This is a genomic window from Bacillus sp. cl95 (assembly GCF_900115925.1).
GTDB lineage: Bacteria > Bacillota > Bacilli > Bacillales > Cytobacillaceae > Neobacillus_A.
The window spans coordinates 1-47,845 of record NZ_FOYF01000011.1 but is presented as its reverse complement, the minus strand read 5'-3'; the positions used below and the strand labels follow the sequence as shown (position 1 = coordinate 47,845).

At 41.1% G+C, this 47,845-nt stretch carries 59 protein-coding genes, 1 rRNA gene and 1 other annotated feature; all 60 genes read left to right on the top strand.

Annotated elements, in window-relative coordinates:
- The first annotated feature begins 124 nt into the window (after nt 1-124).
- The 60 genes from rrf (at nt 125) to rpsK (ending at nt 47,683) form a co-directional block, all read left to right on the top strand.
- Nucleotides 125-241 (top strand): 5S ribosomal RNA (rrf, locus tag BMZ31_RS19265).
- A gap of 826 nt (nt 242-1,067) precedes the next feature.
- Nucleotides 1,068-1,529: a CtsR family transcriptional regulator gene (locus BMZ31_RS19260; protein WP_090833545.1), complete on the top strand. Its 462-nt coding sequence runs from the start codon at nt 1,068-1,070 to the stop codon at nt 1,527-1,529.
- 29 nt (nt 1,530-1,558) lie between these two features.
- The gene (locus BMZ31_RS19255) at nt 1,559-2,107 is read left to right on the top strand and encodes a protein-arginine kinase activator protein McsA (RefSeq protein WP_090833544.1); all 549 of its coding nucleotides are present in this window, start codon (nt 1,559-1,561) and stop codon (nt 2,105-2,107) included.
- A 2-nt stretch (nt 2,108-2,109) separates the two neighbouring features.
- Entirely contained in the window at nt 2,110-3,192 is a 1,083-nt protein-coding gene (locus tag BMZ31_RS19250; RefSeq protein WP_090833543.1) for a protein-arginine kinase McsB, read from the top strand.
- A gap of 3 nt (nt 3,193-3,195) precedes the next feature.
- Nucleotides 3,196-5,637, top strand: a complete 2,442-nt coding sequence (gene clpC / locus BMZ31_RS19245; protein WP_090833542.1) for an ATP-dependent protease ATP-binding subunit ClpC — start codon at nt 3,196-3,198, stop codon at nt 5,635-5,637.
- Between the two features lie 148 nt (nt 5,638-5,785).
- Complete coding sequence (gene radA / locus BMZ31_RS19240; RefSeq protein WP_090833541.1) at nt 5,786-7,165, top strand: DNA repair protein RadA; 1,380 nt, start codon at nt 5,786-5,788, stop codon at nt 7,163-7,165.
- A gap of 3 nt (nt 7,166-7,168) precedes the next feature.
- Nucleotides 7,169-8,239, top strand: a complete 1,071-nt coding sequence (disA, locus tag BMZ31_RS19235; RefSeq protein WP_090833540.1) for a DNA integrity scanning diadenylate cyclase DisA — start codon at nt 7,169-7,171, stop codon at nt 8,237-8,239.
- Between the two features lie 236 nt (nt 8,240-8,475).
- Nucleotides 8,476-9,564 carry a PIN/TRAM domain-containing protein gene (locus BMZ31_RS19230; RefSeq protein WP_090833539.1) on the top strand — a complete coding sequence of 363 codons (1,089 nt, stop codon included), beginning with the start codon at nt 8,476-8,478 and terminating at the stop codon, nt 9,562-9,564.
- 19 nt (nt 9,565-9,583) lie between these two features.
- The gene (ispD, locus tag BMZ31_RS19225) at nt 9,584-10,270 is read left to right on the top strand and encodes a 2-C-methyl-D-erythritol 4-phosphate cytidylyltransferase (protein WP_090833538.1); all 687 of its coding nucleotides are present in this window, start codon (nt 9,584-9,586) and stop codon (nt 10,268-10,270) included.
- A gap of 11 nt (nt 10,271-10,281) precedes the next feature.
- On the top strand, nt 10,282-10,761 hold the full coding sequence (ispF, locus tag BMZ31_RS19220) for a 2-C-methyl-D-erythritol 2,4-cyclodiphosphate synthase (protein WP_090833537.1): 480 nt from the start codon (nt 10,282-10,284) through the stop codon (nt 10,759-10,761).
- 75 nt (nt 10,762-10,836) lie between these two features.
- Nucleotides 10,837-12,294 carry a glutamate--tRNA ligase gene (gene gltX / locus BMZ31_RS19215; protein WP_090833536.1) on the top strand — a complete coding sequence of 486 codons (1,458 nt, stop codon included), beginning with the start codon at nt 10,837-10,839 and terminating at the stop codon, nt 12,292-12,294.
- Nucleotides 12,295-12,647: 353 nt separating this feature from the next.
- A complete protein-coding gene (gene cysE, locus BMZ31_RS19210; protein ID WP_090833535.1) occupies nt 12,648-13,307 on the top strand; it encodes a serine O-acetyltransferase in 660 nt (219 codons plus the stop codon).
- Nucleotides 13,288-14,685 (top strand): cysteine--tRNA ligase, encoded by a 1,398-nt coding sequence (gene cysS / locus BMZ31_RS19205; protein WP_090833534.1) that lies wholly within the window; start codon nt 13,288-13,290, stop codon nt 14,683-14,685. Before cysE ends, cysS begins: the two co-directional genes overlap by 20 nt.
- Before the next feature lie 4 nt (nt 14,686-14,689).
- Nucleotides 14,690-15,115 (top strand): Mini-ribonuclease 3, encoded by a 426-nt coding sequence (locus BMZ31_RS19200; RefSeq protein WP_090833533.1) that lies wholly within the window; start codon nt 14,690-14,692, stop codon nt 15,113-15,115.
- Nucleotides 15,112-15,852: a 23S rRNA (guanosine(2251)-2'-O)-methyltransferase RlmB gene (gene rlmB, locus BMZ31_RS19195; protein ID WP_090833532.1), complete on the top strand. Its 741-nt coding sequence runs from the start codon at nt 15,112-15,114 to the stop codon at nt 15,850-15,852. The genes BMZ31_RS19200 and rlmB overlap by 4 nt, the downstream gene beginning before the upstream one ends.
- A 2-nt stretch (nt 15,853-15,854) precedes the next feature.
- The gene (locus BMZ31_RS19190) at nt 15,855-16,364 is read left to right on the top strand and encodes an NYN domain-containing protein (RefSeq protein WP_090833531.1); all 510 of its coding nucleotides are present in this window, start codon (nt 15,855-15,857) and stop codon (nt 16,362-16,364) included.
- An 89-nt stretch (nt 16,365-16,453) separates the two neighbouring features.
- Complete coding sequence (sigH, locus tag BMZ31_RS19185) at nt 16,454-17,086, top strand: RNA polymerase sporulation sigma factor SigH (protein ID WP_175478184.1); 633 nt, start codon at nt 16,454-16,456, stop codon at nt 17,084-17,086.
- A 142-nt stretch (nt 17,087-17,228) separates the two neighbouring features.
- Complete coding sequence (rpmG, locus tag BMZ31_RS19180) at nt 17,229-17,378, top strand: 50S ribosomal protein L33 (RefSeq protein ID WP_090833529.1); 150 nt, start codon at nt 17,229-17,231, stop codon at nt 17,376-17,378.
- Between the two features lie 49 nt (nt 17,379-17,427).
- Entirely contained in the window at nt 17,428-17,610 is a 183-nt protein-coding gene (secE, locus tag BMZ31_RS19175; RefSeq protein WP_090833528.1) for a preprotein translocase subunit SecE, read from the top strand.
- A 201-nt stretch (nt 17,611-17,811) separates the two neighbouring features.
- Nucleotides 17,812-18,345, top strand: a complete 534-nt coding sequence (gene nusG / locus BMZ31_RS19170; protein WP_090833527.1) for a transcription termination/antitermination protein NusG — start codon at nt 17,812-17,814, stop codon at nt 18,343-18,345.
- Nucleotides 18,346-18,514: 169 nt separating this feature from the next.
- The gene (gene rplK / locus BMZ31_RS19165) at nt 18,515-18,940 is read left to right on the top strand and encodes a 50S ribosomal protein L11 (RefSeq protein ID WP_139205983.1); all 426 of its coding nucleotides are present in this window, start codon (nt 18,515-18,517) and stop codon (nt 18,938-18,940) included.
- A 109-nt stretch (nt 18,941-19,049) separates the two neighbouring features.
- Nucleotides 19,050-19,748 carry a 50S ribosomal protein L1 gene (gene rplA / locus BMZ31_RS19160; RefSeq protein ID WP_090833525.1) on the top strand — a complete coding sequence of 233 codons (699 nt, stop codon included), beginning with the start codon at nt 19,050-19,052 and terminating at the stop codon, nt 19,746-19,748.
- A gap of 50 nt (nt 19,749-19,798) precedes the next feature.
- Nucleotides 19,799-19,925: a sequence feature (ribosomal protein L10 leader region), on the top strand.
- 32 nt (nt 19,926-19,957) lie between these two features.
- Nucleotides 19,958-20,458 carry a 50S ribosomal protein L10 gene (gene rplJ / locus BMZ31_RS19155; protein WP_090833524.1) on the top strand — a complete coding sequence of 167 codons (501 nt, stop codon included), beginning with the start codon at nt 19,958-19,960 and terminating at the stop codon, nt 20,456-20,458.
- Nucleotides 20,459-20,516: 58 nt separating this feature from the next.
- Complete coding sequence (gene rplL, locus BMZ31_RS19150) at nt 20,517-20,876, top strand: 50S ribosomal protein L7/L12 (RefSeq protein WP_090833523.1); 360 nt, start codon at nt 20,517-20,519, stop codon at nt 20,874-20,876.
- Nucleotides 20,877-21,010: 134 nt separating this feature from the next.
- The gene (locus BMZ31_RS19145; RefSeq protein WP_090833522.1) at nt 21,011-21,610 is read left to right on the top strand and encodes a class I SAM-dependent methyltransferase; all 600 of its coding nucleotides are present in this window, start codon (nt 21,011-21,013) and stop codon (nt 21,608-21,610) included.
- Between the two features lie 246 nt (nt 21,611-21,856).
- Nucleotides 21,857-25,417, top strand: a complete 3,561-nt coding sequence (rpoB, locus tag BMZ31_RS19140) for a DNA-directed RNA polymerase subunit beta (protein ID WP_090833521.1) — start codon at nt 21,857-21,859, stop codon at nt 25,415-25,417.
- Between the two features lie 42 nt (nt 25,418-25,459).
- Nucleotides 25,460-29,059: a DNA-directed RNA polymerase subunit beta' gene (rpoC, locus tag BMZ31_RS19135; RefSeq protein ID WP_090833520.1), complete on the top strand. Its 3,600-nt coding sequence runs from the start codon at nt 25,460-25,462 to the stop codon at nt 29,057-29,059.
- Nucleotides 29,060-29,197: 138 nt separating this feature from the next.
- Nucleotides 29,198-29,446 (top strand): 50S ribosomal protein L7ae-like protein, encoded by a 249-nt coding sequence (locus BMZ31_RS19130; protein WP_090833519.1) that lies wholly within the window; start codon nt 29,198-29,200, stop codon nt 29,444-29,446.
- A 104-nt stretch (nt 29,447-29,550) separates the two neighbouring features.
- Nucleotides 29,551-29,973, top strand: a complete 423-nt coding sequence (gene rpsL, locus BMZ31_RS19125; protein ID WP_026565517.1) for a 30S ribosomal protein S12 — start codon at nt 29,551-29,553, stop codon at nt 29,971-29,973.
- 39 nt (nt 29,974-30,012) lie between these two features.
- Nucleotides 30,013-30,483: a 30S ribosomal protein S7 gene (gene rpsG / locus BMZ31_RS19120; protein WP_090833518.1), complete on the top strand. Its 471-nt coding sequence runs from the start codon at nt 30,013-30,015 to the stop codon at nt 30,481-30,483.
- Between the two features lie 48 nt (nt 30,484-30,531).
- Entirely contained in the window at nt 30,532-32,610 is a 2,079-nt protein-coding gene (gene fusA / locus BMZ31_RS19115) for an elongation factor G (RefSeq protein WP_090833517.1), read from the top strand.
- A 127-nt stretch (nt 32,611-32,737) separates the two neighbouring features.
- A complete protein-coding gene (gene tuf, locus BMZ31_RS19110; protein ID WP_090833516.1) occupies nt 32,738-33,925 on the top strand; it encodes an elongation factor Tu in 1,188 nt (395 codons plus the stop codon).
- A 370-nt stretch (nt 33,926-34,295) separates the two neighbouring features.
- The gene (gene rpsJ, locus BMZ31_RS19105) at nt 34,296-34,604 is read left to right on the top strand and encodes a 30S ribosomal protein S10 (RefSeq protein ID WP_090833515.1); all 309 of its coding nucleotides are present in this window, start codon (nt 34,296-34,298) and stop codon (nt 34,602-34,604) included.
- A 35-nt stretch (nt 34,605-34,639) separates the two neighbouring features.
- Nucleotides 34,640-35,266 (top strand): 50S ribosomal protein L3, encoded by a 627-nt coding sequence (rplC, locus tag BMZ31_RS19100; protein ID WP_090833514.1) that lies wholly within the window; start codon nt 34,640-34,642, stop codon nt 35,264-35,266.
- 27 nt (nt 35,267-35,293) lie between these two features.
- Nucleotides 35,294-35,917 (top strand): 50S ribosomal protein L4, encoded by a 624-nt coding sequence (rplD, locus tag BMZ31_RS19095; RefSeq protein ID WP_090833513.1) that lies wholly within the window; start codon nt 35,294-35,296, stop codon nt 35,915-35,917.
- Nucleotides 35,914-36,201 (top strand): 50S ribosomal protein L23, encoded by a 288-nt coding sequence (rplW, locus tag BMZ31_RS19090; protein WP_175478183.1) that lies wholly within the window; start codon nt 35,914-35,916, stop codon nt 36,199-36,201. Before rplD ends, rplW begins: the two co-directional genes overlap by 4 nt.
- A 29-nt stretch (nt 36,202-36,230) precedes the next feature.
- Entirely contained in the window at nt 36,231-37,061 is an 831-nt protein-coding gene (gene rplB, locus BMZ31_RS19085; protein WP_090833511.1) for a 50S ribosomal protein L2, read from the top strand.
- A gap of 60 nt (nt 37,062-37,121) precedes the next feature.
- Nucleotides 37,122-37,400 (top strand): 30S ribosomal protein S19, encoded by a 279-nt coding sequence (rpsS, locus tag BMZ31_RS19080; RefSeq protein ID WP_090833510.1) that lies wholly within the window; start codon nt 37,122-37,124, stop codon nt 37,398-37,400.
- An 18-nt stretch (nt 37,401-37,418) separates the two neighbouring features.
- Complete coding sequence (gene rplV, locus BMZ31_RS19075; RefSeq protein WP_090833509.1) at nt 37,419-37,760, top strand: 50S ribosomal protein L22; 342 nt, start codon at nt 37,419-37,421, stop codon at nt 37,758-37,760.
- A gap of 3 nt (nt 37,761-37,763) precedes the next feature.
- On the top strand, nt 37,764-38,420 hold the full coding sequence (rpsC, locus tag BMZ31_RS19070; protein WP_090833508.1) for a 30S ribosomal protein S3: 657 nt from the start codon (nt 37,764-37,766) through the stop codon (nt 38,418-38,420).
- A gap of 2 nt (nt 38,421-38,422) precedes the next feature.
- Nucleotides 38,423-38,857, top strand: a complete 435-nt coding sequence (gene rplP, locus BMZ31_RS19065) for a 50S ribosomal protein L16 (RefSeq protein WP_090833507.1) — start codon at nt 38,423-38,425, stop codon at nt 38,855-38,857.
- The gene (gene rpmC, locus BMZ31_RS19060; protein WP_090833506.1) at nt 38,847-39,050 is read left to right on the top strand and encodes a 50S ribosomal protein L29; all 204 of its coding nucleotides are present in this window, start codon (nt 38,847-38,849) and stop codon (nt 39,048-39,050) included. The genes rplP and rpmC overlap by 11 nt, the downstream gene beginning before the upstream one ends.
- 19 nt (nt 39,051-39,069) lie before the next feature.
- A complete protein-coding gene (gene rpsQ, locus BMZ31_RS19055) occupies nt 39,070-39,333 on the top strand; it encodes a 30S ribosomal protein S17 (protein WP_090833505.1) in 264 nt (87 codons plus the stop codon).
- 40 nt (nt 39,334-39,373) lie between these two features.
- Nucleotides 39,374-39,742, top strand: a complete 369-nt coding sequence (rplN, locus tag BMZ31_RS19050) for a 50S ribosomal protein L14 (RefSeq protein ID WP_090833504.1) — start codon at nt 39,374-39,376, stop codon at nt 39,740-39,742.
- A 35-nt stretch (nt 39,743-39,777) separates the two neighbouring features.
- Nucleotides 39,778-40,089, top strand: a complete 312-nt coding sequence (rplX, locus tag BMZ31_RS19045; protein ID WP_090833503.1) for a 50S ribosomal protein L24 — start codon at nt 39,778-39,780, stop codon at nt 40,087-40,089.
- 26 nt (nt 40,090-40,115) lie between these two features.
- On the top strand, nt 40,116-40,655 hold the full coding sequence (gene rplE, locus BMZ31_RS19040; protein ID WP_090833502.1) for a 50S ribosomal protein L5: 540 nt from the start codon (nt 40,116-40,118) through the stop codon (nt 40,653-40,655).
- Between the two features lie 25 nt (nt 40,656-40,680).
- Nucleotides 40,681-40,866, top strand: coding sequence for a type Z 30S ribosomal protein S14 (locus BMZ31_RS19035; protein ID WP_090833501.1), 186 nt, complete (start codon nt 40,681-40,683; stop codon nt 40,864-40,866).
- Nucleotides 40,867-40,895: 29 nt separating this feature from the next.
- Nucleotides 40,896-41,294, top strand: coding sequence for a 30S ribosomal protein S8 (rpsH, locus tag BMZ31_RS19030; RefSeq protein WP_090833500.1), 399 nt, complete (start codon nt 40,896-40,898; stop codon nt 41,292-41,294).
- A 31-nt stretch (nt 41,295-41,325) separates the two neighbouring features.
- Nucleotides 41,326-41,862, top strand: a complete 537-nt coding sequence (rplF, locus tag BMZ31_RS19025) for a 50S ribosomal protein L6 (RefSeq protein ID WP_090833499.1) — start codon at nt 41,326-41,328, stop codon at nt 41,860-41,862.
- Nucleotides 41,863-41,894: 32 nt separating this feature from the next.
- On the top strand, nt 41,895-42,257 hold the full coding sequence (rplR, locus tag BMZ31_RS19020) for a 50S ribosomal protein L18 (protein ID WP_090833498.1): 363 nt from the start codon (nt 41,895-41,897) through the stop codon (nt 42,255-42,257).
- A gap of 21 nt (nt 42,258-42,278) precedes the next feature.
- Nucleotides 42,279-42,779: a 30S ribosomal protein S5 gene (gene rpsE / locus BMZ31_RS19015; RefSeq protein ID WP_090833497.1), complete on the top strand. Its 501-nt coding sequence runs from the start codon at nt 42,279-42,281 to the stop codon at nt 42,777-42,779.
- A gap of 12 nt (nt 42,780-42,791) precedes the next feature.
- Nucleotides 42,792-42,971, top strand: coding sequence for a 50S ribosomal protein L30 (gene rpmD, locus BMZ31_RS19010; RefSeq protein ID WP_090833496.1), 180 nt, complete (start codon nt 42,792-42,794; stop codon nt 42,969-42,971).
- Nucleotides 42,972-43,003: 32 nt separating this feature from the next.
- Nucleotides 43,004-43,444 carry a 50S ribosomal protein L15 gene (rplO, locus tag BMZ31_RS19005; RefSeq protein WP_090833495.1) on the top strand — a complete coding sequence of 147 codons (441 nt, stop codon included), beginning with the start codon at nt 43,004-43,006 and terminating at the stop codon, nt 43,442-43,444.
- Nucleotides 43,444-44,739, top strand: coding sequence for a preprotein translocase subunit SecY (gene secY, locus BMZ31_RS19000; protein WP_090833494.1), 1,296 nt, complete (start codon nt 43,444-43,446; stop codon nt 44,737-44,739). Before rplO ends, secY begins: the two co-directional genes overlap by 1 nt.
- 59 nt (nt 44,740-44,798) lie before the next feature.
- Nucleotides 44,799-45,449, top strand: a complete 651-nt coding sequence (locus BMZ31_RS18995; RefSeq protein WP_090833493.1) for an adenylate kinase — start codon at nt 44,799-44,801, stop codon at nt 45,447-45,449.
- Complete coding sequence (gene map, locus BMZ31_RS18990) at nt 45,449-46,195, top strand: type I methionyl aminopeptidase (protein WP_090833492.1); 747 nt, start codon at nt 45,449-45,451, stop codon at nt 46,193-46,195. The genes BMZ31_RS18995 and map overlap by 1 nt, the downstream gene beginning before the upstream one ends.
- 316 nt (nt 46,196-46,511) lie before the next feature.
- Nucleotides 46,512-46,730: a translation initiation factor IF-1 gene (gene infA / locus BMZ31_RS18985; protein ID WP_034676129.1), complete on the top strand. Its 219-nt coding sequence runs from the start codon at nt 46,512-46,514 to the stop codon at nt 46,728-46,730.
- Nucleotides 46,731-46,766: 36 nt separating this feature from the next.
- Nucleotides 46,767-46,880 (top strand): 50S ribosomal protein L36, encoded by a 114-nt coding sequence (gene rpmJ / locus BMZ31_RS18980; RefSeq protein ID WP_000868344.1) that lies wholly within the window; start codon nt 46,767-46,769, stop codon nt 46,878-46,880.
- A 23-nt stretch (nt 46,881-46,903) separates the two neighbouring features.
- A complete protein-coding gene (rpsM, locus tag BMZ31_RS18975) occupies nt 46,904-47,269 on the top strand; it encodes a 30S ribosomal protein S13 (protein ID WP_090833491.1) in 366 nt (121 codons plus the stop codon).
- 24 nt (nt 47,270-47,293) lie between these two features.
- Nucleotides 47,294-47,683 carry a 30S ribosomal protein S11 gene (gene rpsK / locus BMZ31_RS18970; RefSeq protein ID WP_090833490.1) on the top strand — a complete coding sequence of 130 codons (390 nt, stop codon included), beginning with the start codon at nt 47,294-47,296 and terminating at the stop codon, nt 47,681-47,683.
- Nucleotides 47,684-47,845: the final 162 nt, after the last annotated feature.

Sequence of the window (47,845 nt, the reverse complement as noted above, 5' to 3'; positions counted from 1 at the left end):
AGCTGACTGATACTAATAGATCGAGGACTTAACCAAAGTCAAAGATTTAAAAAGGTGAACTCGTTTTTACTCTTCTTCTAACATTATCTAGTTTTGAGGGAATGAACCTCAAAAAACAAAATAGTCTGGTGGCGATAGCGAGAAGGTCACACCCGTTCCCATACCGAACACGGAAGTTAAGCTTCTCAGCGCCGATGGTAGTTGGGGGCTCTCCCCCTGTGAGAGTAGGACGCCGCCGGGCAATTTGAAAGAACAGCCATTGTGCTGTTCTTTTTTTGTTTGAAAACGTACAAAAGGAGTGTGACCGTATGATTCGAAAAAGGTGGAATTTCAGGACTAGTACCTAATAGATTTATTTATAAGACCCGTAAAACAGGAGAAATGGATCGCAATTTCAAGGGAATTTACGTTTAAGAATTAATTGAAATTGTTTGTATGAATAGAATACCGGCTGGGCGAATAAATCTACTGCCCTAAAGGGGTAATTCTAAGTAAAGTAGTATCTATCTTGATACATTTATAAGCCTTTATCACAGTGCTTATCGCTTGAAAATAAATTGTGTCCTCCAATCTCAAAATTTAATCGCGTAAAAAATGTTTCTTAAGCATAATGTGGGCATATGTCCTTTGTTTTTACCGCATGGGTTATGGTGCGTGATCTCCTTGTTCAAAATGTTTCAATACACAATCCCCCAAACTGTTTCAGATGCACTACCCACCTCGCCTTTCACCGCCTCCACCAAGTGAAATCCGCACTCAACGATATCATAAAAACATCAATCGCACTCCCAACACATACACTCACTCACAATTCCTTAAAGTTCCCTTCACTACCTTAAACCCATAATTCAGTCACCATTGTTTGATTTACCCGTATGATGGGTATAAAAAATTCAGTTTATATAGATTAGTTTTCTCTCAATTTGGCGAAAATGGCTAATGTGAAAACAGAACTTAATCGACTATCGTACATATAATTTTTCAAAATCATTGTCGTTGCAAACTTAGAGCTATTTCTTGTATAATTTATGTCAAATATAGTCAAAGTCAGATTGGGAGGGTGTTAGATGAGGAACATCTCCGATATCATAGAGAACTATTTAAAAGATGTATTACAAATGAGTAGCAGAGAGATAGTCGAGATCAAACGAAGTGAAATTGCGGATAAGTTTCAATGTGTCCCCTCACAAATCAATTATGTCATCAATACGAGATTTACGATTGAAAGAGGTTACATCGTAGAAAGTAAGCGTGGTGGTGGTGGATATATTCGCATCATGAAAGTTCAGTCACACGATTTGGCTCACCTGATTGATCAACTATTAGCCTTAATTCAGACAAGAATCAGCCAAAGCAGTGCGGAAGATGTAATTTATAGGTTAGTTCAAGAAGAAGTTGTAACGACTAGGGAAGCAAAAATCATGCTAAGCGTGATAGACCGTTCAGTATTATATATTGAACTACCTTATCGTGATGAGCTAAGAGCAAGAATGCTGCGCGCCATGCTGACGGCATTGAAATATAAATAGATGAAATGCAAGGTGAGAGGTGATAATGAATGATTTGCCAAGAATGTAATCAAAGGCCTGCTACACTTCATTTTACAAAGATATTAAATGGAGAAAAAACTGAAATTGATCTTTGTGAGAAGTGCGCACAAGAAAAAGGCGAAATGTTCATGATCAATGGCGGTCCAGAGTTCACAATTCATAGCTTGCTGGCGGGGCTATTAAATGTAAATTCATCATTCCCTCCTTCACAAAAGGGAGCCTTTCAACAAGAAAAAGTCCTTCAATGTGAAAGTTGTGCTTTAACATATTCTCAGTTTGTTAAAGCCGGGCGCTTCGGCTGTGCTGATTGCTATGATAACTTTCAAGCTCAGTTAAAGCCAATCTTAAAGAGGCTGCATAGTGGAAACTGGACACATAGTGGCAAAATCCCTAAAAGAATCGGTGGTAATATACACCTCCGTAAAAACATTGAGAATTTGAAACACCAATTAAGAGATTTGATTACAAATGAAGAGTTTGAAAAAGCTGCAGAAATTCGCGATGAAATTCGTTCCTTGGAAAAAAGGCTTACACAGGGCCAAGAAGGAGGGGAATAGGCTTGTCGCTGGAAAAGTTTTTGAATCAAGCAGTCAGTTCGTGGATGAGTAATGAAGGACCTGACGCAGATATCGTGTTAAGTACACGCATTCGTTTAGCACGAAACTTTCAAGAATACAAGTTCCCAACTTTAGCATCCAATGAAGAAGCAGTTAAAATTGTTTCAAGAATGGAAGGCCTTCTATTAAAAGGGAATTTCCAAAAGTATGGTGGAATGGAAATCTTGAAGATGGATGAGCTAAAACCCCTTCAGAAACGAGTATTAGTGGAAAAACACTTAATCAGTCCTCATTTAGCTGAAGATAGTCCATACGGAGCATGTCTTTTAACAGAAAATGAAGAAGTAAGTATTATGGTAAATGAAGAAGATCATATACGAATTCAATGTTTATTCCCAGGGTTTCAGTTAATGGAAGCATTGGAAGCTGCGAATGAACTGGATGATTGGTTAGAAGAAGATATACAATTTGCTTTTGATGAGAATATAGGTTACTTAACGAGTTGCCCGACCAATGTGGGAACAGGACTTCGAGCATCGGTCATGATGCATTTACCTGGTCTCATCATGACCCAGCAAATAAGTAGAATCATACCCGCGATTAACCAGCTTGGTTTGGTGGTAAGAGGTATTTACGGAGAAGGCAGTGAGGCACTAGGCAACATCTTTCAAATTTCCAATCAAATTACCTTAGGAAAATCGGAAGAAGATATCGTTGAAGACTTGTTGAGCGTAGTTAGTCAGTTAATTTCGCAGGAAAGAACAGCTCGTGAAGCATTAGCGAAGACTTCTAACATACAATTAGAAGACAGAGTATACCGTTCATACGGAACTCTTGCAAATAGTCGAATCATTGAAACGCAGGAAGCAGCTAGCTGCCTGTCCGATGTTCGTCTAGGGATTGATATGGGGTATATAAAGGATATATCCCAAAACATCTTGAATGAACTGATGATTTTAACCCAACCGGGTTTTTTACAGCAATATGCGGGAGGTCCATTGCGGCCGCATGAAAGAGATATTCGAAGAGCTGCTTTAATTCGAGATCGATTGCAAATGGAAAAGAGAAAAAGTGAGGAGGAATAGACAATGATGTTTGGACGTTTTACTGAAAGAGCACAGAAAGTATTGGCTTTAGCTCAAGAGGAGGCCATCCGTCTTGGACACAATAATATTGGAACCGAACATATTCTCTTAGGATTAGTGCGAGAAGGAGAAGGAATTGCTGCTAAGGCATTGTATGGTCTAGGACTGGTAGCTGAAAAGATTCAGAAGGAAGTAGAAAACTTAATTGGTAAAGGGCAAGATTCCACTCAGACGATTCATTATACTCCAAGGGCAAAGAAAGTCATTGAACTTTCCATGGACGAAGCTCGTAAACTTGGACATTCTTATGTTGGAACTGAACATATTCTTCTTGGACTGATCAGAGAAGGTGAAGGTGTTGCAGCCAGAGTCTTGAACAATCTGGGTGTCAGTCTTAACAAAGCACGCCAACAAGTGCTTCAATTACTCGGAAGCAATGAATCAGGCGGTCATCAAAGCGGGACATCGGTTAGTGCCAATACTCCTACATTGGATAGCCTTGCAAGGGATCTTACTGCCATTGCTCGTGAGGGTAGCCTTGATCCGGTAATTGGACGAAGTAAGGAAATTCAGCGTGTTATTGAAGTATTGAGCCGTCGTACTAAAAATAATCCCGTTCTTATTGGTGAACCGGGTGTAGGTAAAACAGCGATTGCCGAAGGTCTTGCACAGCAGATTGTAAATAACGAAGTGCCTGAGATTCTTCGAGATAAGCGCGTTATGACATTGGATATGGGTACTGTTGTAGCAGGTACTAAATACCGCGGTGAATTCGAAGACCGATTAAAGAAAGTAATGGATGAAATTCGTCAAGCAGGAAATATCATCTTATTCATTGATGAGCTTCATACGCTAATCGGTGCAGGTGGAGCTGAAGGGGCAATTGATGCATCCAATATCTTAAAGCCATCCCTTGCCCGTGGTGAACTGCAGTGTATTGGTGCTACTACATTGGATGAGTACAGAAAATATATTGAAAAAGATGCAGCGCTTGAGCGTCGCTTCCAGCCAATTCGTGTAGATGAACCAAATAGTGAAGAGTCCGTCCAAATCTTAAAAGGTCTTCGTGACCGTTATGAGGCGCATCACCGTGTTTCAATCACTGATGAAGCCATCGAGGCTGCGGTAAAACTATCGGACCGCTACATTTCTGATCGTTTCCTACCTGATAAGGCGATTGACTTAATCGATGAAGCAGGGTCGAAGGTACGTCTTCGTTCCTATACGACACCTCCAAATTTGAAAGAATTAGAGGTAAAACTAGATGAAGTCCGTAAAGAAAAGGATGCTTCTGTGCAAAGCCAGGAATTTGAAAAGGCAGCTTCTTTGAGAGATACAGAACAGCGCCTTCGTGAACAGTTGGAAGAAACGAAAAAGAATTGGAAAGAAAAACAAGGTAAAGAAAACACAGAAGTAACCGTTGAAGATATTGCTAATGTCGTATCTAGCTGGACAGGAATTCCAGTATCAAGACTGGCACAAACGGAAACGGAAAAACTGCTCAATCTTGAGGATATCCTACATTCACGCTTGATTGGTCAGGAAGAAGCAGTTAAGGCCGTTGCTAAAGCCGTGCGTCGTGCACGTGCAGGTTTAAAGGATCCAAAACGTCCAATCGGTTCATTTGTCTTCCTAGGTCCAACAGGTGTAGGTAAAACGGAGCTTGCGCGCGCCCTTGCTGAAGCAATGTTTGGCGACGAGGATGCGATGATTCGAATCGATATGTCAGAGTATATGGAGAAGCATTCGACTTCAAGATTAGTAGGTTCTCCTCCAGGATATGTAGGTTACGAAGAGGGCGGCCAGTTAACAGAAAAGGTACGCAGGAAGCCATACTCCGTTATTCTCCTGGATGAAATTGAAAAAGCCCATCCGGATGTATTCAATATTTTACTTCAAGTGCTTGAAGATGGCCGCTTGACGGATTCCAAAGGTAGAACAGTGGATTTCCGCAATACGGTGTTAATCATGACATCGAATGTTGGGGCAGAGGCGTTGAAGCGCAATAAATACGTTGGTTTCAATATTCAAGATGGTGAACAGGATTATAAAGACATGAAGGGTAAAGTAATGGAGGAAATGAAAAAAGCATTCCGTCCTGAGTTCCTGAACAGGATTGATGAAATGATCGTTTTCCATTCATTAGAGAAAAAGCATCTTAACCAAATCGTTACGTTAATGTCTGACCAGCTAATTAAGCGTTTGAATGAGCAGCACATCACGCTTGAACTAACAGATGCCGCCAAGGAAAAGATTGCTAAAGAAGGGTACGATCCTGAATATGGAGCACGACCGTTGCGCCGAGCGATTCAAAAGCATATTGAAGACCGCTTGTCTGAGGAATTGTTAAGGGGTACAGTGCTTACTGGCCAGAATGTAGTCATTGACGTTGATAATGACGAATTTGTTGTCCGTTCTGCTGAAAAGACAGGAGCAGCAAAATAATTCTTTTGAAAGTAATATAGCATGACAAACAGAGAGGTACACGAGAGAAAAATGTAATCCGTGTGCCTCTTTTCTTTTATGCGGAAGAATGTTTCCCGTATAATAGAGTTATCAAATTAAGCTTTAAAATGAGAGGTAGAGAGCTGTCATGGCAAAAAGAAAAACGAAGTTCATGTGTTCAGAGTGCGGCTACGAATCAGCAAAATGGATGGGTAAATGTCCAGGTTGTGGTGTGTGGAATAAGATGGTCGAAGAAGTACAAGTTACTGGCTCACCACGTAGAGGCGCGTTTGCTCATTCACAAGGAACAGCACTGCTTTCAAAACCTACACCGATCACGGCAATTGAAACGGTTAGTGAACCGAGGATTACGACCAATCTAAACGAACTCAATCGAGTTCTCGGTGGAGGAGTCGTGAAAGGCTCGCTTGTCCTGATTGGAGGAGACCCCGGTATCGGAAAGTCCACTTTGCTTCTTCAAGTGTCTGCGCAATTAGCGGATAAGGAACATACGGTTCTGTATATCTCCGGTGAGGAATCTCAAAGACAGACAAAATTGAGAGCTGATCGACTAGGTATTTCTTCTAAAAATCTACTTGTATATTCAGAAACGAATCTTGATGAGATAAATAAAACGATCGAAGAAGTGAATCCTGGAATCGTCATTATCGATTCAATTCAAACGATCTTTCATCCAGAAGTCACTTCAGCTCCCGGAAGCGTTTCACAAGTAAGGGAATGTACCGCTGAGTTGATGAGGATTGGAAAAACAAAAGGAATTGCTGTCTTTATTGTTGGACATGTTACGAAAGAAGGTTCCATTGCTGGGCCTAGATTGCTCGAACATATGGTTGATACGGTTTTGTACTTTGAAGGAGAACGTCATCATACATATCGGATACTTAGAGCGGTGAAAAACCGTTTTGGTTCAACGAATGAAATGGGTATTTTTGAAATGAAAGAACTGGGGCTTGAAGAAGTCGCCAATCCTTCAGAGATCTTCCTTGAAGAACGTTCTCAAGGAGCTGCAGGTTCAACTGTTGTGGCGTCAATGGAAGGAACCCGTCCTGTCCTTGTCGAAATACAAGCATTAATATCACCGACGAGTTTTGGGAATCCGAGAAGAATGGCTACCGGAATTGATCATAATCGCGTACCACTCCTGATGGCTGTCTTAGAAAAAAGGGTAGGGATGCTCCTACAGAATCAAGATGCGTATCTAAAAGTAGCAGGTGGAGTCAAGCTGGATGAACCCGCTATCGATTTGGCCATCGCAGTGAGCATTGCTTCGAGTTTCCGTGATAAGCCTACACGTGCAACGGATTGTATTATCGGTGAGGTTGGCCTAACTGGAGAAGTAAGAAGGGTGTCGCGCATTGAACAACGTGTTCAAGAAGCGGCTAAGCTTGGTTTTGAAAGAGTGATTTTACCAGAAAATAATTTAGGTGGCTGGACAGCCCCTAAAGGAATAAAGCTAGTTGGAGTAACATCTGTCAGTGAGGCACTCATAGCAGCATTGGGAGGGTAAAAGATGGAGAATAGGAAGCTTGGAGAACAAACAGTTAGTGAAGTGTTGCAATTTATTGCGCCGGGAACACCCATTCGGGAAGGAATTGATAATGTACTAAGGGCCAACACAGGTGGACTGATTGTCATTGGTTATAACGAAAAAGTGAAAAGCTTGGTGGATGGGGGATTTCAGATTAATTGTGCTTTTTCTCCAAGTTTTCTATATGAACTAGCCAAAATGGATGGCGCTATTATCTTGAATGATGCAGGGAATAAGATATTATTTGCTAATGCCCAGCTTGCTCCTGATTCACAAATTCCTTCAACTGAAACCGGAATGCGCCACCGTACGGCTGAACGTGTAGCACGTCAAACAAAATCGCTTGTTATTGCCATATCTCAACGCCGGAATGTGATTACGCTTTACCAAGGTAATTTCCGCTATGCATTGAAGGATATTGGGGTCATCTTTACGAAGGCCAATCAAGCAATCCAAACTCTAGAGAAGTATAAAGCAGTGATGGAACAAAGCATATTAAATTTAAGCATTTTAGAGTTTGAGGAACTTGTTACCTATAACGATATCTTACTCGTCTTGCATCGATTTGAAATGGTGCTGAAAATCAAAAATGAATTGCTCTCATACTTGAATGAGCTTGGAATTGAAGGCAGACTGATTCGTCTGCAGATGAATGAAATTCTTACAGATTTAGAGGAAGAAGCTCTTCTGATTATTAAAGATTACGCTTCAGATCGTGATGTAAAAGCAAAAGAAGTCTTAAAGAAAATGCAGAACATGTCAAATGGAAGTGTGATTGAGGATACGGCTCTCTTAAAGCTCCTTGGTTATAATGGATATGTACCCTTAGACGAAGGGAAATGTCCACGTGGATATCGCATTCTACATAAGATTCCTCGACTTCCTATGGTCATCATTGAAAACTTGATTAATCGGTTTGATCAACTCCCGAAAATACTAGTAGCAACGGTCGAGGATTTAGATGACGTGGAAGGTATCGGAGAAGTGAGGGCGAAGAAAATCAAGGAAGGATTAAAGCTCGTAAAAGAGCGTTTAATGACCGACCGACGATGATATCACCTTTAAATATGCAATTAATACATGTAAAGCGACAGAAGTTTGACACAGGTTTTTGGCGGTGCTACCCTAAAACTGTAATGCATTAGATTCTGCATAAAAGCTTCCAAAGTAGTTAATCTCCAAACTTTTCGTAGGTAGAAATAGGGAGGATATTCATAAAAAAAGAAAATGCAATTTCAAAGGTTTCGATTTTAGTAATTTGTTTATAATGAGTAGAAGGAGGTGAAGGAATGCTAAGACGTATTGTTCAAGCCAGCTTCCTGATTATCGGAGGGACGCTTGGGATCTTTTTAATTCCGGAAGTATTAACATTAATGAAAATTGATGACATCGTTTTTATCAACAACCCTTATATCACGGCTGTTTTAGGTGCAATCATTTTTTATTTTATTACTTTTTGGGCAATTGATTATGTAGTCAATTTTGTGAAATGGGTCGAGGAATCCTTGATAAGGACCCCTGTTACGGACGTCCTTTTTGGAAGTTTCGGTTTGGTTCTCGGTTTGTTTGTTGCTTTTTTGATCGGTTTTGCGTTGAATGCAATAGAGGTACCAGTAGTAAATACCGTGGCTCCTATTTTGTTAACTCTGCTTTTTGGTTATCTTGGGTTTCAGGTAGGTATGAAAAAGCGCGATGAACTGTTAAGCCTGTTTCCAAACCGCACGACTAAAAAGAAGCACAATGAAGAAGAACCGGATAACCCTGCAAAAAACACGCTCAAAATATTGGATACTAGTGTCATTATTGATGGTCGCATCGCTGATATTTGTCAAACGGGTTTCCTTGAAGGAACGATTGTCATCCCGAGATTTGTTTTGGAAGAACTTCAGCATATCGCTGATTCTTCAGATGTTTTGAAGCGTAACCGTGGTCGAAGAGGGCTCGATATCTTAAATCGCATTCAGAAAGAACTGACGATCAATGTTGAGATACACGAGCAGGACTTCGAGGACGTGCAAGAGGTGGATAGCAAATTAGTAAAACTTGCACAACTCACTGACGGTGTCGTGGTTACAAACGATTTTAACTTGAATAAAGTATGTGAATTTCAAAGTGTAGCAGTATTAAATATTAACGATTTAGCAAATGCTGTTAAACCAGTTGTCCTTCCGGGCGAGGAAATGAATGTGCAAGTGATTAAAGACGGAAAAGAGCACCATCAAGGTGTTGCCTATTTAGATGACGGTACGATGATCGTTGTCGAGGATGGCAGAGAATTTATTGGTAAAAGAATTGATGTACTCGTTACGAGTGTCTTACAAACATCAGCCGGAAGAATGATTTTTGCCAAACCTAAACTATTAGAAAAAGCTTTGTAATAAAGATTGGAGATTCATTATGTCTTACAAAGTCATCATCCCGGCGGCCGGCCAGGGGAAAAGAATGGGGGCAGGGAAGAACAAGCTTTTGCTTGAACTTGATTCTATCCCTGTACTCATTCACACACTAAGGGTTTTTGAAGCTGATGAACAGTGTGAGAGTGTCATATTAGCCATTAATCCTCATGATGAAGCGGAACTGAAGGAGCTTTTACAAGCTTATTCGATTCAAAAGGTAGTGGCTCTTGTTCCAGGTGGAAAAGAGCGACAACACAGTGTGTTTGAAGCACTGAAAACTTTGAAAGGTGAAGTCATTGTTCTTGTGCACGATGGAGCAAGACCTTTCATTAAGCAGGAGATGATCCATAAGCTTGTTTTAAAAGCAGAACAAGAAGGAGCCTCTCTCGTCGCAGTTCCGGTAAAAGATACGATTAAGAAAGTTCAAAATGATGAAGTAGTGGAAACCGTTGAACGATCTAGCTTGTGGGCCGTACAAACCCCGCAGGCTTTTCGTTTTTCATTGATTCTTGAAGCACATCATCAGGCGGATCATGATGATTTTCTGGGTACAGATGACGCTAGTCTCGTTGAAAGAATGGGAACAAGTGTCTTCGTAGTCGAAGGTGACTATGATAATATCAAGTTAACGACGCCGGAAGATTTATATTTTGCCGAAGCGATCATGAAGAAGAGCGGTGCTCAATAGGAGGCGACAACATGTATAGAATTGGACAAGGCTTCGATGTTCACCAATTGACGGAGGGTAGACCGCTGATCATTGGTGGAATAACAATACCGTATGAGAAAGGCTTACTTGGGCATTCTGATGCTGACGTGCTTTTGCATACAGTAGCGGATGCGTGTCTAGGTGCGATTGGTGAGGGTGATATCGGCAGGCATTTTCCTGACACCGACCCAAATTTCAAGGATGCCGACTCTGCAAAATTAATGGAACATGTATGGGGAATTGTGAAAGAAAAAGGATATGAGCTGGTTAATGCGGATTGTACGATCATCGCTCAAATGCCAAAGATGGCACCTTATATTACACAAATGCAGGAAAGAATTGCAGAATTGTTGGAAGCATCTCCAAGCCAAGTGAATGTAAAAGCGACAACTACAGAAAAGCTTGGTTTTACGGGAAGAGGAGAAGGAATTGCCTCTCAAGTAGCAGTGCTGTTAAAGAAGAAAGATTAACGGACGGGTATGTCTTTTTCATCTGTCATGTTAAAATGTATTCACAATTGAAGCATTAGTTTAGGGGGATTTTTTATGTCAAACGAAGTTCGTGTACGTTATGCTCCTAGTCCAACTGGACATTTACATATCGGAAACGCAAGAACAGCACTTTTTAATTACTTATTTGCCCGCAATAAGGGTGGGAAATTCATTATCCGTATTGAAGATACAGATAAGAAAAGAAATATTGAAGGCGGCGAGGAAAGCCAGCTTAAATATTTGAAATGGCTTGGAATGGATTGGGACGAAAGTGTTGATGTAGGCGGCGAATACGGGCCATATCGACAATCCGAAAGAAACCATCTTTATGAAGAATACTATACAAAAATGCTCAAAGAAGGCTCTGCCTATAAGTGTTATTGTACGGAAGAGGAAATCGAAGCAGAGCGTGAAGAGCAGACGGCAAAGGGTGAAATGCCTAAGTATTCCGGCAAGTGCCGCCATTTGACCTCTGAAGATAGACAGCGTTTAGAAGACGAAGGCCGTCAGCCAAGTATTCGATTCCTAGTGCCTGCAGGTAAAGTTTATACTTTTGAAGATATGGTTAAGGGGAATGTTTCTTTTGAATCAGACGGTATTGGTGACTGGGTCATGGTCAAAAAAGACGGAACACCAACTTATAACTATGCAGTAGCAATTGATGATTACTTAATGAAGATTTCACATGTTCTACGTGGTGATGACCATATTACGAACACTCCAAAACAACTAATGGTCTTTGAAGCATTAGGATGGGAAACACCTCATTACGGTCATATGACATTGATTGTGAACGAGAGCCGCAAAAAGCTAAGCAAAAGGGATGAATCCATCATTCAATTTATCGAGCAATACGAAGAGCTTGGTTACCTTCCAGAAGCACTTTTCAACTTCATCACATTGCTTGGATGGTCTCCTGCTGGGGAAGAAGAGTTATTCTCAAAAGAACAATTCATTGAGATCTTCGATGCAAGCCGCTTATCAAAATCCCCTGCATTATTTGACCAGCAGAAGCTTGCATGGATGAATAACCAGTATATGAAAAAAGTGGACCTTGACCGTGTAGTAGAGATGGCACTGCCTCATCTTGTAAAAGCTGGACGCGCGAGCATGGAAATGACGGAACAAGAGAATGAATGGGTACGCAATCTGATTGCTCTTTATCAAGAAAAAATGAGCTTTGGCGCAGAAATCGTTGGCTTAACGGATATATTCTTCCAAGATGAAGCAGAATATGACGAAGAAGCGAAAGAAGTAATGGCAGGGGAACAGGTGCCTGAAGTATTAAAGGCGTTTTACTCTGAACTTGAGCAACTGTCAGTTCTTCAAGCGGATGACATTAAAGCTGCAATGAAGGCTGTTCAAAAAGCTACTGGTCAAAAAGGGAAGAACCTATTTATGCCAATTCGTGTGGCGACAACTGGTCAAACGCACGGACCAGACCTACCACAGGCGATCGTACTTTTAGGCAAAGAAAAAATCATGGACCGATTAAGCAAAATTATTGGTTAACATATTGAAGAAAATGTAATATAGTAATAGTAATTCAAATTTATACGATTAAAGTGTAGATGAGGAAAAGTAGGAAGACGATGCTTTAAAGAGAGAACCATCACCGGCTGAAAGTGGTTCATGCCTCTCGTATTTCTGAAATGCGCCTCAGAGCCCCATATTGAAAAGAAAGCAGACCTTTCTTAGTAGACTTGGGCGGACTCCTTCCGTTAACAGGTTAAAGCTGGGATCGTGGCTTCTGCGTTTCAATAACGTACAAGTACATGTCCAATCAGAGTGGAACCGCGCCTAAAGCGTCTCTGTCAATTGACAGAGGCGCTTTTTTGTATTCAAGAAAAGAGAGGAGGATCACAATGTTTAAGAAACTCAAAGAAGACATAGAGGTTGTGTTTGACCAAGACCCGGCAGCCCGCACCTATTTGGAGGTAATCCTAACTTATTCTGGTTTGCATGCCATCTGGGCACATCGGCTTGCACATGCGTTTTACAAGCGGAAATTCTTTTTTATTGCTCGAGTTATTTCCCAGGTAAGTAGGTTTCTTACTGGAATAGAAATACATCCTGGTGCCAAGATTGGCCGTCGTTTTTTTATTGACCACGGTATGGGTGTTGTAATTGGGGAAACATGTGAAATAGGAAATAATGTTACTGTCTTTCAAGGTGTGACACTCGGGGGAACAGGAAAAGAAAAAGGGAAACGGCATCCTACGATTCTTGATAATGCTTTGATTGCAACGGGTGCTAAAGTTTTAGGCTCCATTACAATCGGAGAGAATTCCAAGATTGGTGCCGGTTCAGTCGTATTGAAAGATGTGCCGCCAAATTCAACGGTCGTTGGGGTACCGGGTAAAGTAGTCATTAGGGATGGCAGAAGAATCAATCGCGATCTCAATCATTGCGATCTTCCCGACCCTACAGCAGATCGTTTTAAAGCGCTTGAAGAACAAGTTATGCAATTAAAAAAAGAATTGGAAGATGAAAGGAGCAAAGCCAATGGCCATTCAATTATATAATACGCTTACTCGACAAAAGGAAACGTTCAAGCCCCTTGAAGAAGGGAAAGTGAAAATGTATGTGTGCGGACCGACTGTCTACAATTATATTCACATAGGAAATGCACGTCCGGCAATTGTGTTCGATACGGTCCGTCGCTACTTTGAATTCAGAGGTTATGAAATTCAATACATCTCTAATTTTACAGATGTTGACGATAAGTTGATCCGTGTTGCGAATGAACTGAGTACGGACGTTCCCACGATTGCAGAGAAATTCATCAACGCCTATTTTGAGGACGTATCTGCTCTGGGATGCAAAAAGGCTGATGCCCATCCGCGTGTAATGGAAAGTATGGATATCATTATTGAATTTATTGAAAAACTTATCGAAAAAGATTTCGCATACGAATCTCAAGGTGATGTTTATTTTAGAACAAGAAAGTTTGAGGGGTATGGAAAGCTTTCTCACCAGCCGATTGAAGAATTGCGATTAGGGGCAAGGATTGAAGTTGGGGAGAAAAAGCAGGATGCACTGGATTTTGCCTTGTGGAAAGCGGCTAAAGTAGGTGAAATTGCTTGGGAAAGCCCATGGGGTCAAGGAAGACCTGGTTGGCATATTGAATGCTCGGCGATGGCGAAAAAATATCTTGGCGATACGATCGATATCCATGCTGGTGGTCAGGATTTAACCTTCCCTCACCATGAAAATGAGATTGCGCAGTCAGAAGCTTTATCGGGGAAAACTTTCGCAAATTATTGGATGCACAACGGCTATATTAATATCGACAACGAAAAGATGTCTAAATCACTCGGTAATTTCGTCCTTGTGCATGACATCATTAAGATTCATGATCCGCAGGTGCTAAGGTTCTTTATGCTCTCTGTTCATTATCGTAATCCGATTAATTACAGTGAAGAGCTTTTGGAAAATACTCTTGCTGCTTTTGAACGGATAACAACTTCCTATCAAAACCTTAAACACAGAAAAGAAACTAGTGTGAATCTTGCTGAAGACAGTCAAGAGTGGAAAGATAAGATTACTGCTTTGCACGATCAATTTATCGTTGAAATGGACGATGATTTTAATACAGCTAATGCTATTTCAGTATTATTTGAACTATCTAAGTTGGCAAATTATTATGTGATGGAAAAGAATACGGATATCGATGTAATCGATGCCTTCTTAAAAGAATTCGAAGATTTATTGAAAGTACTTGGAATCGAATTAAAAGGTGAAGAGTTGCTTGATGAAGAGATCGATGCCTTGATCGCGAAAAGAATTCAGGCTCGTAAAGACCGTGATTTCAAGCTTGCTGACCAAATCCGTGATCAATTAAAAGATATGAACATCATACTTGAAGATACTCCGCAAGGACCAAGATGGAAAAGAGGCTAAGTGAATGCTTCATTACGAAAACAAGATTGATGAAAAACAGCTAAACAGCTTAGCTTTGGCTTATATGGGTGATGCCGTTTTTGAAAATTATGTAAGGCATCACCTTCTGCAAAGTGGACAAGTCAAGCCAAATCAGTTACACAGAGCTGGGACAAGATATGTTTCAGCAAAAGCACAATCACAAATTCTCTTTCACATGCTGGATTTAGAAATGTTGAGTGAAGTGGAAATGGCAGTGGTAAAAAGAGGGAGAAATGCAAAGTCCGGTTCTGTACCAAAAAATACAGACGTGCAAACATATCGTTACAGTACAGCATTTGAGGCGCTAATTGGACATTTATATCTATCGGGACAGGAAGAACGTTTGAAAGATTTAGTAGTGTGTTCTTTTGAGTTTGTTGAAAACAATCAAGGAGGAGGAGCAAAATGAGCCAAGACTTTATTACCGGCAAAAATCCTGTTATTGAGGCGCTTAAGTCAGAACGTGATATTAATAAAATCCTAATAGCAGAAGGTTCACAACGAGGGCAAATGCAACAAGTCATCGAGCTCGCTAAAGAGGCAAAAGTATTGGTTCAGTTTGTACCTAAGAAGAAAATTGATCAAGTAACTGAAAATCATCAAGGTGTACTAGCATATATTGCGGCTTACGAATATGCTGAGTTGGACGATTTATTTGCCATCGCCGAGAAACGTAATGAAGCACCATTCTTTATTTTACTTGATGAAATTGAAGATCCGCATAATCTCGGTTCAGTTATGCGAACAGCCGACTCGGTAGGTGCTCACGGAATCATCATTCCAAAACGCCGTGCAGTTGGTTTGACATCAACAGTGGCTAAAGCTTCTACAGGTGCAATCGAACATATCCCCGTTGTTCGAGTGACGAACATGGCAAGAACGATCGATGAATTAAAGGAACGCGGCGTTTGGATTGCCGGAACAGATGCTAGACAAAGTCAGGATTACCGTCGTTTTGATGGAACGATGCCTTTAGGATTGGTCATTGGCAGTGAAGGTAAAGGGATGGGACGATTAATCCGCGAGAAATGCGATTTCCTCATTCATTTGCCAATGGTAGGACATGTTACATCATTAAATGCGTCCGTTGCGGCTGCATTACTAATGTATGAGGTCTACCGGAAACGCCATCCGCTAGAGGGATAAGCATGGATATCCTGCTTGTTGACGGTTACAACATCATTGGTGCTTGGCCAGAACTGCGGCAGCTAAAGGAGAAGGATTTAGCTGCCGCCAGGGACAGGCTTATAGAAAAAATGGCAGAATACCAAGGATATTCAGGTTTTAAAGTCATCGTTGTATTTGATGCCCATTATGTCCAAGGAATCGAAAAGAAGTATAAGAACCATAAAATCGAAGTTATCTTCACACGAGAAAATGAATCGGCGGATGAGCGGATTGAAAAACTAGCGATTGATATGAATAACCGAAGAACGCAAATACATGTCGCTACCTCAGACTTTACGGAGCAATGGGTTATTTTTGGACAGGGAGCATTGAGAATATCTGCTCGTGAATTGCTGACAGAGATGGAAAGTATTGAAAAGGGCATTGAAAAAAGCGTAAAGGTCATTCAGGAGAAGAAACCAGTTTCCAAAATTCCTTTAAGTAATGAAGTGGCAGAAATTTTTGAAAAATGGCGCAGAGGAAAGCAATGACTTATTGACGCTTAAAAAAGGCCTGCTGTATACTATTATTATCTATGTTTTTGCGGGCGGGGGGAATCTGGGTGATTTCGGACTTCAGGATGAAAAATACTGAGAGATATCAAATGCTCGAAGACGAAGAATTGGTAGATTTGGTGCATAAAGGTGAAAGTGACGCATTGGATTTCTTAATTCATAAGTATCGCAATTTCGTTCGTGCTAAAGCCAGGTCATACTTTCTTATTGGTGCCGATAAAGAAGATATAGTTCAAGAAGGCATGATCGGGTTGTATAAAGCGATTCGTGACTTTAAAGAGGACAAGCTTACTTCTTTTAAGGCATTCGCGGAATTGTGCATTACCAGACAAATTATTACCGCAATTAAGACTGCTACAAGGCAAAAACATATACCTTTGAATTCTTATGTCTCACTGGACAAGCCGATTTATGACGAAGAATCCGACAGAACTCTGATGGATGTTCTTTCCGGCGCGAAAGTGCTCGATCCTGAACAATTGATTATCAGTCAAGAAGAGTTTGATAACATTGAAGATAAGATGACGGAACTTCTCAGCGACCTTGAAAGAAAAGTTCTCTCTTTATATTTGGATGGGCAGTCATATCAAGAAATCTCAGAGGAATTGAACCGTCATGTCAAATCGATTGACAATGCCCTTCAGCGTGTCAAACGCAAGCTTGAAAGATATTTGGAAGTAAGAGAGTTTTCACATTAACCTTGCAAGAGGTTTAATTTTATCCAGCATTTGAAAACGCTTAGAATTTAGAGAATTCTAGTTTTAAGCGTTATTGACATTAAATAGGTGCCGTGTTAAAGTTTTTAAGACATAAAACTTGGTATTTTAGAAGGTGTCAGTAATGAACAAAAAAGTTACACTTGCTTGCAGTGATTGTGGATCAAGAAATTACTCCACTACAACGAATAAGCAGACAAGCCCTGAAAGGCTAGAATTGAAGAAGTTTTGTAAATCATGTGGTAGTCAAACGGTTCACCGAGAAACAAAGTGAATCTTTCATAGATTAAAATTATGCTATTGCGATAGTTGGGGGTTTCAGAATGCAACGTATAACAAGTTTCTTCAGCGATGTCGTTCGCGAAATGAGAAAGGTAAGTTGGCCTAAACGCAGTGAGTTAACACGCTCAACGATTACCGTTTTATCCACTGTTGCCTTTTTTGCTATTTTCTTTGCAGTACTTGATTTAGGAATTTCTGAATTGATTCGTTTAATTCTTGAATAACACCGTGCCACTCATGGTATAATGGAAAATAGTACAGGAAATGACTTCAAAGCCCGTTTAACGGGTTTTTTCATTTGGCTCAGAAAGTGTCATAAGACAACTTAGTAATTCTGAAACTGCACAACTAGTAAAGTCCGAAAGATAGACTTTTAAAAAATAATGAATATATACAGGGAGGGACGGACGCTCAAGTCCTCTTGAATGGAAAAGAATTGGTATGTTGTTCATACGTACTCTGGTTATGAGAACAAGGTTAAAGCGAACTTAGAGAAACGTGTTGAATCTATGGGAATGCAAGATAAAATCTTCCGTGTAGTAGTACCGGAAGAAGAAGAAACAGATTTCAAAAATGGTAAGAAAAAAGTGACAAAGAAGAAAGTATTTCCGGGCTATGTACTTGTTGAAATCGTCATGACAGACGATTCTTGGTATGTTGTTCGTAATACGCCAGGTGTAACAGGCTTCGTAGGATCTGCAGGTTCTGGTTCAAAGCCAACCGCTCTTTTACCTGAAGAAGTAGTCATGATTCTGAAGCGTATGGGCGTGGAAGAAAAGAGAGTCGACCATAACTATGAAATCGGCGAAACAGTTACGGTAAAAGAAGGGCCGTTTGCTAACTTTACAGGTACTATTGAAGAGATGGATAAAGATAAGTCCAAATTGAAAGTACTTGTAAATATGTTCGGTCGCGATACGCCGGTTGAACTTGATTTTACACAAATTGATAAATTATAATTGAAAAAAACTTGAAATACATTTTAAAAAATGTTAATATTTCATAGGTCAGTATGTCTTGGACAATTGACGGTGATATGTCAAGTTCTTTATTTTCACATAAAGACTTTTGTTGAGTGGGAGGGGAATCCCCTATTACCACATCACGGACTTTAAGGAGGTGTGTCTCGTGGCTAAAAAAGTAATTAAGATGGTAAAATTGCAAATCCCTGCTGGTAAAGCTAACCCAGCACCACCAGTTGGACCTGCACTAGGTCAAGCCGGTGTTAACATCATGGGATTCTGTAAGGAATTTAATGCTCGTACAGCTGATCAAGCTGGACTAATCATTCCTGTTGAAATTACGGTATTCGAAGACCGTTCATTTACATTTATTACGAAAACTCCTCCTGCTGCAGTTCTTTTGAAGGTAGCAGCTGGAATCCAGTCTGGTTCTGGTGAACCAAACCGTAATAAAGTAGCAACAGTTAAGCGTGGTACGGTACGCGAGATTGCTGAACAGAAAATGCCTGACCTTAACGCAGCTAGCGTAGAAGCGGCTATGCGTATGGTTGAAGGTACTGCTCGCAGCATGGGTATTGTTATCGAAGACTAATTGTTTGTTGCATAGGTCTGATTGAGGTTGCGTAGTTGAAGTCTTTCACTCGCAACCTTTATTCGTGGGAGGTAAATCCGTTAAAACCACAATCTAGGAGGAAATTACAATGGCTAAAAAAGGTAAGAAGTATTTAGAAGCTGCAAAGCTTGTAGATCGCGCAACTGCTTATCCAATCGCAGAAGCAATCGATCTTGCGAAGAAAACTAGCTTCGCTAAATTTGATGCAACTCTTGAAGTGGCATTCCGTCTTGGGGTTGACCCTAAGAAAGCTGACCAGCAAATCCGTGGAGCAGTTGTGCTTCCAAACGGTACTGGTAAAACTCAACGCGTTTTAGTATTCGCTAAGGGTGAAAAAATTAAAGAAGCAGAAGCTGCTGGTGCAGACTATGTTGGCGATGCAGAATACATCACTAAAATCCAACAAGGTTGGTTTGAGTTCGATGTTATCGTTGCTACTCCAGACATGATGGGTGAAGTTGGTAAGCTTGGACGCGTTCTAGGACCTAAAGGCTTAATGCCAAACCCTAAGACAGGTACTGTTACATTTGATGTAACTAGAGCTGTTAACGAAATCAAAGCTGGTAAAGTTGAATACCGTGTTGACAAAGCTGGTAACATTCACGTTCCTATCGGAAAAGCTTCTTTCGAAAACGAAAAGCTTGTTGAAAACTTCAACACTATTTTCGATACAATGGTAAAAGTGAAGCCTGCTGCAGCAAAAGGAACTTACATGAAGAACGTTACTGTTACTTCAACAATGGGACCTGGCGTTAAAGTTGACCCTTCTTCTGTAACTGTAAGATAATAGTAATTGACAATTAAAGATAGATTTTATATAATCTATTTTGTTGTTTAAATAAATAAACATTTGTACCGTAGACAGTAGGTGCTGTATAAGCTTAATATCCTGCCGAGGTAATACGATATTATTATTGTATGCTGCCTCCATGTCTGCTCGATGTGGAGGTTTTTGTTTGCCTGGTATGAATGCACTTAATCACAGGAGGTGTAAAGATGAGCAATGTAATTGAAATGAAAAAACAAATCGTTGATGAAATCTCCGAGAAGTTAAAGTCTAGCGTATCAACAATTGTTGTTGATTACCGTGGTCTTACTGTTTCTGAAGTAACTGAACTTCGTAAACAACTTCGTGAAGCGGGCATCGATTTCAAAGTTTACAAAAACTCTATGACTCGTCGTGCTGCTGAAGCTGCTGAGCTTACAGGTCTAAACGGTGCTTTAACTGGCCCGAACGCGATCGCATTCAGTAACGAGGATGTAGTAGCACCAGCTAAAATCTTGAATGACTTCGCTAAGAAGCACCAAGCTCTTGAAATCAAAGCAGGTGTAATCGAAGGTAACGTTGCGACTGTTGAAGAAGTGAAAGCTCTTGCTGAACTTCCATCACGCGAAGGTTTACTTTCTATGTTACTCAGCGTTCTTCAAGCTCCAATCCGCAATCTTGCTCTTGTTACAAAAGCAGTTGCAGAACAGAAAGAAGAACAAGGCGCTTAATCTTGTATACTCGTTTTAAACCAAAAAAACTAACCTATTTCAAGGAGGAAAATATATCATGACTAAAGAACAAATCATTGAAGCAGTTAAAAGCATGACTGTTTTAGAACTTAACGACCTAGTAAAAGCAATCGAAGAAGAATTCGGCGTAACTGCTGCTGCTCCAGTAGCAATGGGTGCTGTAGCTGGTGCTGCAGTTGAAGAAAAAACTGAATTTGACGTTATCCTTGCTGGCGCTGGCGATCAAAAAATCAAGGTTATCAAAGTTGTACGTGAAATCACTGGTCTTGGTCTTAAAGAAGCAAAAGACCTTGTTGACAACACTCCAAAAGCACTTAAAGAAGGCGTATCTAAAGAAGACGCTGAAGCAATCAAAGCTAAACTTGAAGAAGTTGGAGCTAACGTTGAAGTTAAGTAATCTAACTATTAAAAAGCTCGCTGTATAAGCGGGCTTTTTTTGACTATAAAAATATCTTTGCTTCAGAGTTAGATTTGTATCTGGCTCGGAGTGTCGAGAGGTCGGCGCTCTAAGCTTTTCTAGGAGATGAAGTAATGGCTGAGCATTATTATTCACGAACTCAGAAGGTTGATAGTGACCCGAAATTTTGGAGTTTCACATTAAAAGATCATACATTGCGTTTTAAGACTGACAATGGTGTGTTCTCGAAAAAAGAAGTGGATTTTGGCTCAAGACTTCTAATAGAAGCTTTTGAACTGCCGAATTTGGATGGGCCGATTCTTGATGTTGGGTGTGGCTATGGGCCGATTGGTCTTTCGTTAGCAAAACATTATGAAGATCGCACATTGCACATGGTTGATGTGAATGAACGTGCGTTAAGTCTTGCAAAAGAAAATGCACATTCAAACCAAATCTCGAATGTGAAGATTTACGAAAGCGATCGACTAACCGGAGTTGAAGAAAAAGGCTTTGCGGCGATCCTAACAAATCCGCCGATCCGTGCTGGAAAGCAAACGGTTCATGAAATTTTCGAACAAAGTCACGAAGCTCTTGCGAGTGCAGGGGAACTGTGGGTTGTCATTCAGAAGAAACAAGGAGCACCTTCTGCTGTGGAGAAGCTGAATAGCCTTTTTTGCGAAGTAGAAGTTGTTGATAAAAGTAAAGGGTATTTTGTCATCAAGGCTATAAAATAATTTGACTGCCAATTGTCAATATGTTAATATTATAAAATGCCAACATAATATTTTCCGGATTATTCCTACATAAGTGTAAAAAACATTGTATAAAAATGGGTTTAAACGGAAAAGATGACAAAATAATAGTTCAAAATGTGAAAATGTGGTTTTTGAGTAAAAAAACCCTTTTTCTTTTTGTCTTATGAAAGGAAGAAATTTCTTTCGTGAGATCCAATATAACGCTTGATTTGAGGGGTGAATCAGTTGACAGGTCAACTAGTTCAGTATGGACGACACCGCCAACGAAGAAGTTACGCGCGAATCAGTGAAGTTTTAGAATTACCAAATTTAATTGAAATCCAAACCTCTTCTTATCAATGGTTTCTTGATGAGGGATTGCGTGAAATGTTCCAAGATATTTCACCGATTGAAGACTTTACTGGTAACCTATCTCTAGAATTTATTGATTACAGCCTTGGCGAACCAAAGTATGCCGTAGAAGAAACGAAAGAGCGAGATGTTACTTATTCTGCTCCATTGCGAGTAAAAGTACGTCTTGTGAACAAAGAAACTGGTGAAGTTAAAGACCAGGATGTATTTATGGGCGATTTCCCGCTTATGACAGAAACAGGCACTTTTGTAATAAATGGTGCTGAACGTGTTATCGTATCTCAGTTAGTGCGTTCTCCGAGCGTATATTATAGCGGTAAGGTTGATAAAAACGGCAAAAAGGGATTTGGAGCTACAGTTATCCCGAATCGCGGCGCTTGGCTTGAGTATGAAACAGATGCCAAGGATGTCGTATATGTCAGAATCGATCGTACTCGGAAACTGCCCGTTACGGTTCTTTTGCGTGCCCTAGGGTTCGGCTCTGATCAAGAAATCATCGATTTGATTGGGGACAACGAATATATTCGTAACACGCTTGAGAAAGACAACACAGAAAGTGTGGAAAAAGCACTTCTGGAAATTTATGAGCGTCTACGTCCAGGTGAGCCACCAACAGTAGATAACGCTAAGAGTCTATTGGTTTCAAGATTCTTTGATCCAAAACGCTATGACTTAGCGAATGTTGGTCGTTATAAAATCAACAAAAAGCTTCATATTAAAAACCGTTTGTTCGGTCAGCGTCTTGCAGAAACGCTTGCTGATCCAGAAACAGGCGAAATCATCGCAGAAAAAGGAACTGTGCTTGATCGACGTAACCTTGATCGTATCATTCCAGCTCTTGAAAAGAATATTAACTTCAGAAACTTCCATCCAGCAGGTGGTGTAGTAGAAGAGGAAATCCTTCTTCAAGGTATTAAAATCTATGCACCTAATGATGAAAATGAAAAAGTTATAAATGTTATCGGCAACGCTTATGTTGTTGAACAAGTTAAGAATATTACTCCTGCCGACATTATTGCATCTATCAGTTATTTCTTTAACTTATTGCATGGTGTTGGTGATACAGACGATATCGATCACTTAGGAAACAGACGTCTTCGTTCTGTTGGTGAATTGTTGCAAAACCAATTCCGTATCGGTTTATCTCGTATGGAGCGTGTTGTTCGTGAAAGAATGTCCATTCAGGATACTGCAACGATTACACCGCAACAGTTAATCAATATTCGTCCTGTTATTGCATCTATTAAAGAGTTCTTCGGAAGCTCACAGCTTTCTCAGTTCATGGATCAAACGAATCCACTTGCAGAATTGACGCACAAACGTCGTCTATCTGCATTAGGACCTGGTGGTTTAACGCGTGAGCGCGCAGGCTTTGAAGTACGTGACGTTCACTATTCCCACTATGGCCGTATGTGTCCAATTGAAACGCCGGAAGGTCCGAACATCGGTTTGATCAACTCCCTTTCATCATTTGCGAAGGTAAATCGTTTCGGTTTCATTGAAACACCTTATCGTAGAATTGATTCTGAAACAGGAAAGGTCACGAGCCGTATCGACTACCTAACAGCCGATGAAGAAGACCTATACGTTGTTGCTCAGGCAAATGCGCGTTTAGGTGAAGACGGAGCATTCTTGGATAATGATATTGTTGCACGTTTCCGTGGGGAAAACACTGTTGTACCACGTGAACGTATTGACTACATGGACGTTTCACCAAAACAGGTTGTATCTGCTGCGACAGCTTGTATTCCTTTCTTGGAAAACGATGACTCCAACCGTGCCCTAATGGGAGCGAACATGCAACGTCAAGCAGTTCCACTTATGCAGCCTGAGGCTCCAAGAGTTGGTACTGGTATGGAATACGTTTCAGGAAAAGACTCTGGTGCTGCAGTAATCTGTAAGCACGAAGGTATTGTTGAACACGTCGAAGCCCGTGAAGTGTGGGTTCGCCGTATTACTGAGGTAGACGGTCAACAAGTTAAAGGAAACCTTGATAAGTACAGAATGCAGAAGTTCATCCGTTCTAACCAAGGAACTTGTTATAACCAACGTCCGATTGTTGCAGTTGGAAATCACGTAACAAAAGGTGAAATTTTGGCTGACGGTCCTTCTATGGAATTAGGGGAACTTGCTCTTGGACGTAACGTCCTTGTTGCATTCATGACTTGGGATGGCTACAACTATGAGGATGCCATCATCATGAGTGAACGCCTTGTAAAAGATGATGTTTATACATCTATCCATATTGAAGAATATGAGTCAGAGTCCCGTGATACTAAACTAGGACCTGAAGAAATCACGCGTGATATTCCAAACGTGGGTGAAGATGCTCTACGTAACTTGGATGAGCGTGGAATTATCCGTACAGGTGCGGAAGTAAAAGACGGTGATTTACTTGTAGGTAAAGTTACGCCTAAGGGTGTTACGGAGCTTACTGCTGAAGAACGTCTATTACATGCAATCTTCGGTGAAAAAGCGCGTGAAGTTCGTGATACATCACTTCGTGTTCCTCACGGAGGCGGCGGTATTGTTCTTGACGTTAAAGTCTTTAACCGTGAAGATGGCGATGAATTGCCACCAGGTGTAAACCAACTTGTTCGTGTTTACATCGTACAAAAACGTAAAATCTCTGAAGGCGATAAAATGGCCGGACGACATGGTAATAAGGGTGTAATCTCACGTATTTTACCTGAAGAAGACATGCCTTACTTGCCAGATGGAACACCGGTTGACATCATGCTTAACCCTCTAGGTGTACCTTCACGTATGAACATTGGACAGGTGCTTGAGCTTCACTTAGGTATGGCTGCTCGTTACCTTGGAATTCATGTTGCTTCTCCTGTATTCGATGGAGCGCGTGAGGAAGACGTTTGGGGAACAATTGCAGAAGCAGGAATGGCAAATGACGCTAAGACTGTTTTATATGATGGACGCTCAGGTGAACCGTTTGATAACCGTGTATCTGTCGGTGTTATGTATATGATTAAACTTGCGCATATGGTTGATGATAAACTACATGCTCGTTCAACTGGACCATACTCATTAGTTACGCAACAACCACTTGGAGGTAAAGCTCAATTTGGTGGTCAGCGTTTCGGTGAAATGGAAGTTTGGGCGCTTGAAGCTTATGGAGCAGCCTATACGCTACAGGAAATTCTTACTGTCAAGTCTGATGATGTTGTCGGCCGTGTGAAAACGTACGAAGCAATCGTAAAAGGTGAAAACGTACCAGAACCTGGTGTTCCTGAATCTTTCAAAGTATTAATCAAAGAACTTCAAAGCTTAGGTATGGATGTTAAGATCCTTTCTGGCGATGAGCAGGAAATTGAGATGCGTGATACGGAAGACGATGATGACATGCAACAATCAGATACTTTAACAATTGCTCCTGAACCGCAAAATTTGGAGTCTGAAATCGTAGGCACTAAAGAGTAGCAATAAGGGTAAAACCTGGAGATCGAAAGGGAGGTAGGCCCCTTGCTGGATGTTAATAATTTTGAGTTTATGAAGATCGGCCTTGCTTCACCGGATAAGATTCGTTCTTGGTCTTTCGGAGAAGTGAAAAAGCCAGAAACAATCAACTATCGTACGTTAAAACCGGAAAAAGACGGTTTGTTCTGCGAAAGAATCTTTGGTCCGCAAAAAGACTGGGAATGTCATTGCGGTAAATATAAACGTGTTCGTTACAAAGGTGTTGTCTGTGATCGATGTGGAGTAGAAGTCACTCGTGCAAAAGTTCGTCGTGAACGTATGGGTCATATCGAGCTAGCTGCTCCTGTTTCTCACATATGGTATTTCAAAGGTATTCCAAGCCGTATGGGACTTGTCCTTGACATGTCCCCAAGGGCTTTAGAAGAAGTAATCTATTTCGCTTCATATGTAGTAACGGAATCTGGCGATACTGCACTTGAAAAGAAACAATTGCTTTCTGAAAAAGAATACCGTGCATACCGAGACAAGTACGGCAATAAGTTTCAGGCTGCAATGGGTGCTGAAGCAATTAAAAAGTTGCTTTCAGATATCGATCTAAACAAGGACGTTGAAGCTTTAAAAGAAGAATTAAAGACGGCACAAGGACAACGTCGTACTCGTGCGATTAAACGTCTTGAAGTGCTTGAAGCATTCAGAGGTTCTGGTAATGAGCCTTCATGGATGATCCTTGATGTACTGCCTGTTATCCCGCCGGAACTTCGTCCGATGGTACAACTTGATGGTGGAAGATTTGCTACTTCTGACTTGAACGATTTATACCGCCGTGTAATCAACCGTAATAATCGCTTAAAGCGATTATTAGACCTTGGTGCGCCAAGTATCATCGTTCAAAATGAAAAGCGTATGCTTCAGGAAGCAGTAGACGCTTTGATTGACAATGGTCGTCGTGGCCGTCCTGTAACAGGTCCAGGAAACCGTCCGTTAAAATCACTTTCACATATGTTGAAAGGGAAACAAGGTCGTTTCCGTCAAAACTTACTAGGAAAACGTGTTGACTACTCTGGACGTTCGGTTATCGTTGTAGGACCAAACTTAAAGATGTATCAATGTGGACTTCCAAAAGAAATGGCTCTTGAGCTATTCAAGCCTTTCGTTATGAAAGAACTTGTTGGCAAAGGATTAGCTCATAACATTAAATCTGCAAAACGTAAAATAGAGAGAGTTTCACCGGAAGTATGGGATGTCTTAGAAGACGTCATCAGAGAGCATCCGGTACTGCTTAACCGTGCACCGACTCTTCACAGACTTGGTATCCAGGCATTCGAACCAACATTGGTTGAAGGTCGTGCGATCCGTCTTCACCCACTTGTATGTACGGCATACAACGCTGACTTTGACGGTGACCAAATGGCGGTTCACGTTCCGCTTTCTGCTGAAGCTCAGGCGGAAGCAAGATTGCTCATGCTAGCTGCTCAAAACATCCTTAACCCTAAGGATGGAAAACCAGTTGTTACTCCTTCCCAGGATATGGTTTTAGGTAACTACTACCTTACTTTGGAAAGAGAGAATGCTGTAGGCGAAGGTATGATCTTCAAAGATACAAACGAAGCATTGATTGCATATCAAAATGGATATGTTCACATGCACACAAGAGTAGCTGTAAATGCTGGTTCTCTTGGAAACGAAACGTTTACGGAAGAGCAAAACAACAAGTTGTTAATCACAACAGTTGGTAAGCTTATTTTTAATGAAATACTTCCGAAAACATTCCCTTACATCAATGAGCCTACAAAGTACAATCTTGAAGTCGAAACGCCGGCTAAATATTTTGTAGAAAAAGGCGAAGATGTAACGGCTAGAATTAAGGAAATGCCTCTTATCGAGCCATTTAAGAAAAAAATTCTAGGAAACATCATCGCAGAAGTATTTAAACGTTTCAAAATCACTGAAACATCTAAAATGCTTGACCGCATGAAGGACCTTGGGTTCAAACATTCAACTAAAGCTGGTATCACTGTTGGTGTATCTGACATCGTAGTATTACCTGAGAAACAAGAAATCCTAAAAGAAGCTCAAATCAAGGTAGATAATGTATTAAAGCAATTCCGGCGCGGTTTAATTACCGAAGAAGAGCGCTATGATCGCGTTATTTCTATCTGGAGTGCTGCTAAGGATACAATCCAAGGCCTATTGATGAAATCCTTGAATAAATCGAACCCGATTTTCATGATGTCTGATTCAGGTGCCCGTGGTAACGCATCTAACTTTACACAGTTAGCAGGTATGCGTGGACTAATGGCCAACCCGGCTGGACGTATTATCGAGTTACCGATCAAATCAAGTTTCCGTGAAGGTCTAACGGTATTGGAATACTTCATCTCTACTCACGGTGCGCGTAAAGGTCTTGCCGATACAGCACTTAAGACAGCTGACTCAGGTTACCTGACTCGTCGTCTTGTAGACGTTGCACAGGATGTTATCATCCGTGATAACGACTGTGGAACTGACCGTGGACTTGTTATCACTTCATTAAAAGAGGGAACTGAAGTTATTGAACCTCTTGAAGAGCGTTTAATCGGACGTTATGCAAGAAGAAATATCAAGCATCCTGAAACAGGTGCGATCATCGTAAAAGAAAACGAATTGATTACAGAAGATCTTGCTGTTGAGATTACTGAAGCAAACATTGAACAAGTTGTTATCCGTTCAGCATTCACTTGTAATACACGTCACGGCGTATGTAAGAAGTGTTACGGACGTAACCTTGCTACAGGTCAAGAGGTTGAAGTTGGCGAGGCAGTGGGAATCATTGCTGCACAATCAATCGGTGAACCTGGAACTCAGTTAACGATGCGTACATTCCATACAGGTGGGGTTGCCGGAGATGACATCACTCAAGGTTTACCTCGTATCCAGGAGATCTTTGAAGCACGTAACCCTAAAGGTCAAGCGGTTATTACTGAATTTGGTGGCATCATTGTCGGTATCAATGAAGGTAAGGATCGCCAGCAGGAAATCGTGGTTCAAGGTGAACTTGAAACTAGAACTTACACAGCTCCATATACAGCTCGTCTGAAAGTGGCTGTGAATGATCAAGTTACTCGTGGTCAAGAACTTACTGATGGTTCAATCGATCCGAAGGAACTATTAAAAGTAAGAGATGTTACAGCAGTTCAGGAATACTTGTTGAAAGAAGTTCAAAAAGTATACCGTATGCAGGGCGTTGAGATCGGTGATAAGCATATCGAGGTAATGGTCCGTCAAATGCTTCGTAAAGTGCGTGTCATTGATGCTGGTGAAACAGATGTACTCCCTGGTATGCTTCTTGATATCCACCAATTCACTGATGCGAATGAAAAAGCGTTAATGAAAGGGAACTTGCCTGCAACAGGTCGTCCGGTTCTACTTGGTATCACAAAAGCATCTCTTGAAACTGATTCATTCTTGTCAGCAGCTTCCTTCCAGGAGACGACAAGAGTTCTTACAGATGCAGCCATCAAAGGTAAGCGCGATGAATTACTCGGCTTGAAAGAAAATGTTATCATCGGTAAACTTGTTCCAGCTGGTACAGGTATGCAGAGATACCGTAAAGCAGAGCCAATTCTTAAAAGCGAAGCCACTGATGAAATGGTTACAATCGACTAATTAAACAATTATGGCACTTGGTTGGGGAGACTTACCAAGTGCCGTTTTATAAAAAAGTTGAATGATTAGTTGACATCATCTTTCTAGGATGTTACTATAGCAAAGGTGCTCCTATTGATACTTTGGAGGATATGATTTATGTCTTATGAAAAAGTATTGCAGGCTAAAAACCTAATTATAGGAACTAAGCAGACAGAGAAGGCTCTAAAGGCTGGAAATGTTATAGAGATTGTCATAGCTGAGGATGCTGATCCTAGATTAACAACCAAAGCTATTCAAACAGCGCTTAATAACAACATCCCTGTACTGTATGTCGACTCTATGAAAAAACTAGGGAAAACTTGCGGTATTGAAGTTGGAGCTTCTGTTGTTGCAATAATCCGTTAAAAACTGTTTTTGTAGATACAGAATCTGCAAGAACTTTGTTTTTGCAAAAAAATGAACCACCTGGATGTGTGGGCTTACAAAAAACGAAGGGAGGAAAACTCAAAATGCCTACTATTAATCAATTAGTGCGCAAGCCTCGTCAATCTAAAGAGGAAAAGTCAAAATCACCTGCGCTTAATAAAGGTTATAACAGCTTCAAAAAATCACAAACGAACGTATCTTCACCACAAAAACGCGGTGTTTGTACTCGTGTAGGTACAATGACACCAAAGAAACCGAACTCAGCGTTACGTAAATATGCTCGTGTACGTTTGACAAACGGTATCGAGGTGACAGCTTACATTCCTGGTATTGGACACAACCTTCAAGAGCACAGTGTTGTTCTTATCCGTGGAGGACGTGTAAAAGACTTACCAGGGGTACGTTACCACATCGTTCGTGGAGCATTGGATACGGCTGGTGTAAACAACCGTATGCAAGGTCGTTCTAAATACGGTACTAAGAGACCGAAAGCAGCTAAAAAATAATTCTATTAAATAGTAGCTTCATTGAAAGGAGGAACAAACATGCCACGTAAAGGTCCTGTAGCAAAAAGAGACGTATTACCAGATCCGTTATATAACTCAAAGCTAGTTTCTCGTCTTATCAACAAGATGATGGAAGACGGCAAAAGAGGTAAATCACAAGCAATCCTGTATGCAGCGTTTGATACTATTCGCGAGCGTACTGGCAAAGAGCCAATGGAAGTGTTTGATGCAGCGCTTAAGAACATCATGCCTGTTCTTGAAGTTAAAGCACGCCGTGTAGGTGGTTCTAACTATCAAGTACCAGTTGAGGTGCGTCCTGACCGCCGTACAACTTTAGGTCTTCGTTGGTTAGTTAGCTATGCACGCAAACGCGGTGAAAAGACGATGGAAGAGCGTCTAGCTAACGAAATCATGGATGCAGCTAACAATGCTGGTGCATCTGTTAAGAAACGTGAAGATACTCACAAAATGGCTGAAGCAAACAAAGCGTTTGCTCACTACCGTTGGTAGAATCATTTTAAAAACTAAAACCTTGATACTAGAAAGGAGAAAGACCCAATGGCAAGAGAGTTCTCCTTAGACAACACTCGTAATATCGGTATCATGGCTCACATTGATGCCGGTAAAACGACAACTACTGAGCGTGTCCTTTATTACACTGGCCGTATCCACAAGATCGGTGAAACACATGAAGGTGCATCTCAAATGGACTGGATGGAGCAGGAACAAGAGCGCGGAATCACAATCACTTCCGCTGCTACAACTGCTTCATGGAAAGGTCACCGCGTTAACATCATCGATACACCAGGACACGTAGACTTCACTGTTGAAGTTGAACGTTCACTTCGTGTACTTGATGGTGCAGTAGCTGTACTTGATGCACAGTCTGGTGTTGAACCTCAAACTGAAACGGTTTGGCGTCAAGCAACAACTTACGGTGTACCACGTGTAGTATTCGTAAACAAAATGGACAAAATCGGTGCAGACTTCTTATATTCTGTAAAAACGATTCACGACCGTTTACAAGCAAACGCACATCCGATCCAACTACCAATCGGTGCTGAAGATCAGTTCGAAGGCATTATTGATTTGATCGAGATGAAAGCGACTTTCTACGGTAACGACTTAGGTACTGATATCGAAGTTCGTGACATCCCTGCAGAATATATGGAACAAGCAGAAGAATACCGCGAAAAGTTAGTTGAAGCGGCAGCTGAGTTAGATGAAGAGTTAATGGAAAAATACCTTGGCGGAGAAGAAATCACTAATGAAGAATTAGTGGCTGCTATCCGTAAAGGAACTGTTAACGTTGAATTCTTCCCAGTAATCTGTGGTTCTGCATTCAAAAACAAAGGTGTTCAGTTAATGCTTGATGCAGTAATCGACTTCCTTCCATCTCCATTAGATGTACCAGCAATCAAAGGTACACTTCCGGATTCAGATGAAGAAGTTGAGCGTAAATCAAGCGATGAAGAGCCATTCTCAGCTCTTGCATTTAAAGTTATGACTGACCCTTATGTTGGTAAGCTTACATTCTTCCGTGTATATTCAGGTACATTGAGCTCAGGTTCATATGTACAGAACTCTACAAAAGGAAAGCGTGAGCGTGTTGGACGTATCCTTCAAATGCACGCAAACAGCCGTCAAGAGATTTCTCAAGTTTACGCTGGAGATATCGCTGCTGCTGTTGGTTTGAAAGATACAACAACAGGTGACACTCTATGTGATGAGAAAAACCTTGTTATCTTAGAGTCTATGCAATTCCCAGAGCCAGTAATCCAATTATCTGTTGAGCCTAAATCAAAAGCTGACCAAGATAAAATGACTACTGCTCTACAAAAACTTCAAGAGGAAGATCCTACATTCCGCGCTCACACTGACCAGGAAACTGGACAAGTTATCATCGCGGGTATGGGTGAACTTCACTTAGATATCATCGTCGACCGTATGCGTCGCGAATTCAAAGTTGAAGCAAACGTTGGTGCACCTCAGGTTGCATACCGTGAAACGTTCCGTAGTTCTGCTCAGGTTGAGGGTAAATTTGCTCGTCAATCAGGTGGACGTGGACAATACGGTCACGTTTGGATCGAGTTCTCTCCAAATGAAGAAGGAAAAGGCTTCGAATTCGTTAACGGAATTGTTGGTGGTGTAGTTCCACGTGAATACATCCCTGCAGTACAAGCTGGTCTTGAAGATTCTCTAGACAGAGGTGTTCTTGCTGGTTATCCGTTAGTAGACATCAAAGCTCGCTTATTCGATGGTTCTTACCATGATGTTGACTCTAGTGAAATGGCGTTCAAAATTGCTGCATCTATGGCACTTAAGAATGCTGCTTCAAAATGTAGCCCAGTAATCCTTGAGCCGATGATGCGCGTTGAAGTTGTCATCCCTGAAGAGTACATGGGTGATATCATGGGTATGTTGACTGCTCGTCGTGGACGTGTAGAAGGAATGGAAGCACGTGGAAACGCACAAGTTGTACGTTCTATGGTTCCACTTTCTGAAATGTTCGGTTATGCAACTGCATTACGTTCAAGCACACAAGGTCGTGGCGTATTCTCAATGCACTTCGATCACTACGAAGAGGTTCCAAAGTCAGTATCTGAAGAAATTATCAAAAAAAATAAAGGTGAATAATTGATTTTCAACCTTTAATAAAGTATAACTACTTATGTAACCTATGGAAGCTGTGAAATCAGTGCACTGATTTCACAGTTCTATATGATAATACTTAACTTTTACAATTCAAAGGAGGATTTTCCAAATGGCAAAAGCTAAATTCGATCGTTCAAAGCCACACGTTAACATCGGAACAATTGGTCACGTTGACCATGGTAAAACTACTTTAACTGCTGCAATCACTACTGTTCTTGCAAAAGCTGGTGGAGCAGAAGCTAAAGGATATGACCAAATCGACGCTGCTCCAGAAGAGCGCGAGCGTGGAATCACAATCTCAACTGCACACGTTGAGTACGAAACTGCTACTCGTCACTATGCACACGTTGACTGCCCAGGACATGCTGACTATGTTAAGAACATGATCACTGGTGCAGCACAAATGGACGGCGGTATCCTAGTTGTATCTGCAACTGACGGCCCAATGCCACAAACTCGTGAGCACATCCTTCTTTCTCGTCAGGTTGGTGTACCTCACCTTGTTGTATTCATGAACAAGTGTGACATGGTAGACGACGAAGAACTACTTGAATTAGTAGAAATGGAAATCCGTGACCTTCTTTCTGAATATGAGTTCCCTGGTGATGACACTCCAGTTATCAAAGGTTCTGCTCTTAAAGCTCTAGAAGGCGACGCTGCTTGGGAAGAGAAAGTTATGGAACTTATGAACGCTGTTGATGAGTACATCCCAACTCCAGCTCGTGACACTGAAAAGCCATTCATGATGCCAGTTGAGGACGTTTTCTCAATCACTGGTCGTGGAACTGTTGCTACTGGACGCGTTGAGCGTGGAGTAGTTAAAGTTGGTGACGTAGTTGAAATCGTTGGTTTCACTGAAGAGCCTAAATCTACTACTGTAACAGGTGTAGAAATGTTCCGTAAACTTCTTGACTATGCAGAAGCTGGAGACAACATCGGTGCTCTACTTCGTGGTGTATCTCGTGAAGAGATCGAGCGTGGACAAGTTTTGGCTAAGCCAAAATCAATCACTCCACACACAAAGTTCAAAGCGGAAGTTTATGTTCTTTCTAAAGAAGAAGGTGGACGTCATACTCCATTCTTCACTAACTACCGTCCACAATTCTATTTCCGTACTTCTGACATTACAGGTATCTGTAACCTTCCAGAAGGCGTAGAAATGGTTATGCCTGGTGACAACATCGAAATGACTGTTGAGCTTATCGCTCCAGTTGCAATCGAAGAAGGTACTAAGTTCTCTATCCGTGAGGGTGGACGTACTGTAGGCGCTGGCGTAGTTGCAACTATTACTGAATAGTCTATGACTTTCAAAAGCAGATGGATCTTCCATCTGCTTTTTTTATTGTTCTTTTAAAATTATGACGAGTTTCTTCTATATAAATAGAATTATAATCTGAATGAATTGTTGTAATTTTTCGCGTTTCAAATATGTACTTGAAATTAATTGGTATAGTCGTTATAATAGTAAAAGTGTGCAAGACATAAAAGAAAAAAACGTAATACACTTGCGTTTCATTTATGTTTTTTGTATAATAGACAATGTTGGTCTTTGACTGCGATGAAGTGAAAGGTTGCTGACACACCCGGCCGCTTTGCCATGGCGAGTGTGTGGGAAATTTTCACGGAGAATGTCTATTCATGAAAATAGGCGAAAAGGAGGGAAAATAATGGCAAAACAAAAGATTCGTATCCGTTTAAAAGCATATGATCACAGAATTCTTGATCAGTCTGCTGAAAAGATTGTTGAAACTGCAAAACGTTCTGGTGCTGCTGTATCTGGACCGATTCCACTTCCAACGGAGAAGTCAATTTACACAATCCTACGTGCGGTTCATAAGTACAAAGATTCTCGTGAACAATTCGAGATGCGTACTCATAAGCGTCTAATCGATATCATCAACCCAACGCCACAAACAGTTGATGCTTTAATGCGTTTAGACTTACCATCAGGCGTTGACATTGAAATTAAACTTTAATAGATATTATATATATAACAGGAGGTGTGACTGATATGACCAAAGGAATCTTAGGAAGAAAGATTGGAATGACTCAAGTATTCGCTGAGAACGGAAACCTTATTCCGGTTACTGTAATTGAAGCAGCTGCAAACGTAGTTCTTCAAAAGAAAACAATTGAAATCGATGGTTACGAAGCGGTTCAATTAGGTTTTGAAGATAAGCGTGAAAAGGTTTCAAACAAACCAGAAAAAGGCCACGTTGCAAAAGCAAGTACTACTCCTAAGCGCTTCGTTCGCGAATTCCGCGGAATAGATTTAGCTGGGTATGAAGTTGGTCAAGAAGTCAAAGTTGATATTTTCGCTGCAGGCGATGTAATTGATGTTACAGGAATCTCAAAGGGTAAAGGTTTCCAAGGTGTTATTAAACGCCACGGACAATCAAGAGGCCCAATGGCTCACGGTTCTCGTTATCACCGTCGTCCTGGTTCTATGGGACCTGTTGCTCCTAACCGCGTATTCAAAGGCAAGAAATTGGCTGGACGTATGGGTGGAGAACAAGTAACTGTACAAAACCTTGAAATCGTAAAAGTTGACGTTGAACGCAACCTACTTTTAGTTAAAGGTAACGTACCTGGACCAAGAAAAGCATTAATCAAAGTTAAAAGTGCGGTTAAAGCATAATAACTTCACAAGAAAGGAGGAAATGGAATGCCTAAAGTAGCATTATTTAACCAAAGCGGAGCTCAAGTTGGAGAAATCGAACTTAGTGCATCTGTATTCGGTATTGCACCTAATGAGCATGTACTATTTGAAGCTGTTGTGATGCAACGCGCTTCATTACGTCAAGGAACTCATAAAACAAAAATTCGCTCTGAAGTAGCCGGTGGTGGACGTAAGCCTTGGAAGCAAAAAGGCACAGGCCGCGCTCGTCAAGGTTCTATCCGCTCTCCACAATGGCGTGGCGGTGGTACGGTCTTCGGTCCGGTTCCACGCAGCTATAGCTACAAATTGCCAAAGAAAGTACGTCGCTTAGCAATCAAATCTGCTCTTTCTTCTAAAGTATTGGAAGAGAACATTTTAGTATTGGAAAGCCTTGCTTTCGAAGCACCAAAAACAAAGGACTTCAAGAACCTCTTGAAAGGTCTTTCTGTTGAGAAGAAAGCATTGATCGTTACAGCTGACCTAGAAGAAAACGTAGCATTATCTGCTCGTAACATTCCTGGTGTAACAGTAGTTACAGCTGACGGAATCAATGTGTTAGATGTTTTAAATCATGACAAGTTGATCATGACGAAAGCAGCAGTTGAAAAAGTAGAGGAGGTGCTTGTATAATGGATGCTCGCGATATCATTAAGCGCCCCGTTATTACTGAACGTTCTTCTGATTTAATGGCTGAAAAGAAATATACGTTTGACGTAGATGTGAGAGCTAACAAAACTCAAGTTAAACACGCTATCGAAGAAATCTTCGGCGTAGACGTTGAGAAAGTTAACATCATGAACTACAAAGGTAAGTTCAAACGCATGGGTAAATTCGGCGGATTCACAAACAAACGTCGTAAGGCGATTGTTAAATTAACTACTGACAGCAAAGAAATCGAATTTTTCGAAGCATAATATTTTAACAAGAAGAGGAGGGAAAAAGAATGGCGATTAAAAAGTACAAACCTACCTCCAATGGTCGTCGTGGTATGACTAGCTCTGATTTCGCTGAAATCACAACTAGCACACCTGAAAAGTCCTTACTTGCTCCTTTAAAGAGAAAAGGCGGCCGTAATAACCAAGGTAAGTTAACTGTTCGTCATCAAGGTGGAGGCCATAAGCGCCAATATCGTTTGATTGACTTTAAGCGTAATAAAGATGGCATTCCAGGACGAGTTGCTACTATCGAGTACGATCCAAACCGTTCTGCGAACATCGCATTGATTAACTATGTTGATGGAGAAAAGCGTTACATCCTTGCTCCTAAAAACTTAGAAGTTGGAATGGAAGTAATGTCTGGACCAACTGCAGATATTAAGGTAGGTAACTCTCTACCATTAATCAACATTCCAGTGGGTACTGTAATCCACAACATCGAATTAAAACCAGGAAAAGGCGGACAATTGGTTCGTTCTGCAGGTACATCTGCACAAGTTCTTGGTAAAGAAGGTAAATACGTTCTTGTTCGTTTAACATCTGGTGAGGTTCGCATGATCCTTTCAGCTTGCCGTGCTTCTATCGGTCAAGTAGGTAATGAACAACACGAATTGATTAACATTGGTAAAGCAGGTCGTTCACGTTGGTTAGGCAAGCGCCCAACAGTTCGTGGATCTGTAATGAACCCTAACGACCATCCACACGGTGGTGGTGAAGGACGTTCACCAATCGGACGTAAGTCACCAATGTCTCCATGGGGTAAACCAACTCTTGGATTCAAGACTCGTAAGAAAAAGAACAAATCAGATAAGTTTATCGTACGTCGTCGTAAAAAATAACGGGATTGAACTACGGTTCCAAAGCCGAACCGTAGAACAGTCACGAAGGGAGGTTCAACCATGGGTCGCAGCTTAAAAAAAGGACCTTTTGTTGATGAGCATTTAATCACAAAGATCGAAAAGTTAAATGAAACTGAAGCGAAGCAAGTTGTTAAGACTTGGTCTCGCCGTTCTACGATCTTCCCACAATTTATCGGCCACACTGTTGCAGTATATGATGGTCGTAAACATGTGCCTGTATATGTTACTGAAGACATGGTAGGCCACAAGCTTGGAGAATTCGCTCCAACACGTGCTTACAAAGGTCACGGTAATGACGATAAGAAAACAAGACGTTAATGAGAGGAGGGCATCCTGATGCAAGCTAAAGCTGTTGCAAGAACAGTTCGTATTGCTCCTCGTAAAGCTCGTTTAGTCGTAGATTTAATTCGAGGTAAGCAAGTCGGTGAAGCAATCGCAATTTTAAACTTAACTCCTAAAGCATCTTCACCAATCGTGGAAAAAGTTTTAAAATCTGCTATCGCAAATGCTGAACACAATTATGAAATGGATATTAATAGCTTGGTTGTAGCACAAGCATTCGTTGATGAAGGTCCAACGCTCAAGCGTTTCCGTCCTCGTGCAATGGGTCGTGCAAGTGCAATCAACAAGCGTACTAGCCATATTACTATCGTATTATCAGAGAAGAAGGAGGGGTAATCTGTGGGTCAAAAAGTAAATCCAGTCGGTTTGCGTATCGGAATCATTCGTGATTGGGAGTCAAAATGGTACGCAGGTAAAGACTACGCTGATCTTTTACATGAAGACCTTAGAGTGCGCGAGTACATCGCAAAGCGTTTAAAAGATGCTTCTGTTTCTAAGGTAGAAATCGAGCGCGCTGCTAACCGCGTTAACGTAACTATTCACACTGCAAAGCCAGGTATGGTTATCGGTAAAGGCGGTACAGAAGTTGAAGCTCTTCGCAAAGCTTTAAACCAACTTACTGGCAAGCGTGTACACATCAACATCCTTGAAATCAAACGTGCTGATATGGATGCGAAATTAGTAGCAGAAAATATCGCTCGTCAATTAGAAAATCGTGTATCTTTCCGTCGTGCGCAAAAGCAAGTTATCCAACGTGCAATGCGTTCTGGTGCTAAAGGTATTAAAACAATGGTATCTGGCCGTCTAGGCGGAGCAGACATCGCTCGTTCTGAAAGCTACAGCGAAGGAACAGTTCCACTTCATACACTTCGTGCAGATATCGATTACGCTACAGCTGAAGCTGATACTACTTATGGTAAACTTGGCGTAAAAGTATGGATCTATCGTGGAGAAGTCCTTCCTACAAAGAAGAAAACTGAGGAAGGAGGCAACTAATTATGTTATTGCCTAAACGCGTTAAATATCGCCGTCAACACCGTGGTAAAATGCGCGGTCAAGCAAAAGGCGGAACTGAAGTAAACTTCGGTGAATTCGGTTTGCAAGCTACTGAAGCTTCATGGATCACTAACCGACAAATCGAATCTGCTCGTATTGCTATGACTCGTTACATGAAACGTGGCGGTAAAGTTTGGATTAAAATTTTCCCACATAAGCCTTATACAGCTAAGCCTCTAGAGGTTCGAATGGGTTCCGGTAAAGGTGCTCCTGAGGGCTGGGTAGCTGTTGTTAAGCCAGGAAAAGTAATGTTTGAAATCGCAGGTGTATCTGAAGAGGTTGCTCGCGAAGCATTACGTCTTGCAATGCACAAACTTCCTATTAAATGTAAGTTTGTAAAACGAGAAGAAATTGGTGGTGAATCAAATGAAAGCTAATGAACTTCGTGACCTTACCACTGCTGAAATAGAACAAAAAGTTAAATCCTTAAAAGAAGAGCTTTTCAACCTTCGCTTTCAATTGGCGACTGGACAACTTGAAAACACGGCTCGCATTCGTGAAGTACGCAAAGCGATTGCTCGCATGAAAACTGTGATTCGTGAAAGAGAAATCGGCGTCAACAAAGGATAATTGAGAGGAGGTTCTCCCAATGAGTGAACGTAACCAACGTAAAGTTTACACTGGGCGCGTTGTTTCTGACAAAATGGATAAAACCGTTACTGTCATGGTTGAAACATACAAAAAGCATTCCCTTTATGGTAAACGCGTTAAGTATTCTAAAAAGTTTAAGGCTCATGATGAGCAAAACGAAGCAAAAACTGGCGATATCGTACGCATCATGGAAACTCGCCCACTATCTGCCACAAAACGCTTCCGTTTAGTTGAAGTTGTAGAAAAAGCAGTTATCATTTAATTGTTCGGATTAAGCTGTATTCCGAAGGGAGGTTACACACATGATTCAACAAGAATCACGTTTAAAAGTTGCTGACAACTCTGGTGCTCGTGAAGTACTTACAATCAAAGTTCTTGGTGGTTCAGGCCGCAAGACTGCTAATATCGGTGATATTATCGTTTGTACAGTGAAACAAGCAACACCAGGTGGCGTTGTTAAAAAAGGTGACGTTGTTAAAGCAGTTATCGTTCGTACAAAGACTGGTGCACGTCGTACTGATGGATCTTACATTCGTTTCGATGAAAACGCATGTGTAATTATCAAGGATGATAAGAGCCCACGTGGAACACGTATCTTTGGACCAGTTGCCCGCGAACTTCGCGAAAACAACTTTATGAAAATTGTATCATTAGCTCCAGAAGTACTTTAATTTAAATTCAATTGCCTTTAAGGAGGTGCGTACAGATGCATGTAAAAAAAGGTGATAAAGTTATGGTCATCTCTGGTAAGGATAAAGGTAAAACAGGTGTGATCCTGTCTGCTTTTCCTAAACAAAGCCGTGTCCTAGTGGAAGGTGTTAACATCGTAAAGAAGCACTCTAAGCCTTCTCAAGCGAATCCACAAGGTGGCATTAACAGCCAAGAGGCACCTATTCATGTATCAAACGTTATGCCTATCGATCCAAAGACTGGTAATCCTACTCGTGTAGGTTCTACAACGGTTGATGGTAAGAAGGTCCGCGTTGCGAAAAAATCCGGTGAATTTCTAGATAAATAGTCAAATAAAGAAGGGAGGTACAATAAATGAACCGCCTAAAAGAAAAATTTCTTAAAGAAACTACTCCTGCTCTTATGAGCAAGTTCAACTATAAATCAGTTATGCAGGTCCCACAACTTGATAAGATCGTTATCAACATGGGTGTAGGTGACGCTGTATCAAATGCAAAAGCTCTTGACAATGCAGTAGAGGAATTACAAATCCTTTCTGGTCAAAAGCCGGTTGTAACTCGTGCGAAGAACTCTATCGCTGGCTTCCGTCTACGTGAAGGTATGCCAATCGGTGCTAAAGTTACTCTACGTGGCGAGCGCATGTACGAATTCTTAGATAAATTGATCTCTGTATCACTTCCACGTGTACGTGATTTCCGCGGTGTATCTAAAAAGTCTTTTGACGGCCGTGGTAACTACACATTAGGTGTTAAAGAACAGTTAATCTTCCCTGAAATTGATTACGATAAAGTAAGCAAGGTTCGTGGTATGGATATCGTTATTGTAACGACTGCTAACACTGATGAAGAGGCTCGTGAATTATTAACTCAATTCGGAATGCCATTCCAAAAGTAATCGCTAAATAGAGGGAGGCGAAAACGTGGCTAAAAAGTCAATGATTTTAAAACAAAAACGCACGCCTAAACATCCGGTCCAAGCGTACACACGCTGCGAGCGCTGCGGACGTCCGCACTCTGTATACCGTAAATTTAAGCTTTGCCGTATTTGTTTCCGTGAATTAGCATACAAAGGACAAATTCCTGGTGTGAAAAAAGCTAGCTGGTAAACCCCAATTTTGGGAAGGAGGTAAAAATAATGGTCATGACAGATCCTATTGCGGATATGCTTACCCGCATTCGAAATGCGAACATGGTTCGTCACGAAAAGTTGGAAGTACCTGCTTCCAACATGAAGAAAGAGATCGCTGATATCCTTAAGCGTGAAGGTTTCGTGCGCGACGTTGAATTAATCGAAGACAACAAGCAAGGTATCATCCGTATCTTCTTAAAATACGGTGCAAATAACGAACGTGTTATCACTGGTCTAAAAAGAATTAGTAAGCCTGGTCTTCGTGTATACGCTAAGTCTACTGAGGTTCCACGCGTACTTAATGGTTTAGGTATTGCACTAGTATCAACTTCACAAGGTGTTTTAACTGACAAGGAAGCTCGCGCTAAACAAGTCGGTGGAGAAGTACTAGCATACGTTTGGTAATCGAGTTTTTGAAAGAATGGAGGTGCACTAAATGTCTCGTGTAGGTAAAAAACCTATTGAAATCCCAGCAGGAGTTACTGTAACTCTTGATAATAATACTGTTACTGTAAAAGGAGCAAAAGGCGAACTTACTCGTTCTTTTAGCCCTGATATGGAGATCAAGATCGAAGAGAATGTAATCACTATTACACGTCCTTCTGATATTAAGGAACACCGCGCACTTCACGGTACTACTCGTGCTGTACTTGCAAACATGGTTGAAGGTGTATCTAAGGGTTACGAAAGAACTCTTGAATTAATCGGGGTTGGTTACCGTGCTCAAAAGCAAGGTAGCAAGCTTGTATTAAACGTTGGATACTCTCACCCTGTTGAAATCGAACCTGAACAAGGATTGGAAATTGAAGTGCCTGCTAACACGAAAATTATCGTAAAAGGTACTGATAAGGAGCGCGTTGGAGCACTAGCTGCTAACATCCGCCAAGTCCGTCCTCCAGAGCCGTACAAAGGCAAAGGGATTCGTTACGAAGGCGAATTTGTTCGTCGTAAAGAAGGTAAAACAGGTAAGTAATGCCGCATAAGTAAACGAAAGGAGTGACATAAATGATTACGAAGCTTGATAAAAACGCTACTCGCAAAAAGAGACATGCTCGTGTTCGTGCGAAACTTAGCGGTACTGCAGCTCGTCCTCGTTTAAATGTGTTCCGTTCCAGCAAACACATTTATGCTCAATTAATTGATGATGTTAATGGAGTAACTCTAGCGAGTGCTTCTACATTAGATAAAGATTTCGGTCTTGATTCTACCGGCAACGTTGAAGCAGCTAAAAAGGTCGGAGAACTAATTGCTAAGAGTGCGGTAGAAAAAGGTGTATCAGCAGTCGTTTTTGACCGTGGAGGATACCTATATCATGGCCGTATCCAAGCATTAGCTGATGCTGCTCGTGAAAACGGCTTAGAATTTTAATAGACAGGAGGGACACATAAGATGCGTCGTATTGATCCAAACAAACTTGAACTTGAAGAACGCGTAGTTACCGTTAACCGTGTAGCTAAAGTTGTTAAAGGCGGACGTCGTTTTCGTTTCACTGCTCTAGTAGTAGTTGGTGACAAAAACGGTCATGTCGGTTTCGGTACTGGAAAAGCACAAGAAGTTCCAGATGCTATCCGTAAAGCTATCGAAGATGCGAAGAAAAACCTAATCGAAGTACCTATGGTAGGTACAACTGTACCTCACTTAGTTATCGGACGTTTCGGTGCTGGTGAAATCCTTCTAAAGCCTGCTTCTGAAGGTACAGGAGTAATCGCTGGTGGACCAGTTCGTGCTGTACTTGAATTAGCTGGTGTTGCCGACATCCTGTCTAAATCTTTAGGTACAAACACACCAATCAACATGGTTCGCGCAACGATCGACGGTTTAAAACAATTAAAACGTGCTGAAGACGTAGCGAAACTACGCGGTAAATCAGTAGAAGAACTGTTAGGATAAGGAGGGAAAACAATGGCGAAATTAGAAGTTACCCTCACTAAAAGTGTGATTGGTCGTCCACAAGACCAACGCAAAACAGTTGAAGCTTTAGGATTACGCAAAGTTAACCAAACAGTTGTCCAACAAGATAATGCTGCTATTCGTGGTATGATCACCAAAGTTGCTCACCTGGTAACGGTTAAAGAACAATAATCGATTCTTCTCTTTCATAAGGAGGTGCCCATATGAAACTTCATGAGTTAAAGCCTGCAGAAGGTTCTCGTCAAGAACGTAAACGCAAAGGCCGTGGTATTGGTTCCGGAAACGGAAAAACTGCCGGTAAAGGTCACAAAGGTCAAAACGCTCGTTCCGGTGGCGGTGTTCGCCTAGGATTCGAGGGTGGTCAAACTCCTTTATTCCGTCGTTTGCCTAAGCGTGGATTCACAAACATTAACCGTAAAGATTACGCTATCGTAAATCTTGATGCTTTAAACCGCTTTGAAGAAGGTACAGAAGTTACTCCAGAACTTCTTATCGAATCAGGCGTTGTTAGCAACGAGAGAGCAGGAATCAAAATTCTTGCAAAAGGTAAGATTGAGAAAAAGCTTACTATTAAAGCTAACAAATTCTCCTCTGCTGCCAAAGAAGCTATCGAAGCTGTTGGCGGAAGCATAGAGGTGATCTAATGTTCCAGACTATCTCCAATTTTATGCGCGTGGGTGAAATTAGACAAAAGATCGTTTTCACCCTACTTATGTTAATCGTATTTCGCCTAGGTACATTTATTCCTGTACCTGGTGTAAATGCTGAAGTTTTACAAGCACAAGATCAACTAAGTGTTTTCGGAGTGCTGAATACATTTGGCGGTGGCGCCCTAAAGAACTTCTCTATTTTTGCGATGGGTATCATGCCGTATATCACAGCATCGATCATCATTCAGCTTTTGCAGATGGATGTCGTGCCTAAATTTACGGAATGGTCTAAGCAAGGAGATGCAGGACGCCGTAAACTTGCTCAGTTTACACGCTACTTTACTATTGTGCTTGGATTTATCCAGGCATTCGGCATGTCATACGGCTTTAATGGTATTGCCGGTGGCCAACTCATTGAAAATGCCGGAATTCCTGCGTACTTGTTAATAGCTACTGTTTTAACTGGTGGTACTGCATTCCTAATGTGGTTAGGTGAGCAAATTACTGCAAAAGGTGTTGGAAATGGTATTTCCATCATCATCTTTGCTGGTATCGTTGCGGGTATCCCTACAACTATTAACCAAATTTATGCTCAACAGTTTGAAGATGCAGGTGAACAATTGTTCCTTCGTATCATCACTGTTCTTCTAATCTTATTAGCTGTAGTAGCTATAGTTGTGGCAGTAATCTTTATTCAACAAGCTCTACGTAAGATTCCGATTCAATATGCGAAAAAAGTTGTTGCTGGTCGTAATTCTACGGGTGGACAATCAACACACTTACCTTTAAAAGTAAATGCAGCTGGTGTAATTCCAGTTATTTTCGCAGTATCATTTATCATTACTCCAAAAACGATAGCATCGTTTTTTACTCAAAACGACGTTACGCTATGGATCCAAAGAGTCTTTGATTATACCCATCCGATTGGAATGGTATTATACAGCGCATTAATCATTGCTTTCAGCTATTTCTATGCTTTTATCCAAGTTAATCCTGAACAAGTTTCAGAGAACTTGAAAAAACAGGGCGGTTACATTCCTGGAATCCGTCCCGGAAAAAGCACTCAGGAATACTTGACACGCGTGTTATACCGCTTAACTTTTGTAGGCTCTTTATTCTTAGCCGCGATTGCTGTACTTCCAGTTGTATTCATCAAGTTTGCAAACCTTCCTGCCTCTGCTCAAATTGGCGGAACGAGCTTATTGATCGTTGTAGGTGTAGCACTTGATACTATGAAGCAACTTGAAGCACAGTTAGTGAAACGTCACTACAAAGGTTTCATTAAATAACTGGTTTAAGGGGACATTTTGTTCCCTTAATGCCAATTAGAGACTGAGGGGGAACACGTGTGAATTTAGTATTAATGGGCCTTCCGGGTGCCGGTAAAGGTACGCAAGCCGAGAAAATCGTCGATAAATACGGCATCCCTCATATCTCAACCGGAGATATGTTCCGTGCAGCTATGTCAGAAGGAACGGAACTTGGTTTAAAAGCTAAATCTTTCATGGACAAAGGTGACCTAGTTCCTGATGAAGTAACGATCGGAATTGTCCGTGAGCGTTTAAGTAAAGACGACTGCAAGAAAGGTTTTCTACTTGATGGTTTCCCAAGAACAGTGCCACAAGCAGAAGCTTTGGAAAATATGCTGAGCGATTTAGGTAAGAAAATCGATTACGTTATCAACATTGACGTAGACCAGGATATCTTGATGGGGCGCCTAACTGGCAGACGTATTTGTAAAAACTGTGGTGCGACATATCATTTAATCTTCAATCCTCCAACTAACGAAGGTACTTGTGACCGTTGTGGCGGAGAATTGTACCAAAGAGCAGATGATAATGAAGACACAGTTAAAAACCGCTTAGACGTAAACATTAAACAATCTAAACCATTATTGAACTTCTATGAAACGAACGGTTCATTACGTAACATTGATGGTCAACAAGAAATCGGTAAGGTTTTTGTTGATATTGAAAAGTTACTTGGAGGCTTACTTTAATGATCATTTGTAAAACTCCACGCGAACTTGATATCATGCGTGAGGCCGGCCGTATAGTTGCTCTTACCCACCAGGAGTTAAAAAAACACATTGCTCCAGGTATTACGACTAAGGAACTTGATAAAATAGCTGAGGATGTCATCCGAAGCCATAAGGCAATTCCTTCTTTTAAAGGGTACAATGGTTTTACTGGCAGTATCTGTGCTTCTGTGAATAATGAACTTGTTCATGGAATCCCAGGGAACCGAGTATTGGTTGAGGGCGATATTATCAGCATTGATATTGGAGCCGAATATAATGGCTACCACGGTGATTCTGCCTGGACGTATCCCGTTGGTAAAATAGATGAGGAAACGCAGCGTCTTTTAGATGTAACGGAACAATCACTATTTAAAGGCCTTGAAGAAGCTAAACCAGGTGAACGGCTATCGAACATCTCACATGCGATTCAAACTTATGTAGAAGCTAATGGTTTCTCTGTTGTACGCGAGTATGTCGGACACGGAATAGGGCAAGACTTACATGAGGATCCTCAAATTCCTCACTATGGTCCCCCAAACAGAGGTCCACGTCTCAAGCCTGGAATGGTGCTTGCTATTGAACCGATGGTGAATGCAGGAAGCCGGTATGTTAAAACACTGGCAGATGATTGGACAGTCGTTACGGTGGATGGCAAGATGTGTGCTCATTTTGAACATACGATTGCGATTACTGAGACAGGCTTTGAAATTTTTACAAAAGCTTAATCGAAGTGCTCACCACATATGATTTGTTCCAGTTCCGCAATGGAAACATATAGTTTCTAGAAAAAAAGCGGGCACGATAGTGATCAATATGCTATAATAGTAAGGTTGGTTGATGAATGGTTTTGTAATCCCATGGAAATGCTCATTTTTGTGTAGATCTAAGGATTAAAATTTATACATCTCTAACTTTTTGATTATATATCCCATTAAGTTCAGTGCAGTATTCACTAAAAGGATGCGTCAATAACGGGATGACCGTTATGCACTTACAAATGATGAATCAAACCTATCTGATAAAGAGAAGGGAGACAAGTAGATGGCAAAAGATGATGTAATTGAAATCGAAGGTAAAGTACTAGAAACTTTGCCGAACGCCATGTTTAAGGTAGAATTAGAAAACGGTCATACTGTGCTTGCTCACGTTTCAGGTAAAATCCGAATGCACTTCATTCGTATTCTTCCTGGAGATAAAGTAACTGTTGAGCTCTCTCCATATGACTTAACTCGCGGAAGAATTACGTACCGCTTTAAATAGTCACATTCACTCCGTACTATCAAGGAGGTTAGGATAATGAAAGTAAGACCATCAGTCAAACCGATCTGCGAAAAGTGTAAAGTTATCCGTAGACGCGGAAAAGTTATGGTTATTTGTGAAAACCCTAAACATAAACAAAAACAAGGTTAATCTTGAAGGAGGTGCGCTTTAATATGGCACGTATTGCTGGTGTAGATATTCCACGTGAAAAACGTGTAGTAATCTCTTTAACTTACATTTATGGTATCGGTAAAAATACTGCACAAAAGGTTCTTGCAGAAGCAGGAGTTTCTGAAGATACTCGTGTGCGTGATTTAACTGAAGACGAGTTAAATAAAATTCGTGAAATCATCGACAAATTAAAAGTTGAAGGTGACCTTCGTCGTGAAATTTCCCTAAACATCAAGCGTTTAATGGAGATTGGCTGCTACCGCGGTCTTCGTCACCGTCGTGGTTTACCGGTTCGCGGACAAAACACGAAAAACAACGCTCGTACACGCAAAGGTCCTCGTAAGACTGTAGCGAACAAGAAGAAATAATCGGTAAAGGAGGTACTCTTTTAAATGGCACGTAAAACTAATACACGTAAAAAGCGTGTGAAAAAGAATATAGAAGCTGGTATTGCACATATCCGTTCAACATTTAACAACACAATCGTGACGATCACTGATGTACACGGTAACGCTATTTCTTGGTCTAGTGCTGGTGCGCTTGGATTTAAAGGTTCACGTAAATCAACTCCGTTCGCAGCTCAAATGGCTGCTGAATCTGCAGCAAAAACTTCTATGGAACATGGTTTGAAAACTTTAGAAGTAACTGTTAAAGGACCAGGAGCTGGCCGTGAAGCAGCAATTCGTGCTCTACAAGCAGCAGGTCTTGAAGTTACTGCTATCAAAGACGTTACACCGGTTCCACATAATGGATGCCGCCCACCAAAACGCCGCCGTGTTTAATTTTTCTGTATAGAATTTGTATCCCTGTCTATAATGGGATATGATACTAATTTTTTAGTTGTACAGGATCAATTATTCCAGTTGTTGTGCACAAAACGGGAACGTATACATGGGGGAATTTCGGTTAATGTTACATTAGTCCGAGATTTCGACGTTTTGAAG

What these genes read in the sequence shown, in the direction of transcription:
- BMZ31_RS19230 (WP_090833539.1), top strand. Translation starts at nt 8,476, where the DNA reads ATGCTAAGACGTATTGTTCAAGCCAGCTTCCTGATTATCGGAGGGACG.
- rplX (WP_090833503.1), top strand. Translation starts at nt 39,778, where the DNA reads ATGCATGTAAAAAAAGGTGATAAAGTTATGGTCATCTCTGGTAAGGAT.
- infA (WP_034676129.1), top strand. Translation starts at nt 46,512, where the DNA reads ATGGCAAAAGATGATGTAATTGAAATCGAAGGTAAAGTACTAGAAACT.
- rplF (WP_090833499.1), top strand. Translation starts at nt 41,326, where the DNA reads ATGTCTCGTGTAGGTAAAAAACCTATTGAAATCCCAGCAGGAGTTACT.
- BMZ31_RS19260 (WP_090833545.1), top strand. Translation starts at nt 1,068, where the DNA reads ATGAGGAACATCTCCGATATCATAGAGAACTATTTAAAAGATGTATTA.
- rplN (WP_090833504.1), top strand. Translation starts at nt 39,374, where the DNA reads ATGATTCAACAAGAATCACGTTTAAAAGTTGCTGACAACTCTGGTGCT.
- rplR (WP_090833498.1), top strand. Translation starts at nt 41,895, where the DNA reads ATGATTACGAAGCTTGATAAAAACGCTACTCGCAAAAAGAGACATGCT.
- BMZ31_RS19145 (WP_090833522.1), top strand. Translation starts at nt 21,011, where the DNA reads ATGGCTGAGCATTATTATTCACGAACTCAGAAGGTTGATAGTGACCCG.
- BMZ31_RS19190 (WP_090833531.1), top strand. Translation starts at nt 15,855, where the DNA reads ATGGATATCCTGCTTGTTGACGGTTACAACATCATTGGTGCTTGGCCA.
- rpsJ (WP_090833515.1), top strand. Translation starts at nt 34,296, where the DNA reads ATGGCAAAACAAAAGATTCGTATCCGTTTAAAAGCATATGATCACAGA.
- BMZ31_RS19130 (WP_090833519.1), top strand. Translation starts at nt 29,198, where the DNA reads ATGTCTTATGAAAAAGTATTGCAGGCTAAAAACCTAATTATAGGAACT.
- nusG (WP_090833527.1), top strand. Translation starts at nt 17,812, where the DNA reads ATGGAAAAGAATTGGTATGTTGTTCATACGTACTCTGGTTATGAGAAC.
- rpmC (WP_090833506.1), top strand. Translation starts at nt 38,847, where the DNA reads ATGAAAGCTAATGAACTTCGTGACCTTACCACTGCTGAAATAGAACAA.
- disA (WP_090833540.1), top strand. Translation starts at nt 7,169, where the DNA reads ATGGAGAATAGGAAGCTTGGAGAACAAACAGTTAGTGAAGTGTTGCAA.
- rplV (WP_090833509.1), top strand. Translation starts at nt 37,419, where the DNA reads ATGCAAGCTAAAGCTGTTGCAAGAACAGTTCGTATTGCTCCTCGTAAA.
- rplO (WP_090833495.1), top strand. Translation starts at nt 43,004, where the DNA reads ATGAAACTTCATGAGTTAAAGCCTGCAGAAGGTTCTCGTCAAGAACGT.
- rplP (WP_090833507.1), top strand. Translation starts at nt 38,423, where the DNA reads ATGTTATTGCCTAAACGCGTTAAATATCGCCGTCAACACCGTGGTAAA.
- ispD (WP_090833538.1), top strand. Translation starts at nt 9,584, where the DNA reads ATGTCTTACAAAGTCATCATCCCGGCGGCCGGCCAGGGGAAAAGAATG.
- rpmG (WP_090833529.1), top strand. Translation starts at nt 17,229, where the DNA reads ATGAACAAAAAAGTTACACTTGCTTGCAGTGATTGTGGATCAAGAAAT.
- rplL (WP_090833523.1), top strand. Translation starts at nt 20,517, where the DNA reads ATGACTAAAGAACAAATCATTGAAGCAGTTAAAAGCATGACTGTTTTA.
- rpsG (WP_090833518.1), top strand. Translation starts at nt 30,013, where the DNA reads ATGCCACGTAAAGGTCCTGTAGCAAAAAGAGACGTATTACCAGATCCG.
- BMZ31_RS19200 (WP_090833533.1), top strand. Translation starts at nt 14,690, where the DNA reads ATGCTTCATTACGAAAACAAGATTGATGAAAAACAGCTAAACAGCTTA.
- rpsQ (WP_090833505.1), top strand. Translation starts at nt 39,070, where the DNA reads ATGAGTGAACGTAACCAACGTAAAGTTTACACTGGGCGCGTTGTTTCT.
- rplA (WP_090833525.1), top strand. Translation starts at nt 19,050, where the DNA reads ATGGCTAAAAAAGGTAAGAAGTATTTAGAAGCTGCAAAGCTTGTAGAT.
- rpsE (WP_090833497.1), top strand. Translation starts at nt 42,279, where the DNA reads ATGCGTCGTATTGATCCAAACAAACTTGAACTTGAAGAACGCGTAGTT.
- rpmD (WP_090833496.1), top strand. Translation starts at nt 42,792, where the DNA reads ATGGCGAAATTAGAAGTTACCCTCACTAAAAGTGTGATTGGTCGTCCA.
- fusA (WP_090833517.1), top strand. Translation starts at nt 30,532, where the DNA reads ATGGCAAGAGAGTTCTCCTTAGACAACACTCGTAATATCGGTATCATG.
- rpmJ (WP_000868344.1), top strand. Translation starts at nt 46,767, where the DNA reads ATGAAAGTAAGACCATCAGTCAAACCGATCTGCGAAAAGTGTAAAGTT.
- tuf (WP_090833516.1), top strand. Translation starts at nt 32,738, where the DNA reads ATGGCAAAAGCTAAATTCGATCGTTCAAAGCCACACGTTAACATCGGA.
- cysE (WP_090833535.1), top strand. Translation starts at nt 12,648, where the DNA reads ATGTTTAAGAAACTCAAAGAAGACATAGAGGTTGTGTTTGACCAAGAC.
- map (WP_090833492.1), top strand. Translation starts at nt 45,449, where the DNA reads ATGATCATTTGTAAAACTCCACGCGAACTTGATATCATGCGTGAGGCC.
- secY (WP_090833494.1), top strand. Translation starts at nt 43,444, where the DNA reads ATGTTCCAGACTATCTCCAATTTTATGCGCGTGGGTGAAATTAGACAA.
- rplB (WP_090833511.1), top strand. Translation starts at nt 36,231, where the DNA reads ATGGCGATTAAAAAGTACAAACCTACCTCCAATGGTCGTCGTGGTATG.
- radA (WP_090833541.1), top strand. Translation starts at nt 5,786, where the DNA reads ATGGCAAAAAGAAAAACGAAGTTCATGTGTTCAGAGTGCGGCTACGAA.
- rpsS (WP_090833510.1), top strand. Translation starts at nt 37,122, where the DNA reads ATGGGTCGCAGCTTAAAAAAAGGACCTTTTGTTGATGAGCATTTAATC.
- gltX (WP_090833536.1), top strand. Translation starts at nt 10,837, where the DNA reads ATGTCAAACGAAGTTCGTGTACGTTATGCTCCTAGTCCAACTGGACAT.
- cysS (WP_090833534.1), top strand. Translation starts at nt 13,288, where the DNA reads ATGGCCATTCAATTATATAATACGCTTACTCGACAAAAGGAAACGTTC.
- rpsL (WP_026565517.1), top strand. Translation starts at nt 29,551, where the DNA reads ATGCCTACTATTAATCAATTAGTGCGCAAGCCTCGTCAATCTAAAGAG.
- clpC (WP_090833542.1), top strand. Translation starts at nt 3,196, where the DNA reads ATGATGTTTGGACGTTTTACTGAAAGAGCACAGAAAGTATTGGCTTTA.
- rpsK (WP_090833490.1), top strand. Translation starts at nt 47,294, where the DNA reads ATGGCACGTAAAACTAATACACGTAAAAAGCGTGTGAAAAAGAATATA.
- rplC (WP_090833514.1), top strand. Translation starts at nt 34,640, where the DNA reads ATGACCAAAGGAATCTTAGGAAGAAAGATTGGAATGACTCAAGTATTC.
- rplJ (WP_090833524.1), top strand. Translation starts at nt 19,958, where the DNA reads ATGAGCAATGTAATTGAAATGAAAAAACAAATCGTTGATGAAATCTCC.
- BMZ31_RS19255 (WP_090833544.1), top strand. Translation starts at nt 1,559, where the DNA reads ATGATTTGCCAAGAATGTAATCAAAGGCCTGCTACACTTCATTTTACA.
- rplE (WP_090833502.1), top strand. Translation starts at nt 40,116, where the DNA reads ATGAACCGCCTAAAAGAAAAATTTCTTAAAGAAACTACTCCTGCTCTT.
- rplD (WP_090833513.1), top strand. Translation starts at nt 35,294, where the DNA reads ATGCCTAAAGTAGCATTATTTAACCAAAGCGGAGCTCAAGTTGGAGAA.
- rpsM (WP_090833491.1), top strand. Translation starts at nt 46,904, where the DNA reads ATGGCACGTATTGCTGGTGTAGATATTCCACGTGAAAAACGTGTAGTA.
- sigH (WP_175478184.1), top strand. Translation starts at nt 16,454, where the DNA reads ATGAAAAATACTGAGAGATATCAAATGCTCGAAGACGAAGAATTGGTA.
- rpsH (WP_090833500.1), top strand. Translation starts at nt 40,896, where the DNA reads ATGGTCATGACAGATCCTATTGCGGATATGCTTACCCGCATTCGAAAT.
- rlmB (WP_090833532.1), top strand. Translation starts at nt 15,112, where the DNA reads ATGAGCCAAGACTTTATTACCGGCAAAAATCCTGTTATTGAGGCGCTT.
- secE (WP_090833528.1), top strand. Translation starts at nt 17,428, where the DNA reads ATGCAACGTATAACAAGTTTCTTCAGCGATGTCGTTCGCGAAATGAGA.
- ispF (WP_090833537.1), top strand. Translation starts at nt 10,282, where the DNA reads ATGTATAGAATTGGACAAGGCTTCGATGTTCACCAATTGACGGAGGGT.